Consider the following 50573-nt stretch of genomic DNA (forward strand, 5'->3'; position numbering starts at 1 on the left):
TTCTACAGTTGTTACCTCAAAAAGAGTACGTAACGACATATCTATTTGAAATTCTTTTCTAATTAAAGAAATCAATCTTGTTGCAATTAAAGATTCTCCTCCATTTTCAAAAAAATCATCTCTCATACTAACCGATTGATATCCAAGTGCATTTGCCCAGATCTTCGCGATTTTCTTCTCTAAATCTGTTTTAGGTTCAACAAAATTATCTTCATTAAGATTAAATATAGGATCAGGTAGTTTTTTTCTATCTAATTTTCCAGTTGAAGCAATTGGAAACTCATCTAAAAAGACAAAGAAAGAAGGAATCATATGATTTGGAACTTGTTCCTTCATATAATTACGTAATTCTTTTGTTGTTAAATTTGAATTCTTTTCAATTGTTAAATAAGCTATTAACCTTTTATTTCCTGAAGAATCCGAATGTGCTAAAGCAACGACTTGTATAACATCTGGGTGTTTACTTAATATTGCCTCTACTTCGCCTAACTCAATTCGGAAACCACGAATTTTCACTTGATAATCTATGCGTCCTAAAAATTCGATTGCACCATCATTACGCAGACGAACTAAATCTCCAGTCTTATATAGTCGTTCATTTTTATCATGACTAAATGGATTTTTCCTAAAAGATTTTTCAGTTTTTTCTTTATCATTAAGATAACCACGGCCTACGCAAACGCCACCATAACATAATTCTCCAGGCACTCCTATAGGTACTGGATTCATAAATTGATCTAAAATATATACCGTACAATTCGGAATTACCTTTCCTATTGATATAAAGTTTTCTTCTAAAGCTGGCGGCTCTAAAATATATTGATGATTAACATCATCTGAACTCTCCGTTGCTCCACAAGCATTAATCATCGGAATATCCGGATAATACTTAAACCATTGACGGCAAAGTTCAGGTGGTAAAGTTTCCCCATTTAACACTACCCATCGTAAGGAACTAAAGCTCGGTCTTTTTTCTTCATTTAAAGAAATTCTTTCTAAGGTTGATTGAAGTACCGTAGGTACAGTTTCAAATACTGTTAAATTCGCTTTTTCCATTTCATTCAGTTGCACTTCTGGGTCAAGTTCAGCTTCATCAGGTAATATATATGTCTGTCCACCAACTAATAATGCGGATAGCAATTGCCAAACTGATACATCAAAACATTGAGTAGCATTTTGTGCTACTATATCTGATTCTTTAATATCAATTACATCTATTTTTGCAAATAAATGATTAATCATACCTTTATGCTCCACCATTACACCTTTAGGAAGTCCTGTAGAACCTGAGGTATAAATGATATATGCTAAATCATTTAAAGTTACTTCATTATGTTGATATAATACATTTTGACTTTCAATTTGCTCCCTACTACTATCTAAGGAAACTATTTTTAATTTATCTTTTGGTATTCTATCGGTAAATTTTTCATATGTTAGTAATACATCCATACCTGAATGTTCAATCAAATACTCAATACGACTTTCAGGATATTTAGGGTCTAGAGGTATATAAACTGCACCAGCTTTAAAAATACCAATCACTGTTATAGCCCAATCTATATTTCTTTCTCCAAAGTAACCAACAAACATACCTGGTTTAACATCAATGGACTTCAAATAATTAGCCAAGCAATTAGAACGTTTTTGAAGCTCTTGATAAGTAATTACCTGATTTTGAAATACTATTGCTTTATTATCTGGTGTTTTCTTCACTTGCTTATCAAAAAGGATATGGAAGCACTCATCAACGCTAAAGTCTACCTCATCATCATTTTTTAAAGTTACTTGGTCGATTTCTTCATTTGATAATAAACAATTTTCATGATGATTAACTGAGGAGCCTTGAGCTATTAATTCTAAAATTTTTACATAATAACCTGATATATAATTAATTTGTTCCTCATTTATATCTTCTGGATAATAGTCTAATACACACATCAACTGAGATGTTTGAGGATCAATAGAAAATTGTACTGTAAGTGGTACATAAGCTGATTCACGATGCTCTCCATTCAATATTTCAATACCAGCTTTTTTTCCGATATCTTGATAAGCATGGAAATGAGTATAGTTAAAAATAGTTTCAAACATACGTTTTCCGCCACTATACTTTCTTTGTAAATCTACTAATGGATAGCGACGATACGGATGAGCTTCCCTCTCTGCGTCAAAAGTTTTACAAACCAACTCTTCCCAAGAACAGTTACCAATATCTAAACGAAACGGCATCGTATTTATCATCGAACCAAGTACTTTTTCTGCATCTGGTTCCTCTGGCCTTCCACCGGCTACTACCCCTGTAACAACATCAGTTTGACCAGTAAGTAAGCTAACCACTTTTAAATGTGCTGCTAATACTACATCTTTAAGAGGTACCGATACTTTTCTAGAAAGGCGTATTAGTCCTTCAGAAACTTGCTGCGAAATTGGAAGCATCAACCTATTGTTTTCAATTACTTTCGAAGCAGGCGTTTTTAACCAACGCGGTACCTGCATAGTCGATACATCCTGTAGTTTGCTCTCCCAGAATTCATTGGCTTCTTTCGATTCTTTTGTCTGTTGTTCTAATTGTACATAGCGATTGAATTTAGCATTTAACTTTTTATATTCTAATGTGTTAGGGTTTTCTGTCAGATCCCTATAATTGGTTAGCAGTTCTGTAACCGTTGATGCAACACTCCAACCATCCAGTATAGGCTCACACATTGTAAATTGGAAGATTTCATCAGATAATAAGTGAACATGAAAACGGAATAACCCTGGTTTAGACCAATCAAATTTTGTGTGCTCCTCTTTACTCACAAAATCTTTTAAATACTTTTCTTGTTCTTCTCCATTCATATGACGAAGGTCTTGGACATTTAATTTTAAATCTGTATTCTCATGAACTAATTGTAGTGGTTTACTATAACTAGAAATATCAAATGAAGTTCTAAAAATTTCATGTCTTTTTACTAATCGATTAATTGCTTCGTTAAAAATCTCTTCATTAAAATTAGCACGTAAACGATATGTTTCTAGATAAGATCTATACACTTCATTAACTTCACTGTGATAATAAATTGTCATTTGTATTGCTGGAATAGGATATGCATCCTCAATTCCAATAGGAATTATCCTTCTATCTTCTTCTGAGATTAACGAAAACGGTGGGACTGTTACGTCCTTATCTTCTATGCTGTACTGCATATCTACTACTTTAGATAAATCTCTAATTGTTTGATATTTAAAAATTTGTTCTAAAGAAATATTTAGCCCTCTTTCTTTTGCAAGCGAACATATTTTAATACTTCTAATAGAGTCACCACCAATTAAAAAGAAATTATCATCTATTCCTATCTCTTGTATCCCCAATACTTCTTCCCAAGTATCAGCTAAAATTTTCTCTATGTGTGTTTCAGGTTCAATATATTTCGCTCTTTCAACCGCAAACATGTCTGGAGCAGGTAATGCCTTTTTGTCTACTTTTCCGTTAATTGTTAATGGGAATTTATCCAATAATACAAAAGCACTTGGTACCATATAATCTGGTAGCTGTCCTGACATATAATTTCTTAGCTCGCCAATTGCAGTAGGCATCAAATTATCTCCAACAATGTAAGCTATTAGTTTTTTATCACCAGGAACATCTTCACGAACTAACACTATACCTTCACGAACTTTCGAGTATTGATTCAGAATAGCCTCAATCTCACCTAGTTCAATCCTAAATCCACGAATTTTTACTTGATCATCAATACGCCCTAAGTACTCAATATCTCCATTTGGTAAATAACGTGCTAAATCACCTGATTTGTATACTAGCCCTGCTTGCTCTAAAGATGGTATTTTCACAAAACGTTCTTCAGTTAACTCTTGTTTATTTAAATATCCTCTTGCAACTCCTGCTCCACCTATATACATTTCTCCAATTACTCCAATAGGTACATGCTGCAAATCTTGATTTAATATATATACCTGAAGATCGGGAATCGCTGTACCAATTACACTTGCTTGACTATCTAAATCAGCCTTTGATAAAGCTCGATATGTGACATGAACTGTTGTCTCTGTGATCCCATACATATTTATTAATTGAGGTTTTACATCTCCATGTCTCTCAAACCATCCACCTAGACTCTGAATTTCTAATGCTTCTCCACCAAATATTACGTATCGTAAATTTAATTCATGTGGCATATTTACTTTTTCATCTACGTGTATTAATTGACGAAATGCTGATGGTGTCTGATTTAAAACTGTTACTTTTTCTTTAATTAACAATTCATAAAATTGCTCTGGATCACGACTCACATAATATGGAACAACGATGAGTTTTCCTCCATATAATAAAGCTCCCCAAATTTCCCATACAGAAAAATCAAATGCATATGAATGGAACATCGTCCATATGTCCTTTTCATTAAAATTAAAATGGGTATCTGCTGCTTTAAACAATCGAACTACGTTCTTATGCGGTATTAAAACACCTTTAGGGTTACCAGTAGAGCCAGATGTATAAATAACATAAGCTAAGTTATCTTCTGTAATGTCTGAAATTAGATTGGTATCTTCCATCTCTCTAATCTCTTGCCAATTTGTATCCAAACAAACAATCTTTGTTAGGTCATTTTGTACATTATTAACTAAATCTTTTTGTGTAAGAACAATTGGCACATTTGAGTCTTCTAACATATACTGGATTCTTCCAGCAGGTGCATGTGGATCAAGTGGAATATATGCTCCGCCTGCTTTTAAAACACCTAGAATACCCACAATTAAATCTATGGAACGTTCCATGGCGATACCAACCATTACTTCAGGACCTACTCCCAAATTTGTTAAATATCTTGCTAATTGATTTGCACGTTTATTTAACTCTTCATAAGTTAAACTTTGATTCATATATCTCACAGCAACAGCATTACCATGTAAGTTAACTTGCTTCTCGAACAGTTGCGGTATTGATAAATTTGTAGAATACTCTACTCTTTTTTTACTCCAATCATTTAACTGTAGTAGCTCTTTCTCAGTTAAAATAGGTATTAAATTTATAGAATTATCTGGGTTTTTTATTATACTGTCTATTAATATTTCAAAATGATTTATCATACGTTTTACTGTGAACTCTTTAAACAGCTCTGTATTATACTGGAAATTAATAATTAATCCCTCATCAGATTCTGCAACTGTTGTAGTGATATCAAATAACGATGAATTATCCTCAAGTGGAAATAAGCTTAAACTAGCGTTATCGAAATCAATCTTTGTAGTTTCACACCCTACAGTGAAAGGGGCGAGAGTTTTATTATAAACACCCACATTTTGCATTACGAAAGCAGTTTGAAAAACCGGTGGTCTGCTTGAATCTCTATCAATTTTCAAATTTTTTATTAATGATTCAAAAGGATAATCCTGATTACGATAAGCTCCAATTACTTTATGATTTGTTCGCTCAATCATTTCATTAAATGTTGGATTTCCTGATAGGTTTAATCGTATTGGAACAGCATTAGTTAAATATCCTACTAAATTAGCAAACTCTTTCTTCACTCGCCCTGCCATATAAGAACCAATGATAATATCATCTTGATTTGTATAACGATACATTAAAACACCATATGCTGAAAGTAACGTATTATATAATGTTACTCCTCTATTTTTAGAAATCTCTTTTAGCTTGTTGTGTATGGATTTATTTAAACGTAACCTTAAGTTTGCTCCTCTATTCGATTGTACTGGGGGACGTTTATAATCAAGTGGTAAGTTTAAAATTGGTAACTCACCCGATAGTTCCTCTTCCCAATATTCCAATTTACTTGCACCTTCTGAACTATTAAGCATTGCATTCTGCCAATTTACATATGAGCTATAATCATAATCATTGGTTCTTAATGTACTTACATCCCCTACTATTATTCTTGTATATAATGTCTTCAACTCATTAAATAAAACATCGATTGACCAATAATCAATTACGATATGATGGAAAGACCACAACATTACATATTGGGATTCATTACGTTTAAGAACATATACACGCATAGTATCACCTTGTTCTAAAGTGAAATTACGACTAGATTCAACATTCAAAAACTCATTCAACTTTTCGGTTTTCCAATTACTTACATCCATTAATTGAAAAGATACATCCTTTTGCTTTGCTATATTTTGAATCAATTCACCCTCATATTCATAAAAAGATGACCTTAATATACAATGCCTATTAACTAATTCTTGAAAACTCTTCTGTAGGGATGTTATATCTAGCTTTCCTTCAATATTAAAAGCACGTGATACATTATAAGCAGAGCTATTTGGAGCTAATTTATATAAAAACCATAATCCTTGTTGTCCACGAGACATCGGTATTTCTCCACTTTTTATCTGATCAATTTCTAGTCTAGTAGTCAAATATTTTTCTCTATACAATTGATTATTCATCTCTTGTGCTATTTGTAATATACTCGGACCTTCTAATAAAAAAGTTGGTTCTAGTACAATTTCTAAATCTGTCTCTATATGACTCTGTAATTGTATTGCTGTTATTGAATCTAAACCTAAACTATTTAGTGACTGATTTACACTAATATTAGTAACTGGTATCTTTAAAGATACACCTACTTTCTGAAGTAAGTATTTTTCTAATTTAATTTGCCTTTCTTCTTGAGTTAACTTTACTAGCTCTTGTCTATTAAAAAGCATTTCTTCAATTTCAAATTCTATATCTAACCCACTTGTTTTTTGTACAACATCTTCCCCAATTAATTTAAGTTCTTCGTTTAAATATCCGTTACGACAAGCGTGTCTTTGGATCTTTCCACTAGATGTTTTAGGTATACTTCCAAACTGTAGAAGCAATACTGAATGTACTTGTATTCCGTGCTCCGCAGTTACTGCTTGTCTAATTGCACTAGCAACCTCTTGAACATTAACATTACGGTATTGGCGACTAATTTCTTGTGCCACAATTAACCGTTCTTCACCTTCTTCTATAACAGAAAACGCAGCGGTTGCATTTTTCCTTAAACTTTCATGACTGTTCTCTACTATTAATTCGATATCTTGTGGGTAATAATTTCTGCCTCGAATAATAATTAAATCTTTTATACGTCCTGTAATATATAACTCTCCATCATATAAAAAACCTAAATCCCCAGAACGTAAGAATGGTCCTTTTTTATTAGGCAGAAAAGCTTGGAATGTATCAATTGTTTGTTCTTCTCGACCCCAATAACCTGTTGCTACACTTTCGCCTTTAATCCAAATTTCACCGATTTCATTACTAGAACATTCTTGACCAGTATCTGGATTAACTATACAAATCTCTTGTTCTTCTGCTATAATCCCACTGCTTACTAGATTACGTACCTTCCCATCTTTACTTAAAATGGAAACTACATTCTTTTTCATATCATCAATTGAAAAAGAATGTATTACAGGCTGGCTTTTACTTTTTGCACCAGAAACCAATAATGTATTTTCAGCTAACCCATAGCAAGGATAAAAGGCTTCTTTTCGAAAACCAGATACACTAAATACTTTTGAAAACTCTTCAATAACTTCAGCACGAACAGGTTCTGCACCGTTAAATGCTAGTCTCCAATTAGTTAAATCCAACTCAGCTCTTTGCTCCGGTGTTGTCTTTTCAATTAAGAGTTCAAAAGCAAAGTTTGGCCCTCCACTTACAGTAGCTTTATACTTCGATATTGCTTCTAACCAGCGTATTGGTCGCTGCATAAAATCAATTGGTGACATAAATATTACTGGAAATCCTACAGCTAATGGCTGAAGCAATCCTCCAATTAATCCCATATCATGATATGGAGGCAACCATATTACCCCAATATCGTCTTCAGTGGTCTTAAATGACTGCTGAATTAATTTTGAATTGTGCAGTATATTGCCGTGAGTTACCATTACACCTTTTGGTGTAGATGTAGAACCCGATGTATATTGTAGAAACGCAATTGTATTTCTATCTACCTCTGGAAATACCCAATATTCCTCGCAACCTACAGGAACTTCATCTGTATTCAAATACTCTATTGCACAATTATTAAAGTACTCAGATTTTCTCATACGTGCACTAACTTTTGTCTGTGTCAATATATATTTTGCCTCTGCATCTTCTAAAATTACTTTCAAACGTGGCATTAACCTATTTGAAGATGGAGGATATGCTGGTACTGCAATAGCGCCTGCATATAAACATCCAAAAAAGGCAGCTAGATAGTCGATTCCAGGTGGATATAGTAATAAAACTCTTTCATTTTTTGCTCCTCTATCCTGTAACCATGCTCCTATAGCTCTTGCTTTCAAATCTAATTCGCCATAAGTTAATGAGATTTTATCCTCTTCACCATCTCTTAAAAATTGAAATGCTGTTACATCACCTTGTTCTTTAGCACGATATTGCAATAATTCTACAAGTGATGTCATTTCTAAAAGTAATGTATTTTGAAATAATTCCACAATTACCCCACCTTTCACATCGATTTACTTGGTTTAAGTTTCACTTTCATTTTGGAATTCCTATATTGTTCTGGTTTAAACTTTTGAATTTCTAATTGTTGATTCACATATAGTAAAGATTGATCGTCATACCAATGACTTAAAAAGTTACCAGATTGCCCCGGCGCATTAATATCCATTCCCAGACAATCTTTCAAATCTACAACCATTCTCCATGGTGCACCATCAAGAATATGACCAGTTTTCCTATCATACGATGCTAATGCTACCGTTACATAGCTACCTCCAATAGGAATTTTCCCCTGGGGATTTATTAAATTCCCTATAAATTTATTCTTCTTACCAAACGGGTGTTTAGTAATGAAATGATGGAACTCTCCCCACTTCCATTCATAAGGGTTATTTCCCTGTAAATCTATTATAGTAATAATAGATTTTTTAAAGCTTTCTATAATCACTTTCTCAAACCCGCCAGCATTATTAAACCACGTACTATCATTTCCTTGCGCCGCCTTGCGTATAAGCTCGTCAGTTATGTTCATCCGATCAACCATTTTCTCAAATAAAAACGTTCCCATTTTTTCTTTAAAAAGGGTACAACAAATTTCCCACCACCAAAAATGATAAATTAATGGCGCTGCATTATATGAGGTATCTTTACAATCCCATTTTTGCAAGATCCTAATACATTCCGTTTCTAATTTGTTATGTTTAACAGGATACAATACCGGTAAAAGAATATTTAATAGCTGTACCGCTTGTAAATTTAACGTATCATCTTGCATTATTTTTACATCTTCAATTACTAAAGGTGTATTTTCAGCTATACTTTTTCTTAACATCTGGTTAATTCTTTTTGCACGATATGGGGCATCCCATGAACTTGCAATCATATATGGATAATGATCACCTATAACCTTATTGTTTGCTGAAACAATAAACCCCTGTTTAGGATTGACTACCTCCGGTAATTCTTCAAAAGGTATAAATCCTTTCCATTCAAATTCATCATCGCATCCTGGTACCGGTAATAAACCATTTCCTTTATTACGTATCGGTATTTTACCACCTACTCGATAGGCAATGGTTCCATCTTCTGAAGCAAATAAAAAGTTTAAAACCGGTGTACTATATTTACGCAAAGAATTACGAAATTCTTCCCAATTTTTCGAACGATTAATGTCTAATAGAGCTTCTAAATCACATGTAGGATAATTTGCATTCCATTGTAAGGCTAGATTTCCCTTTAACTTTATTTGTTGATTATTACCAATAACATCTGAAATAATAGGTCCATGGCGTGTAACAACTACCGGAAACGCAACATCTGCTTGCCCCTTAACTTTAATTACTTCTTCTATAACTTCAGCTTCTTCCCATTTCCCTTTATATTGAAATTGATTAGGATTACTAGGATTTCTTTTTTCTATAAACAAATCTTGGACATCTGCACGATTATTTGTTACTCCCCATGCAATTTTGTCATTATGGCCAAGTATGATCCCACATACACCAGGTAATGTTACACCTATTACATCCATATTTTCTGTTTCATTGTTTACTTTTAAATGCGTTTGATACCAAGTAGATGGTGCTTGCATTTCAATATGTGGGTCATTGGCCAGTATTGGTTTTCCTGATTTTGTATGCTTACCAGATATAACCCATCCATTTGAACCCTTAGTTACTTCGCTTGATAAATTCAATAAATCTGCTAAATGATCAGAAAAGAAATCTAAATTATTTATTGTTTTTTCTGATGTTTGTTGTTTTATCTTTACATTCTCACCCATCATATAATCAGGAATAGTAATGGGTCCATCCGATGGATAATTTGGTTTTATTTCCTCAAATAATTCATCATCAATTTTCTTTTGCAATTCAAATCGAAAAATTTCATTTGTAAAATTATGACTTAAACTATAGGATAGTAATCTCCCTATACTTAACATATCTAGAATTGACCAAGGTTCAGGTTCGTAATCTAAAATTGTAAATTCTACTGGTAATCTATTCAGTTTTTTTGCGTGTTCTATATACGTATTTACTCCATCACAATAACTTTGCATCCATTCCAAGGTTTCTTCTGAATAAAGACTAATAGATTTTTGAGCAGATCTAAATAGTGAAAATGAACGAAAAAGTTTATCATTGTTTATTAAATCTGGACCTAATATCTCAGATAATCTTCCATTTACTAAACGTCTACTCATATCCATTTGCCATAATCTATCTGTAGTAGTTATAAAACCTTGTGCTTTATATACATCATTAAAGTTTCTGGCCTCAATGTGTGGAATCCCTCTATTATCCTTATAAATAATTACTTCTTCACTAAGTCCTGAAATAACATATTCTTTTTCCAAAGAAATGAAATGCTCTCGTAATTTCCGATAAACATTTTGATTACACGCTCTAATTGATCCATAAAAAATAACCTTTCCTAAATTCATAGCTTTTTTAATTTTTGGAAAAGGTTTATAAACTCTAGCGATCTTTATCCTATTATTTTTTTGTGGCTTGTGTTGTATATAAAGCACCTACCTTTATAAATAATCTAAAGGGAAAATTATGTATTCATTATAAAATAAACTGAAATTACTAACCATATTGAATAATCTGAATTTTAAACTTCCCCCTTCTCCATTTGGTATTTCTCATGCTATCTTAAGTTCAATTTTTTGACAATACTTTCAATAAAAGAGAACTTTTATAAATATTTTTCAGAATTATCAAAATAAAATACCATAACCAATGTGGTTATGGTATTAGCTCTACATTATCTGACCTAAATGTGTATCTTTTTTTTCTTTTTTATTGTAAATTTGTTTTCCTCTGTAAAAGAAATAAATACCAAGAAGTGAGATTAAAGCCATAAATAAGAACATTGTTGTTCCACCGTACAATGCTAAAAGAATTCCACCAAACCATGGGCCTACAAAATTCCCAAATTCCCCTAAACTTTGTGCACCATAATATGTCCCTCTTAATCCAGATGGCGTAATTTCATCAACTTGAGCATACTCAGCCGGGATTACTAATATCTCTCCTACTGTAAATACAAACATTGAAATTATGAAAGCAACCCACAATGTTGAGAATGCAAAACCTACTTCTCCTACAGCAAACAAAATACAGCCAAATGCAATTCTTTGAAATAAGCTAAAACGTTCTGCCCATCTGGTTAGTGGTATCTGAATCATAAGCACCGTAAGCCCATTAACACTCATCAATATTGCAAATAATTTAATTCCATCTAAAATATTTTCTTTTAAATATTGCGAAAGTGTAACTGACATCTGACCATGGACTGTTGTTAATAAAATACCACCAATAACAAAAAACATTAACGGAACGTCGCTACGTACTGCATTCCATATAAGAGACATACTAACTTTTTCATCATTCGTAGAAACATCCCTTTGCTCATTATAATTAGTAACTTTCAACATAATAAATAGTATTATTGCATAAAAAATATAAATAATTGCTGTTAATACAAATGCTATTGTACTACCACCAATTCCAAAGAAAGCTCCCAACATTGGACCAATTGATAATCCTAAATTAAATGCCAGATAACGATTCGCAAACATTCTGTACCTTTTTTCATCTGGGGTTAAATCAGCCATTAAAGCTTTTGAAATAGTTCCAAAGAATGCATTTGAAAGTCCCCTGATAATACTAAAAAGTACTAATAAAACCGGATTAAATGTAGAAATAAATCCTAAAAAAGCAATACTTAATCCAATTAAAGAAAAAATCATTAATTTTTTTCTACCTATAAAATCTGATAATACGCCCCCTAAAAGCCCACAAAATGTACCCGCTAGTGGGCCTATCCCAATAATGAATCCAATCGTTGCAAAATTTAACTCTGAAGAGTTACTTAGATGGATTGCTAAAAATGGCATACTCATTGAACTTGTTAAAGAAATTAAGACAGTACCAAATACTAATACGTGCACAATTGGATGATATTCTCGTATATAAGCTTTAAATTTATTCATGAAAATTTTCTTCCCCCTCAAAAATTGCCATAAATTTATTATTAATTTTAGAAATAGATTCTTTTCTCAAGCTATAAAATGCGGGAATAGAACTTCCAATAAAATGACTTCTTATAATTCCTTCACGTTTTAATTTTGTAATGTGGTGATGCACCGTACTCTTAGCTAAATTCATGTGTTTATGAATTTCAATTAAAGAACGAGGACCTCGAGATAAAAATATTAAAATATTTAATCTAGTCTCATCTCCCAAACATTGCATAACCTTAACTAACTCTTTTGTTCCATCTTCATAGAAAGTTTTATTGATGGGATATAGGCATGTAGCAATTCCATCAAAATAATCCAATACGGTACTAGGGCTACAGTGATATTGTGGTACCAAAATAACTTTTCTCAAGTTATCCTGCTGTTCAATTCTTAATCCATTAGTAGCAGTTTCTATAATATCTATCGGTCTACTAACACTTAATTTTTCATTCAAAGAAATTGCATCCTGTTTTAATTGCATTTGAATGGTAGGATCTATACTTTTAAAATAATATTCGTTCCATTTGTATAAAATATCTACACTTCTATCCCTAATCACACTTAGGTCATTAGATATAGATTCTACCCAAGGAGCTAATCTTTCATAAATCTCTCCCGCTGACAGATTTTCAAACCAATTTAAAAATTCTGGAATGGAAGATTTTTTTTCACATTGAGAAATTAATAACACTATCCGATGTAATACCTCCCATCTTTCATCTTGTAACTCATTGATAAACCTTTCAGGTAACCGTAATTTAGTCTCTTCTAACCAGTTTCCTTTCAAATGAACTTCCTTCATCTTGTCATTATTTATATAGTTGTACAAGCTGATAATAAGTTCATAAGCAGGAGAATGTTCTATAACTATAGAATATTCTCTATCCATTCGATCACCATCTAACATAATTTAAATTTAACTTTATTGTAAGCTAAAGAATTATTAAAAACAATAATTTTCCGAATTTTTCATCATTATATCTGTATTCCCTTTCATTTTTCTTGATAAATAGAATAAAAAACAATATTTATTACCTGAATTTATACAATACGTGATATATTGCATATTGTATAAATTCTTTTGGAGGGATATAATGAAAAAAAATATACACTGTAAAGTAACTGGTTTTTGTTTAATAGTACTAGGGGCTTTATTGGGAAGTACCTCTGGAGCTCTAGGTCAACAAATTTTTGTCCAGAGTAATCTCTCCGTTGAATCAATTGTTGCAGTAAAATTATTGATATCTGGAATTCTAATTTTATTTATCTCGTGCTTTGGCAATAGACGTCTTGATATACTAAATATTTGGAAGTCAGTCCAAGACGCTAATAAAATCATTCTGTTTGGCACAATTGGTGTACTGGGCACTCACTATACATATTTTTCATCAATTAAAGAGGGAAATGTTGCCGTTGCAACTTTACTACTTTATTCAGCTCCGGTCTTTTTAGGTATATACTTAATTCTGATAAATGTTAATTCTCCTAATAAAAAAGAGTTGTTTTCATATTTAATTTTCATAATTGGAATTTATCTTTTCTTCACAAAAAACTCAATTTACCAACTAAATGTTTCTATACTATCTATACTTTGGGGAATATTATCTGGCATGTCGTTTGCATTTTACATAAATCAATTAGATGATCTATGTAAAAGATGGTCATTACGTATAGTATTAGGATGGGGGATGGTAATTGGAGGCATTGCATTATTAATTTTAAATAAGCTTTCGACAAGTGAGTTTATCCTGCTTTCTACTGTTAAAACTCTCTCAATCCACACTTTATTATTACTATTTATTATTGTTTTTGGAACTATTCTTACATCAATTTTTTATGTAAAAGGTACAAATTATATTACTCCTAAAGATATTTGCTTATATTCCTGTATTGAACCATTGACAGCAATTTTAATTTCCGTATTATTTTTTAATATTTCATATACAGCTTCTGAATTAATAGGTGCTTTTTGTCTAATTGGAGTTTTTGTATTATTAACCCAACTTAATCCACCAATTAAAAGAACCTTATCACTGGTTAATGGGCAACAAACAAAACTTAAATAAAAACAGTTTTAGTACCTTTTACTTTTCCGTTTTGTTCGAAATTTTAGACATTATAAAAAGAAAGGAAGTGTATTATCCTGCCTATACCTAAAAACCTTAATAAACAAACGAGATTTTCAGCAAAAACTATTGTTTTAAATCAACTACAAGATTGGATCATTGAAGGTGTTTTAAGACCTAATGAGAAAATTAATGATACTGAACTAGCACAAGCTTTAGGGGTAAGTAGAACACCCGTAAGAGAAGCACTTCAAATTCTAGAACTTTCTGGACTCGTCGAAATGGTTCCAGGACAAAAAACTAAAATTTCTCCAATCAACGTAGCAGATGTACCATTAATTTATGAAACTATTGCAAGCATACATACCCTTGCGGGAAAACAAGCTATTAATAATATTAAAACATCTGATATTAAAGCACTTACGTTAATAAATAAAGAATTTAAACAAGCTATTGAGAAAATGGATACTAGAAATGCATTAACACTAGATCTAAAATTCCACAACCTAATTGTTGAAATTTCAAAGAATACATACATTGAACCATTTTTAGAAAACTTACATCTTCATGCCCTGCGTCTTGAGTATATTTTCTTTCAAAACGTAATTCATGATAGTCGATCTATAGATGAACACACTAATATTATCAAAGCATTAGAAATTGGTGACTCATCATTACTAGAAAATACTATGTCTAATAACTGGTTGCGTCCAATGAAAGATGTTCAAAATATATTAACTTCTAAGAATTTATAATTAATTATGTGAACTACTCACCACCCAGCAAAGTTTGATGTGGAGCTTCTCTGTTCCACGACGAAAGTAACCTTTCGTCTCCTTGAGCGTTACTTCGGGGTGTTCCACCCCTAGATGTCCAACGTTTGGACGCTCTTTTGGTACGGTTGATATTTTATGCAGGAACCGAATGGGTTGGTTTTTACGCTCTGTTTTCTTCCTGCATCCTCCTATACCAAGTTATCAAAGAACTTCATATAACTAGTTCATCAAAAAATTTTGGCTATGCCAAACCGAAATTCATCTACCACCTACTGCTTTTCTATCACCCTCCACACAGTTGATGAAGAAGAATTATTTCGGTAAAAATACTCATTTGAGTACTTTTATATTTAATAAGTAAATTTAACTTATATAACAATTTATCATTATGATAAAATCCAATAAATATATCTAGTGAGTTTTATTTTAAAGTCATCATTTTTAAAGCACGCAATATATTGCATTCAATATATATTTGAAATTCTTTTCTGAAATTTAATGGAGGTGTTTTATTTGAATAAAGTTAATAAGAATCGTATTAAAGGTATGATTATGGTTGTAATAGGTGCTAGCTTATGGGGGCTATCGGGAACCGTCGCTCAACAACTATTTCAGTATAATGGTATTACCACAGAATGGTTGGTTACAATCCGCTTACTGATCTCTGGGGTTACATTGTTACTTATTTCACTTTTTAGTAAAAATAAACTCGAGATTGTTGCAATTTGGAAAAATAAATATGATGCTACTAAACTCATTATTTTTGGGATTTTTGGTATGCTAGGGGTACAATACACTTATTTTGCATCTATTAGTGAAGGGAATGCTGCAGTCGCAACAATTTTACAATATTTAGCTCCAATTTTTATTACTTTTTATCTGATTATCAAATTTAGAGCTTTACCTACTAAAATAGATGTTTTAGCAATAACTTTTGCAACCTTGGGTACTTTCTTATTATTAACCAATGGTTCAATAAATAACCTAACTGTATCAATCCCTGCAATTGTTTGGGGAGTTTTATCTGGATTATCTTTAGCTTTTTATACTCTTTATTCTAAAACTTTATTAGATAAATGGTCTTCCGCAGTTTTAGTTGGTTGGGGTATGATTATTGGCGGAATAGGCGTTACAATAGTTCATTATTTTTCTAAAAAAGAAATAATATTTTTAAAATCAATTGAGAACATTGATCTAAATACGCTATACCTTATTGCCTTTGTAGTTATTTTTGGAACATTAATTGCTTTCTATCTATTTTTAGACAGTATTAGATACATTTCGCCTAAGGAAACTACTTTATTAGGCTGTACTGAACCACTTGCTTCAATCGTTTCATCTGTAGTTATTTTGCATATTCCTTTCTTATTTTTCCAAATCATTGGGGCCATATGTATCATAATTGTAGTGATCTTATTAAGTAGAAAACCTGTAGAAAAACAAAAAAATATTAATGTACTTACTAATGAAAACCTTAATGTCCATCCCAAGTAAAATAATAAAAAATTTTATCATTTTAGCCAAGAAGACTCCTTCCTCAAGGAGCGTGAAGGGTCACAGCCCAGTGAGTAGGTGGGAGATGAATTGGCTTCGAACAAGGGATGGCAAGAAGCCATCTTAATTGTTCGACATACATAAAGTGTTACTTCACTATCCATCAAATGTACGTTCGGTATATAATAGTCATATACCGAAATGGAGGTGAATCAAATGATAATTAATAAAGCCTATAAGTTTCGTATCTATCCAAACCAAGGACAAGCAATTCTAATCAACAAAACGATAGGTTGTTCTCGCTTTGTATTCAATCATTTCCTATCCCTATGGGATCACGCATATAAAGAAACTGGGAAAGGTTTAACATATGGTACATGCTCTGCCAAACTTCCTGCCATGAAGAAAGAGTTTGTTTGGCTAAAAGAAGTGGATAGTATTGCGATTCAGTCGTCTGTTCGCAACCTTGCGGATGCGTATACACGCTTTTTCAAAAAACAAAACAGCGCACCGCGCTTTAAATCTAAGAAGAACAACGTACAATCTTATACCACAAAACAAACAAATGAAAACATTGCCGTTGTAGGGAACAAAATAAAGTTGCCAAAACTAGGCCTTGTTCGATTTGCCAAAAGTCGCGAAGTAGAGGGGCGTATTGTCAATGCTACAGTTAGACGGAACCCTTCTGGTAGATATTTTGTGTCACTATTAGTTGAAACAGAAGTACAAGAACTTCCGAAAACACATTCTTACATTGGAATAGATGTAGGACTAAAAGATTTCGCTATTTTGTCAGATGGAACACACTATGAAAATCCGAAGTTTTTCCGATTATTAGAAGATAAATTGGCGAAAGCGCAGCGTGTGCTTTCTAGAAGAATGAAAGGATCTTTTCGCTGGAATAAACAACGAGTAAAGGTAGCTAGAATTCATGAATACATATCAAATACTAGAAAAGATTACTTGGACAAAATTTCAACTGAAATCATCAAAAACCACGATGTTATCGGTATAGAGGATTTGCAAGTATCAAATATGTTAAAGAATCATAAGTTAGCAAAAGCAATTAGTGAGGTATCTTGGTCGCAATTTCGATCCATGTTGGAATACAAAGCAAAATGGTATGGCAAACAAGTCATTGTCGTATCGAAAACATTTGCTTCCAGCCAATTATGTTCGTGTTGTGGATATCAAAATAAAGACGTTAAAAATCTAAACCTACGTGAATGGGACTGTCCTTCTTGTCGTACACACCATGATAGGGATATTAACGCAAGTATCAATCTAAAGAATGAAGCGATAAGGCTTCTAACCGCAAGGACTGCGGGGTTAGCCTAATCAATTAGAGTTCGATAGAACTCTTTACTTAGGAGTCCCTCACTTCTAAACGAAGTGAAAGTGGGGGTAGTTCAATAACTTATCTATATCTTGACTTAAACTTAGCACCTGCTGATGTCTAAATCCATATTTATTTACAAGTTTAATTAATTCTACTTTCTTGTCTTCAATTAGTTTTTGTAAGTTTCTCATCTCCATATCTATTAGAACTCCTTTTTTACGATTTAGCAGTTAAATTATAGTATAGATATAAAAATAAAGAAAATGGAATTTTTGGAAATCGAAAGAAAGAAATTCAGATGTGTCTAAAATACAATTAAAATTATATATATGCATAAATGCATTTAAATTCTTCTATGTTAATGTTATAATAGAATTAACCAAGAAGCATCCAACAAATTATGATTAATCACTACATTTTCTTTCAGAACTAGTCAACATATAAAAAGACACTATGTATATTATAGTGTCTTTTTATATACTCTATAATATTAATTGAACATAAATATGTTTATGCAAATTAAATTACTAAAAAAACTTTAACAAGGGGTTGTACCACATCCCTATGTAGCTAAGAAAAGAAAAATACACAAAAGGATATATCTTACCATATATGATGGAAACGACATATCCTTTTGTTAAAAACCTACTCTTATCGATTTCTGTTATCATTAAGTCTTAATTAAACTTAATACCACACTCTAATCGATCACTGTTATCCTTAGGATTTAATGTAATTGGCTTTACAATGTACTCCATTATATTCACCTCCTTTCACTAAAAGTATATCTCAACTCTTTTATTAACTAGATTGTTTAATAACCTCAGTTTCCGGTACTTTTTGTTTATCGATAGGATTTTTTATGTAATATCTATATAATCTATCTTTGATATTATATTTTAATTGATCACATTCAAAATCTTGTTTTTCTAAACTCAGTTCAGGGCATCTTCCTTTACAAAGAGGCATAATATTACATGTCTTGCATTTGTTTGGCAATTCCCAATTCATCCATTTTGTTAAGGTTTGTAACGAAGTAATGCCTTCTGCTAAATTCCCTACTCTTAATTTTTTATTTCCAACTTCATGCCAGCATTTAAATAAATCACCGTAGGCATCCACAACAAAAGAGTTATTATCTACAGCTTGACAAACCCAACCACCACGATTTTTAGGATAAAGATTTCCCATATTGAAGCCAATCTTATCAGCGTATTCAATCAAATCTGTCTCCCATTTTGCAAACTCCCTTGTTACTAGACAGGATTCACTAATAGATTGACAAACGTCATTGTATGCCCCTACTGGAGCAAAATACACGGAAACTTTGTTGTTTAATCCTTGATTCATTAGAATAGGAAAAAGCTTATACACATCTGCAACGTTTTCTTTTGAAACATTTACACGAATTCCGACTTGTATAATATCTTGTATTTCTTTAATATTATTTAAAATTTTATTGAAAGAACCTTGCTTATTTCTTAAGATTCTAGTCACATCATGCGTCTCTGGGCCACCGTCCAATGTGATTTGTACATATTTAACGTTATTCTCTTGGACCAAATGTTCTGCAATTTTTCTATTAAGTAAATATCCATTTGAAACCATTTTAGCTCTAAATTGAATATTTTTTTCTTTGCATATTGTTAATATATACTTTGACATTCTATCTATAAGATCTTTTTTTAATAATGGTTCACCACCATACCACGTAACAGAAAATTCAGTCTTATTTCTTAAGTTATTTTGAATGAATTTTTTCAAATCTTCTTCTTTTTGTCCCTCAATATATTCATCTACATGATTTTCATAACAATATGGACATCGAAAATTGCATTGTAATGTAGTTGCTATGGTTAAACCTAAATATTCACTTCCAAAACGGCTCTTATTAGTTAAATAGTGGTAAACGCCGTATTCATCTAAAGAATTTTCTACTATAAAACCAGCCCTAGTTAATTCTTCTAAATGTAAATTAGGAATCTCATTATAATCTCTTTTGCTAATTTTTTTTATAGTATCCTTATATTCATCAGAAATTTTAACAAACGCTCCTGTATGGCTATTATATAGAAAATTAATATTATCTTTTTTAAAAGGTACATTAAATTGTGATACCTTATACAAAATTATTCCTCCATTCTATTCATATCCATATTACTAAATTGATACAATTCCTTATGTCTTGTAATATTAATTAATTGTTAAAATCTATTTTTCACTAATAACTTAACACAGGAATAATAGCAATTGAATTGAGAATATATATACTGAATGTTTAGTATAGATATATAAACCTATAATGATAGTGTAAATTTTTTTCTATTGGATTATATTGCTACATTTTTAGAAGCGGCAAATAAAGAGAATGAGTCAGAAAAGCCTAAGGAATCTATAGTAAAATCAGGTAACTTGCTTTGCAAGTCACCTGTTAATCTTTTAATAAAGAATAAATAATCCCTAACCATTGTTTTGGATATTGTTAGGGATTTTTTCTATTTATATTTTGTATTAATCCAAGTTGTCAGCAAATCAAAGATCGCATGGTTTTACAAAACAAAAATATGTTGTAGTTCGTATGAAAGGATAAATTTTTCATTTTTTTGGTATTTACTTTTGTTAACTTGATAGCTATGCACATCCATCAACCTAAGGATTTAGACTATTTTTGAAATTAAAAGCACGTTACTATTCTCTTATGTTAATGAGAAAGGGTGAGGTGCTTTTTATGAATATGTACCAAAAACAAGAGTTATCTTTATTTGCCGAAGAGTTATATCGATTTTTCTCCTTTGAGGGTATTTGTTTTCTTAGCTTGATGGTGATGGGGTAGAACCATCAAAATGTTCTTTTTTCTTCAAAGTTTTTATTGCTTCACTTAAATAAATAGTATTCCACATACTAATTGCATTAATTAAGAGGTTTAGTGCACTACTTCTTGGAAGTTGATCTTGTAGCGCTCTTTCTAGTAATTCACTATGTTTTCCAAGGAAAATAGTGAAAGGCAAGGCGATGAATATATTTACAAAATGACAAAACTGTAAGAATACACGAATGTTTGTAAGAAACTTCGATGTTTTCCTTTTTCTTTTTTTATTATAGTGAAAAAGAAGTACGAAATATTCTCTTATGTAGGAAAGGAAGATAATAATGATTGATCTATTAAATAAATGGATGTTAGAAAGTACAGGTAATTTCAATATCGTTGTGGGACTTACAGCACTTCTATTTTTGGGTTCAGTAATTGCACTTATTATTATTTACAAAAAAATTGGTAAACCAGATGAAAGAACAAATGCTATTTATTTAAAAATTACTTCTCGTATGTTTACTACTCAAATTCTAATGAATGCTATATTTATTTCTCTAGTTGGTAAGGATATTGAGAATTTCCGTCAAATCTTTATATTATTTGAAGCCTTTGTATTCTTCGTTGGAGCTATTTATTCGTTTAAATTATATAGACAGGAATACAAATAACTTACTTATAAGTACATCTATAAATATACTTGCAAGTGTACTTATAGGGGTACCGCCACATGCCCATCAACTTAAGATTTTTATAATACCCCAAAACAAAAAAATTGCCCATTTTCGCCTGAAGATGTCAATTCTCTCGTTTTGGGGTATTTGTTTGTCTTATCTTGATGGTGATGGGGTACCGCCAGCATTTCGGAAAAAAACCACGCTAAGCAAAAAATAAAATAAGCTGTCCATATGGACAGCTTATTTACATAATTTTCGTTCTCGGTAGCAAATACTTTGATAGAATCCTTGTAGCTACAGGGATTCTTCTTTTTTGTCTGTTTATTTGGTATACAGGATTTTATACATCGTTGATGTAGCGGGGATTCTAGGGGTTTCCGCTATTCTTTTTTTGTAAACAATCTTGCATACTCTTAGTATGGTTTCTGATGAAGTGAGAACAAAAATAACGAGATATACATTTAAAGGGTCTCTTGGCTCGTCTGAGGGGATTATTTGTTGTGTATGGATAAGAAATTGAAGGTTAGTTAGAGATAAATCTGAAGTGTTTGAGAGGTATATAACAAGTTTGGGTATTGTTGATTTTATAGAAAAAAGATATAAAAGAGTCGTAGCAGTTTTTGAAAGAGCACCAGTAAAAAATTAGTGAAGGAGTAGCATTTGCTACTCCTTTTTATTTTGACAACTTTTTTGGTACTGAAAGAGTATTGAATTTTGAGTGGGGTAAAGACCTCCTAGGTGCAGTTTATTTTACTGGATAAATAACTCCACTTGCTTGACACCCAGTTTCTAATTCCCTTGGGTTTCCACAGTATAATCTCAATGAATATTGCGATAAATCACCAGTCTTTATGGTAGTAGTGAATCTCTTTGTATTATAAAATACATAGGTATCGTAATACTCACCATTACGATATATTATACCAACAATTGTACCTCGCCCTTTTTCATTAAATTTTTTGGGTTCTACGTTCATACCTAAATTGTCGCCACTATAAAGTTGTAGTCTAGATGTAGACTGCGACTTGTCCTGTGTTGAAAGATAAACATTTCTTGGAAGTTGCTCTTTAATTTTAAGGGCTGCAGCATATGGAGGTCTAATTATTGAATCTTCAGAATCCTTGTAATCATCATAATTTTTATCCACTAAAAGTTCAGGGTTTGTTGGGTAATATTTCTCCACCCCTTCTGGAAGAGATTTGATAGTGTCATCATTAATTGTATTAGCGCTAGCATTTTGCGTAGATCCTAAGATGATTGCACCGAACATAAAAGATGTTAATAATAGTTTTTTAATCCCCATAAGTTCCATAATCCTCCGTTCTTAATATTTTTTTCTGTTTACACAATAACCTTAACACGTTTCACAAATATTGTTAGTTTGTTTAACTTTATAAAATAATATTTGAATATTAAAAAATAAAAAATAAAATTGACATATGTCATGTGGCGATAACTCTTTTAGCACTCTCGGTCATTTCATTATTAAATGCAACAAGTTTGCGCTTTTCTTTCCTAAACACAAAACACAGAAGAAAAAGCCTCAAATAACTGAGGCTTTTTTGTGTAACTATTAGTTTATAACGCTACCTTCATAATAGCCTGCCCCATTTGACTGTATAGATTTCAGGTACCATTTAATTTTGCCGTGGCACGTATACTCCGTAAAGCTTTCGGCGAAGCTACTACCAAATTTCGGGACAGTGCGTGCATATTTACCGTTACCGATGTATTCAGGACATGGAAGTGCTGTTGCAACTTTTGCAGGTGCTGGTGTGTCCATTACGCTAGCTGACGCAGAGCCAATCCCTCCCGTTAGTGCGATACCTGTTACCAATGCCCCAATTGCGAACTTCTTGAACATAAAAAATTCCCCCTTAATGGTTTTATATGGTACAGATACACTGTAACACCTTTTACAGTAATGTAAATATAAAGAAATTATAGAAATATTTATTTGTTTATTGGGAAAATTAGGGATTTTATTTCTCAAGAGAAAAATAGAGGGAGAGGCTTCAATATTATTTGTAAGCTCTAAAGGGTCACCATATCATTCTGGGAAAATTGTACGCTAAGGGATATCAAACCTTAGCGTTACAACCTTTTTAGAAATAACTACATGTTCAGAAAGATAAAAGCCTAAGCTTAATTGAACATTGATATATTTACACACTTTATGGACATGATTATAGCTAGAAAACGTTAATATTATTAAGTTTTATCCTCTGTTCATAAACATAAGGTTTTCTGGACAGATGTCTCATAACGTACAGGAAACGCTTAAAATGTGTCCAAATTGTGTCTAAACGTACAATTTTCCCGAAATGGTATGGTGAGGCCTACAGTAGGACTATAAAAATTAATGGTCTCTTATATGTGAAATTCAAATTATTCACCTCTTAAATACTTACTTAGGAAAGTTACCTTAATACTAAGTTAACCCAAAGCGCAATCACTTCCAGTGATTTTCTATATTTCTCCACACTTGCTACAGACACCATTTCTTAATAAAGAGTTCTCATAATTAATTCTAAAATACATTTACCGGAATTTAAACTGAACATACCCCTGACTAATTCTTATATTTTATTATTTAAATTTTTCCAAACCTTAAATCATTTCATACCTTAACACTTCAAAAGGTACACCTTTAGATATAGTATATTCTATGCAGCTTAAACTACTTCAAAAGGTATCAAAATGTACTTAAGACACACTTCATAAGTACACACACTTTTTGAGATGTGTTTGTTGAATGATTTTATGCTTATTGGATGTCCCAATCAGTTGGATACACCACAGAGAATCCCCTTGTCGTGTTGTTTATTGTTTTTAATATGTAATCTGGTACATGAAATTTTATGATTAAGTTGTTCCTTTGTTTTTCTTTTAAAATTCTTATAGCATTCTATATAAATCTTATGGTATTATACAGATAGAAAATTTGTTTCCATTGTTTATACTCTATTGTACGTAGCGTGAAGGACAAACCTTACGCCCAGTTAACTCGGGCGAGGTTTGTCCTTTTTTTTTACTTTAAGGAGGAATTTACTATGAAAAAAGTCTACAAAATTGGAGCAGTTATCACAACTTTATGCGTTGCATGTATCACGATCTTTACTTTAACTAAGAATGAATCAGTCAAAACAGAAACTATAGCACCAGAAAAAACAATTGTATCTGCTGCAGATGTAAAAGGATTACCTGAAAATATAAAAGATATTTCAAAAGAAGAATTAAAGGAAAAAATACAATCCCATGAAGAGTTCATTGCGTATTACTATCAACCTACCTGTCATTTTTGTAAAAAAGCTGCACCAGATATCAATCGTATGTCAAAAAAGCATGATAGAACCATCTATCGTATTGATATCTCTACACCAGAAAATCAAAGTGCCTTTCAAGAGTTCGACATTCCAGGTACTCCAGTTGTTGTAGCTTATAACAGAGGTGAAGAAGTTGAACGTTTAGAAGGAGCTGTTTCAGCTGCTACCTATGATGGATTCTTTGCAAGACGTAATTCGAGCGCTAGCTAGTATAGTGCTCGTTTTTCTTTGTAAGAAAGGAGAATTAACATGCAACAAAACGTCCGGATTCATTCGTTAGACATAATAAGAGGTATCGCCATACTATGTATCCTATTTGCGAATCTACCCTCTATGACGGGACTAGATCCCTTTAATCAGGCAGGTTACACCGGTACAGATAAAACGATTCGTTTTTTAGTAGATTTGTTTATACAAGCAAAGTTCTACACTATTTTCGCATTCTTATTTGGAGTAGGATTTTATATCTTTATGAAAAATACAGAAGCAAAAGGATATCATATGTATAAGCTATTTACCCGGAGACTATGTATTTTACTAGTCTTCGGTTTACTCCATTTCACCTTTCTATGGTATGGAGATATTCTACATGCGTATGCTATAGCTGGATTTATTCTATTGTTCTTTTATAAGCGATCTACTAAGCTTATTTTTATAGCTGGTTGTAGTTTCCTAACGGTTAGTTATGTATTACATATTATTGTATTTTTACGAGCAAGTTCTTCTATTACTGAAGTACCAAATTACTATCAATATATGTTTACAGGTAACACTACCAATCACACTGTAAATCTATTTATACATTATTCTCATCAAGTAAAAGCACGTCTTTTCTTTCTAATGACTCAGGAATTCCAGCAACTACTAATAGGAATTCCGGAATATATAGGCTTATTTTTAATAGGGTTATGGGCTGGTAAGAAAAATATTTTTAAAAGGGTACCGGAATTAATAAAGAAAATTAGATTTTTACAGTGGAGTTCGTTATGTATCTCATGCCTTCTCTCTTGTCCTATTCTCTACTACTTTATAAAAACAGATGTCTATTACTCTCAGGATGTACAACTATGGATTCTATTTGGAGGGAAAATGCTAGCTATATTCTATATTTGTACTCTACTGAGAGTTTGTGAGAATAAAAAATATATAGAATGCCTGCACCCCTTTATGAACGTTGGCCAGTATGCTTTAACGAATTACATCACTCAAAGCATAATTACGCTTGTCATTCTTTCGTGGTGCTTTAAAGATGTCTCACACGTATATTACTGGCAACTATGTATCTTTGGGCTTGTAATTATTTTTGTACAAATCATATTCAGCAAGATTTGGAGTAAATATTTCCGTTATGGTCCTATTGAGTGGGTATGGAGAAAAGGAGTTTACAAGAAATAGACTATTTTTTACCAGTTACATGCAATTAACTGAAAAAAATGTTAAAATATTATATGAAAGATTAAAGATATATTTGTAGTTGTAAAATGGTGTTATTAAAATTAAAGTGGTTCAAGTCAGAGAAAGGCACCTTGTGGTGTCTTTTCTTTATAAAACATATAATGTATTATTAATATAAAATGATTTTTATTAGAAAGGAAAGTAATATGGATTTCCAAATAAATATACCTAATCCATTCCAAGGAGTTCCTGAGATTGCAGGGATTATTTTAATGATTTTTATCGTGTTATGTATTGGACTTGCGATTTTCTCAGACTGGATTCGAAGTATAATTCCTAATCAAACTAGACAATATATTCAATTGATTTTTATGGTACTGCTATTTGCATTTATCGTTATAGCAATTAAAAACCCTGAATATATTACAGCATTATTTTAAGAGCACTTGTAAAGGTGCTCTTTCTTTATAAAAAAAATCCCTACACCATGTGCAGAGAACAAAAAATGTATTATAACTACATATATAAATTCTTTACCAATATAAATATGGAGAAGGAATCAGATAAACTCTAGGATGATAACCACCTGGCCCTGCAGGGGGCAAATAAGGATGAGCTGTTACTCCCCCTGGATTGGTTGGCACGCTAGGATGAGTAGGATGGAAATGAGGATAAGGATAAAGATGAGATGGAACAGTATGAGCCGTTACACCTAATTGCCAATTACAAGTAGGAATGCCAGTAGGAGTATACCTAGCCATATGAACATGAGGATTACAAGAACTACCTGACTGATCAACTGTACCAATTTGTTGACCTACATTTACCTGATCCTTTAATTTAAGACCAGGAAGCGGAGTTACATGGACATATTGAGTAATAAATTTATCACTAAAACTTCTTATCGAAACTAAATTACCCTTATTACACTCGTTTTTACATCCACATGGTTCATTACCAGATGATAACACATTAATATACCCTGCTTCTGCAGCATATACAGGAGTACCTATTTTAATATTTGGAACCTCCAAATCAAGTGCTCCAGGATGTGCAGCCCCACATCCTGTACTTTGTTTTATTTTTCCCAATAAAGGAACTCCTGGATAAGTATAAAATGGAGTATTAGCTAGTGAACATTCATTACAAATTTTAAAATCAATAACATCCTCCTGAGTTGTATATCCTGGCATAAATTATCACCTCTCTAAATACAAAATTGATCAATTCCAATTTTGCTCTGTTATCTTAAGAGTATATTTAAAACTAACATATTTAGAGAATTGTCCATACATAATTAAGTAAACAACCTATAAAAGCCCAAATTACCAGGGGTCACCATATTAGTCGTATTATTTATTTTATTAATCATAGTTGGAGCTGCTTGCTTCTGCTAAAAAACTATTAGAAAAGGCACCCTTATATGGGAGCCTTTTCTTTATGTATATTATTTATTATCCGATTCATCAGTTTTATTATAAACACATTTGGCTTCTCCAAAAAGACCGCCAGTGTCCCATTCGCCACCATAATGAGCACATCCTAAAGGATTACGATCGTCTCGTATACTTGGATGTGTATTTGGTTCATAGCCATTATTTACAATACTACCAACAATAAATACCCCTCCGATTACAAATACCACAGCAACGATTAAGAGTGTTTTCCCATTAGGACCGGTAACAATGTCATTTACAACTTCTTTTGCTTCTTGCTGAGTTTCACCTTTTGAAAATAATGAAAGAATAATAGAGATTATAAATATGAAAAATAGCACAATTATAAATATCATTATTTATGACTCCCTACTATATGTATACTATTAATTTCTTTATACGATTTAAGCTAAGGTATTTGAAATCATAATGATAATAAATATATCCCCCCGATTAAAAGTGCCGCAGCAACGATTAATATTATTACTCCATCCGGACTATTGAGAATTTCTTTTATATGTTTTTTTGCTATTTGCTTTGTTTCTCCACTTGAAAAGAGATAAACAATGGAATGGAGAATTAGTAAGAAAAATGCTGTAATTACCTCTAACATGGCCTATGTACCTCCTAATATATATGTACCTTTAATTATCCAGTAATTTTCTTGCACCTTGTATCAGCCTGAGTAACCGGAATGCTTAGTTCAATAAAAGCCAAATGACAAAAATTACTCCTATAACTGCTAAAGTTCCAAAAAAACCTACCAACATTTTCCCCTCAGGACCATTAATAAGCTCTTTTAAAACTTCTTTTGCTATTCGCTGACCTTTACCACTTAAAACTATCGAAAGAATAAAGAATACTACCACTAATACAAATGAAAAAACTATTAACTCCATGACTTATGTACCTCCCTAATATATGTACGCTATTCATTAACCAATAATTGCCTTATACATTATATCAGCTAGGATACACGGAAGTATAACAAATTATTTATATAGCCCATTTTATTAATTGATATATTAAAAAAAGACACCGAATAATTCCTTACCATACGAAATCCACGTTTTGTTTGCAAGACCCCTTATAGCACTAATTGGGTTAAAGATGAAAGAAATGAAAGTAAACTTTAATTTTGCTAGTTACAGTATTTTTATTATGGGATTTATTCTGTATAAGTGCACTTATACAGAATAAATCCCTCTATTTACGCTTTTTCTATTCTAAAACCAAATACTCCATCTTTTACTTTTACTAAATGTTTTCCAGACCAAAAAGTATGTACTTTAAAATAGTACCAATCTCCATTTTTTCTTAAATATTCTTTAATCTCATAACCTTCTTGTATAAGGTATTCTTTATTCTCAAACATACTAATTTCCCCCTTTCAAATAATTAAATTAAACCTATTAAACAATAAATAAAAAAGTGCAAAATCCATCGACAGATTTCGCACCAAAACAGATAAAAGATATACTCACTAGAAACATAGGAGAGTGTTTCACCACCATCATAAACCATATCCTTACATTTTTGAGTTACTTTTTAAAAAATATGTAAATATTTATCATTTTATTTTGAACTTTCTTTTCATTTAAGTTATACTAAACTACAAAGAAACAACTCTCCTTTAGGCCGTCAATAATTATGCTAACAAAACACACACCAAAAAAACCAATTCCCGTGTAATGGAATTGGTTTTTTTGTGTGCAATTCAGTCAATACAGCAACTTGAACCCACATTTTCAAATGTATTCTTATTAATCTTATCATAATTTTAAATCCATAAACATACAAAACTAGATCACTAGTAATTTGCACCAATCCGCTGCTTTTTCGTCAAGAAATCTGGAGTATAACAACAATTAAGTTCATACTAGCATGAACAACAAATGATACTAGTAACCTATTAGTACGCACATATACTAAAGCGAGTATAACCCCAATTAGAAAATATCCAAATATAAATGGAAAATCAAAATGCATGATAGAAAAGAACAATGAGCTTATTAGTATGCTCCAAGTTTTCTTAAACTTAGACATTAAAATGTTTATAGCCGCATAACGAAAAACAAACTCTTCTACTAAAGGTGCAAGAAGAACAATTGAAATAAGTGCCACAGGAGATATTGCTGCTGCAGCGACTGTACTAGACGTATTTGCTGATTGCGTAGTTAGCTGGAATACACTCTTATCTAACACACTACCAACCATCTGAGCAAGAAATACGAATATGATCCCAACTAAAATCCATATGAATGAATTTCTTGATAATTTAATCGATAACTTTGGATCATTTATTAATTCTTTACTATATATAAGAAAAATGATTATCAGCATAAGTGAAAACCCAATTAGTTCCCAATGCACAAGAAGTTGTTGAATTGCTTGCTGTTGGTTTCCATGAATATCATACCAACCTGTCTTTGCTAGCAATAGTACACCTATTATCCCTACAAATTGTGTCATAACAAAATAAATCAAAATGACGAAACCCGATTTATATTTAATACCACTACTCATATTCTTAATTCCATCCTCCACTTTCATTATGTTTTCGCTACTGCTAATCGCAGTAACAATAAGTAAAAAAACTTTTATAAGTGTGCGCTCTTTTTTACTTACCCCAAAAATATCCGTACATAAGGTAAGAATATTTCTTTCATTTCTAAAATGAATTGAAATTCGATGCTTTCTTTCCCTTCTGGTGGAAATAATACATATATATCTTTAAACACTATCTTCCTCCGCCCTCTTTTTAAATGCTATATATTAATTTAACAATTATAATTCCATAGATATGTATCAAACCTTATGCAACCTTCAAATGTACTCATTCCCATTCGTTCTCCTTATCTTTCTTCTTTATATATGTACTTGGTGATGTTAATAACACAAGTGTACAAGCTACAATATTCATTAATACAAAACAAACTATTAATAAAATAACGAAAATCGGGGACAACAAGATAAAAATAAAGCCACTTACTACCAAACAGATGAAAATGAAGCCATTGCTCATATCTTCGTAACCATCTAGCCCTCGTACAATATTCAAACTATGCATCCATACTGTGATGCTATCCCAATTTTCTATTAACAGATAGCCACCACCCAACAGAAAAGCCCATCCAAGCAACGTTCCTAATAATCCAGAATTTCGTCCTATATAATACCCCGAAACAAAATTCGCAGCTGTTCCAATTAATATTCTCATTTGTATTCCTCCATATTCATTTCATTTTAGCGATATATGAAAATTTCTTTTAACCATAGTTTTATTATATCAGAAAATTATGAATATTAAATAAATGATTTTAGGTACTCTTTATTTTTTTAAAAGGGTTGTGTTTTTCTACACAACCCTCACTTTCTTCTTAATCCACGGGTACTTCTTCTTCTCCATGTGGAATTTGTTCAATTGGTGTTACAATTTGTGCATACTGATTTACTTGCACTTTAAATTGTCGTGGTTCCAAGAAATTTACTTGCTGTATTAAAACCTCAATATGAAATGTATCTACTTTTTTTCCACGGTCAATTTTGGTAATTCGCGCATTGTAAAACTGATCCCCATTTAAGAAATATCTTTGTACAGCTTCTGTAGCAAGCATACGCTCATTGCTTGTCATTTTCATTGGTTCAATACCAAATCCAGCCTTTGTAAACAAATACGGGACATCATAACTACTATTAGAAATTTTTCGTAGTAAATCCTCTACTGTTTTTGTCTTTGCAATATATTCTTCCTCTTTTGTATCAAATCCCTTTGGCTTATCACCAAGCATCTCGATTTCATCTTGATTTACCTGCTCTTCCTCTTGTACTTGAGATTTCATCATGTAACGATGAATAGTATTATAGGTAGCAACGCCTACTACTAACACAATAATCCCCAATATAACTAAGTACTTACGAGGCAGATTCGCTAACATATTCATGACTTTCTTCATTTCTTCACATCCCAAATCAGTCTATAACATTACGGATTTGTGTCATATGTTGTCCTCTTGCCGTATAGTTTAGACCTGTAATTTGTACACCTTTATTATCACCAATATGAATCATTTTCTGATTTCCTAGATAAATAGATACATGGTTCGGATTTTCATAGAAAATTAAATCTCCTGGTTGTGCACGACCGATATCTGGCACCTGTTTTCCTTGTCCAATTTGAGCACCTGTCCAATCTCCTAGCTGGACACCTATACTGGTTTTAAATACATATTGTGTGAATCCAGAGCAATCGGCACTACCTGCAGCTGGATTTCTAGCACCGGATACATAGCTCACTTTCCCTTGTCCAAGCCATTTTTTCGCTTCTTCCAGTACCTTTTGTCGTTTAGCATTTGTCATTGTAGGAGAGCCACCGGATGATAACCCTGGATCATCATTTTTCTTAAAGAATTTCATTGGATCTGTTGGTTGGTCATTAATACGAATTTGGAAATCTAAATGGACAGCGTATCCATTCATATTAAGGAAACCTGTATCTCTATCAAAGTTAGAACCGCCCATTTCCCCAATAATTTGCCCTTTTGTCACCATAGTTCCTGGTGCAACTGATATTTTACTCAAATGTAAGTAACGAGATACAACCCCATTTCCATGGTCTACATAGACACCTAGACCACCACCATTTACATTTCCTGTTTGGGCTGTTACAATACCTACTTCCATTGACCATACGGGGTCTCCAGCTTTTCCGGCGGTCATGGCCCCAATATCAACAGCATTATGTTGTTTTCCACCACGAAAAGCATCAAACGTATCTGTAATACGACCTGATTTTGTTGGCCATTTCCAACCTTTATCCGAAATCCATTCGCCGGATACATCTGCCACACACCCTAAATCTTTGTAATATTTCAAAACTTTAGAAACATATGTAAAATCCCCGTAGCACGCATTAACCTTTGTCCTGAAGTTATTCGGATCCTTACAACCATCTGGATTTAAATGATTTTTACTTCTTGAGAACTCAATAGCTGTTTCTTCTGAATAGCCACCCTTTGCTAAAGCGTAACTAATAAAACCTTCGCCAAAGTTGTAAGACTGCAAAGCGAGTGCAATGTCACCATTGGCCTTTCCTAGTACATCTTTAAATTCCCGTACACCTGCTTCTATAGAAATATTGGGATCTTTAATACACCCTACACGAGCATTTCCCTTTACACCTATACAAGATGAGCTCATGTCTCCATAATGCCCCTCTGAAGCCTGCATCGGGTCATTTCCTGCTCCACCTGATTCCTGCATCATTTGGGCAGCCAAAATACCAACATATTGAGCAACACCATGTTTTTCTGCCATTTCTTTAATTTTAGGAAGGTACCCTGTAACTTTTGCATTAAGGTTAACAGGCTCTCCGCCAGGACTCACATTACCTACACACATGCCGCCAATAAATCCACCAGTAGTAGGAGCAAGATGTCCATACATTCCTTCTAACATCCCCGCTTCTAATATCTCACGAGCACGCTCTTTTTGACTTTTACTAAACTTTGCGAGTTCCATCGCTTTCTCTAGCCCATGAGAAGATGTTGTCACTTTTTTACTTCCACTCGCATTAATCTCATCTATTTTTTTCTTAAAATCTGTATCTCCTAATATCTTTTTTACATCTGGTCCGGAGTAACTTTCAGACTTGGTTTTTTGCATCTCCTTTTTCTTTTTTTCACAAGGACCATTCGGTCCTGCCTCGCATACCTCTTTTTCCGTATATTCTTCATATTGGATATCCAAGAAATATGATATAGCATCATGCGGATCTTTACCAGTTAAATCATTATCATATCGCGCCATGTCAAAGGCGACAACCTCTTTCCAATCCACATTCAGAGCCATTGAGACTTCCATATATTTTTTTACTTGTTCCTCTGTCTTACCTTCATCATCGGTAAAAGGTACAAAAGAGACTAAAATCACACACACAGCAATAATTACTCCCATAATCAAAGCGGCAGGTACTCCAACCGCTGCCACAACAGCACCCACAATTTTTAATATACCTGCTTTTAGCATTTTGGCAGCAACTTTCGCTGCCGCCTTTCCTGCTTTCCCTGCTAATTTTGCCATCTTCCCACGCGCTTGCATCCCTTTTTTCTTAATAAAGTGGGAAGCTACATCTTTTAAAGGATTACTTTTTTTCTGTTCATTTGGATCGTTAGGATTTTGACTCATAGACTTATCACACCATATTTTCCATTTTGAGAATTTCTTCCTCTTCGCTGTGCCAAGCGAGGATTTGGGGCAAATGGAATCAGATTTTGTGGGTCATGTTCTGATAAATTCAGATGCGTCTCTGTACGAACAACTTCGTCCTGTGTATGTGTTACTAAGGTTTCTTCTCTTGGCTTAATACTACTGTCTTTCACTTCACAAGCTCTTTCAATCCTTTGGTTTGCTTGTAAGCGCGTATCTCCTTTTCCGAACGGCGAAATACGTGACACTGTACCGTCTGTTGTTGTCGCAACCATGTAACTACGATCTCTTTCTACAACCATTTGTACATTCTTATAGCCACCTTGATCTAAATCAGACATATAGAAGTGACCATTGTCTACCTTGTGATTTACCGTAAGTGGTGGTTTATTAAATACCGGTTTCTTTTGTAACGGCCTTTGATTTTGATTTCCTACTAATTGATTTGGGTTAATGTTGATAGAACGGTTGATACTAATTTTCCCACCACTAGAATCTTGAATATACGCTGGTGTAGCTTTCATACCATTACGGTACTGCGTTAATTGTCCGTCCGAAATATTTAAATCTTGATATACGACTTGTCCGGAACGAATACTACTATCTCCACTAGCGTAACGAGATACAACTTGCGTCACACCACTAGAATCTTTTGCTTCAATCCATGATTTATTATTTGTCGTCACAAGACGTACTGCACCTTGAACAACCGCTTGTTTTCCAGTAGCATCCGTTGTTGCTGGTACCATTCTTTGAATCTCTTGAATTTCTTTTGCCTCTGTTTGAACAGCTTTGTTATAAGGATTATGTTTACTTACCATACGCGCAGTCGCTTGATAAGCACCTGCACCACCAATCACACCAGCTGCATAACTTAATCCTTTTGTCACATTGTAATGACGTTCTGCTGCGTTTCCTCCTAACGAAGTATGAACGGCAGCTGCAGTTCCACTCATCACGCTTTTCATTGTATTTCCACCTGCCTGCTGAACAGAACTAGACGCATTAAAGTATGCTTTTGATACATTTTGCAATCCTTTTGTATGCACGAGATGTTTGGTACCTTCCATCATACTTACACCAATCATCTTACTTTGCTGTGTCATACGTCCCACTGCGGAAGTTGGGATAGACATTTTATCAGCACTTTGTGCAATATTTGCTACACTTGTTGATGCATCTGCATAAGAGCGTTCAATTTCCGCAACTGAAAGATCTCCTGTACGTGCTACACTCGCTTGCGTTTGTGCAGCTACATATACAGCTTTATTGATTGCACCACCAGTCGCTACACCATGTGAACGAACACCTTGAATTGCACTAGTAATTCCAGAACCTACTTGTTGGCTCACCGTTCCGAGACTTGCATGGCCTTGTAAACCTTTCGTTAATTGCGAAGTAAAGGCATCTTTATTAATATATGATTGATTATGTAAACTCTTGCCACTGGTATCTTTTGCCTGTACGGGCATCGCTCCCGCTTGTACTGCCGCTTGTTGTGCAACTGCTTTAAATTCATTTCCTTTTTCATTCAGGTGCGACTGCCAAGCTTGCTCTTTTTGTGGTTGAGACATAGTTTGGGACAAGTTTTTCATAAAGCTTGCCTGTTGTTCTGCTGCATAGCCTTGTTTAAAGGATTCTGTAGAGGCTTGTACCAGGTTCCCAACATTACTTACTTGTTTTGCTTGCTGGCTTCCTGTTCCACTTGTCAAACCGTGCGTTTTCACCCCATTGACTGCCTTCTGAATGCCTACTGCACTAGATACACCCATAGCATTTAAACCAGGATCTTTTTGTAACTTTTGTGATAAATGAGAAGCGAAAGCTTCTTTATTCGCATAGTTTGTACCGTCTTTTTGCTGTACAATACCAGCTGATTCTGCTGCTTTTTGTGCATAATCTTTAAATCCTTGTACTTTTTGACCTAAATGTTTATTCCATGCTGCTTCTTTTTCTTGCTGCGGCATATCTGCAGGGAATTGTTTCATGAATCCTGCCTTATGGTCTGCACTATATGCTTTCTTAAATGCAGCAGTAGAAGCACCGACAAGAGCACCGACTTGTCCCATATTTTGATGGCCACTTTCTAACGTTTCTCCTTTTACATCCTCGACTGCTTTTCCGACTTTTCCTAATGCAAGTCGGGAAGCAAACGCATCTTTATTCACATAGGACTTATCAAACAGATTATTTCCTTGTTTGTCCTTCGCATCAACTGGCATGGCTCCTGCTTTTGTTGCAGCTTGTTCTGCGTGGTTTCTAAATCCTTGTACTTTTGTGTTCAGATGGTCGTTCCAATGTTTCTCTTTCTCTTCTGCTGACATATTTTCTGGTAACTGACCTATAAACGTATCTTTATGGTCTGCCTCATAACCCTTTTCGAATGCATTCGTTGCAGCGTTTACTAAATCTCTAGCATTTCCATATGGTGTAGCGGCTTTCTTCATATTTTGTAAATCCTGTTTCCGCTGATTTGAGAAACGAGACATTTGATCACTATTTGTTTTCGCTACTTTTTTAGCAATCTCCGCATCGGACACACCAGGGAATGCTTGTTTTAAACGACTTGCAACTGCAGAATCCGGATTATCTGCTTTCCAATTTTCAAAGTCTTTTGTAGCTAAATCCTGTGCGATATCTTCATCGGTTAGTTCCGGATAAGATTCGCCATTTAGATTTGAATACGTGTCCGCACCCTTCTTTACACTGGAGCCAATATGTTTTCCTAAAGCTACAGCTCCTTCGCCGACTGCAGCAACACTTCTACCAGCCACTGCACCAGGAGCACTACCTAATGCACTTCCAACTTGCGAGCCTGCTACCATCGCTCCCGGTCCAAGACCAGCTCCCGCTGCCATACCTGCAAGCCCTGTCGCTGCTTTACCAATTGAACTTCCAATTTGACCTGCTTTTAACATACGAGCTGCACGAGATGTTGTACCAACATCTGTCCCTAAATTCGCTCCTAATGCATCTTTCGGGTTATCAGCATCTTCTTTGGTCTTTTCTTTATCCCCTTTATCATCAGGTTTTGCTTTTGAATTACGGTAGTCATCACGAACACCTTTAACGAGTCCAGCCACACTTGCTAAAGCACCCATACCCATCATCGTACCTGCTCTATGAATACCACCTGATGCATTGGTACTAAGGCCAATAAAACTTTTTACAATCTCACCTATGGGGATAAACATAGTAAGTAAAATTAATTTGATTAACGGACTATTTGCTGCTCCAATTAAAGAAATAATGAGCCATAAGGTAATTGCATGAATTGCTTGTATGAACACCGCTCCTATAAATTCACGTATCCAATATAATGTCTGTTGTTTCTTTTGTGGAAATAGCCACATACCTACCATTAACGGACCAATTAACATTAAAACGTATAGTGACACCGCTCGCATTAAGTAGTAAAAGTTTGCCCAAACGATGAGACCAGCTTCTATAAACAAACCAAATATAATAAACATGTAGTCATTTTCATGACCTTTCAAACCCAGCTCAGTAATGGTAAGTCCAGCCCCACCAAATCCAGGTTGTAGAAATTTAGTACCCTTATCTGGATCAAAATCCCCCCCACTTGCCACATTAACAGCGTCTCTAAACTCTATTATTATCCAAGAATTGATTTCAAATATGAGTGTATAGAAGTAATCGAGGTGCCAAAGAAAAATTGAAATGATCATCAAATCCTTCGCATACTCTATTAATGCTGTTCTATTATTTGGATTAATAGCTGTTGCCGAATATTTTGCCGCCGTAATAACTACACTGACAAGGACACAAAAAGCAACAAGCTTGAACATGACAGGCATGCCTGTGTCTAATACTTTGGTTAGAGAATTACCTGAAAATAAGAAATCTAAGTTTGTCCCCTTTCCTTCTGTTCCCTCTCCTCCAAACACTAAAACTGGCAGCGGATCCAAAGTTGCATACACCGGACTAAGAAAAGCCTTTACTATAGCAATAATTAAGCCTCCGACCCACTCTACTATTTTCTCAAGCATAATTTCACCTTCCTTTTTAAGAGTACGCTATTATCCTGCGTACCCTTGTACTTTCTTCATATTGTTTAAAAGCTCTTGTAGTACCGCTTCATTCGATTCAATGAACATCATTTCTTTGTCAGATGGATCAGTTTGAATCCAAACCGAACTATCTCCCACTCGGAAAATCCCTTCTCCTTTTCCAGGGTTGTTGAGAATAATATCAAGCTCCCCAGCAGTTAAGTTAAAGTTCTCCTGGATCTTTTTCTTATCAATCTTATTTTGTTCTAAGAAGAAATAAGAGAAAGTAGATTGCAAGATACCACGAGCTTTTACATTTTCTAAAATACGAACGAAGTCCTGACTCGCCCAACACATACCAGCATTTCTTTTACGTGAACGACGTGCTACTTTTTCCAAGAAGTTAACCGTTTGTTCATAGTCGATAAACTGCCACATCTCATCCACATATAATACTTTTCGCTTGATAGCATGTTCTGGACTTTTAATCCAATGCTCCCAGATATAGTTCAGGATAACGTGGAAGGCAATTGGTTTTAAGAATCCTTCTTCTAAATGACTAATATTAAAGTTAACAACGCGTGATTCATTTAATTGTGTTTCTACACCACGACCAAAATGACTTTGTCCATCAAATAATGGCTTGGAACCATCACGTAAGAACGGACGAATCGCGGCGATTAACTCTTCTGCCTTTACATCGTCCCCATGATTTTCTACTATGACATCGTAGATTTCTTTTAACTCTGGCTCTGGCTTTCTCACTTGAGACTGAATTAATTGTCCATCCACTTTCTTCACTTCATCTGTATATAAAGAGGTAGGATGTGAGGTAATACCATGTTTATTAAACACTTCACGAATCGCATCTTCTAGCATTGTACGTTGGAATACATTTAATCCTGGTTGATCAAAGTCTTGCCCCCGAATAATAATGTCAAAGAATCCTAGTATTTCATTGATTTTCTCTAAAATTGGTACAAATCTTACATACTTCACGCCATCACGTTCTACGAGTTCTTTCTTATCGTATTGTTCAAGTGCTTCTAGCTCTTCATCTTTATCCGTAATCTGAAGCTCTGTTACAGCGATTGCACAAGGGTTGATAATGATATTACTTTCAGGTGAAATGTTTAAATTAATACCACCTAAACGTTTTGTAATTTTTACGAATTCTCCTTCTGGATCGATAATCATTGCATGCGTATCTGCAAGTGACGTTTCACGAGCTAACTTCATTTTTAAAAGTAAACTTTTTCCGGAACCCGAGATCCCTGTTACACCAATGTTATAGTTTGGAGGACGATAATCTGCATTCCCGAATGAATTTAAAAATTCTACTTGCCCAGTAATTTTGTTCTTTCCTATTGGTATACCACCATTAAATCTCCCCGATCCTGATACAAATGGTGCAAACGTACATAACGCACGTCTATCGATATTTCGATAAGTATCTTGCAGCGTATTTGGTGCCCCTAGTGGCATAGTAGCTTTCAAGCCACTTTTCACACGGTTCCAAGTACTTGCAATCTTAAAGTGAGATGCTTGCATTTCATCTTCAATATACTCACATAAAACGTCCAATTCTTTCTTTGATTCTGCGTAAGCAACACCCATGGTACTCACCATATACGAGTCGTTTTCATTGAACTGGATTTCATCCATTAAATTGTTTGTATCTTGAATTTTTGCATCTAAGTCTTTTTCTTGGTCAATGTTTCCTCGTGTACGTTGGAAAGAAAGATTCGAACGTAACATTGTAAGCTGCATATCTAATGATCGCATTGCCTTAGCTTTTGGCTCTTTATGAATATCAATCATGACATCCACTTCCCCAGCCGAAGTTAACATGTTCAGCCAGTTGGTTTGCATCATACGCGGGTACCCATCACGTGGAATATAAAACGGACGGAAGAACGTATTACTTCCTAAAGATTGTTTAATGACCCCATAATCTTCTGCATCAATTTTCATTCCTTCTGGAGCAATAACATCAAACACTATTGTTTGATTGTCTAATTGCGTCGGTATTTCCTCTTCTTCCAACTCTTCCTCCTCTAGCTCCAATTCGTCCCTCTCTTCTGCTTCTATTTTTTTCTTTTCCTTTTTGTTTTTTCCGAACAACTTCATGTTTACGCCACCCCGTTATTTAATTTTTCTGCTTTTTCTTCCGCTAGCACTTTCTTCATTAACTCTAGTTTTCTTTCATTCGTTTCCCCTGTTGAATATAGCGAGAAATTCTCGTTTTCAATTAAGTCCTGGAAGCGAGCTTTTACAGCTTTACGACGGTTAAATGCTACGTATAAAAGTTCTATTAATTTATCTTTCGTTAACATTTCTACATTAATTTTTGCTTTCGATAGTAGATTTCGAGATGCATTATAACGACGATATAGTTCGTTAAATGCCTTATCTACAATCTTTTCTTCTAACTCGTCCTCTGTATCAGCAGTAATCGTACTAATATCAACCTTGTATGGATAAATTAAATAACGTTTTTGTTCATATCGAGGTTGCGAACGCTGCCAGTACTCTAAGTTATCGATAACTTCTTGTCCATATAGAACCGTCTCTGGTGTAAGGTCCTTCGCACCTTTCATCGTTTCTGTCATTTTGCGTACAGGATCTGTTAAATCCACAAACTTACTTTGAATATATACTTTCGTATTAAACTCTAATGTGGTTAACCATGATTCAATTTTGACATCAATTGCTTCTTGTTCCATATTGGAGAGTAAGTAATAGTTAACTGGGTGTGCTTCCGCAATTAGGACAAATGTGTCATCATGATACCGAATCATATGATTATCGATTTCCTTAATGTCTTCTACAAAAGCACGAAAGAAGTCAACATTATCCTCATCAATTTCCGATTCAGCAGGCGTATTTTTTTTATTTTTCTTTCCAGCTTTTTCAGTAGTGTGTTTCTCTACTCCACCTTGCTTTTTCCCTTTTTTCTTAGAACCAAACAGCGGTTTTCCATTCATTTTCCGATAAAAGAAAAATCCTACAATGGCTATCGCCGCAAAATATATCATTTCTAACATTTACAAATTCTCCTTTGCCCATGTAGTTGGCTCGTACCCTTTTCTCCACTTACCTTTTTCGGAGCGGCTACGCATTTTAATAAGCAAATACTTATCTAGGTACATGTGTTGTTTTTCTTTATATATAAACGCAAACGCTATAACACCTATTACCGTTGGTAGTGCTAAAATTAAACAAATAAAAAATGCTACTACCGCATCAATAGGTGCAAATAGTCGCCATAAAAACGGTACATATAAATAAAGGGATGCTCCGCCACCCAATAGATAAATCAATTGGCGTTTGCTCAGCACACCTAATAGTGTTTTTTGTTCCGAAGTCATATCAACAGGAACGGTTACTTTCCTCATTCTTTTTCCTCCCTTGTATAAGAGAAGCTCTCCCCACATCGAGGAGAGCTTGTACAAACTCTTATGTTAGATTGTCGTAACCCAAGCCGCGATATCGTAAGCTTTAATCATGACAAAGCCTCCAATTGCTGCACAAGCTAAACCAATCATAGCTTGTGTACGGTTTTCAGGATTCTTTCCTTGTGCACCAGATAGTTTAATAGCTGCAAATACAACGCAAGCTGCCACCCAAATTCCCCCAAAACCAATTAAAGTTTTCACCAAAGTGTTCATGCTTTTTTGGACGGTTTCAGCATTGGCACCACTGCCACTACCACCAAGACCCTTCGTAAAGCTACTTTTTGCCAGTAAGAAATCCCCTACTGATGTTGTCATAAGTTTTGCAGACAACCAATTCAACATAATTCCTGCACCTCCGGGTGTTTTTGCTCGCAAAACGCAAAAAGACCTCAATACACGCACACGTCCCCTAAGGACATGGCGCATATTGAGGTCTTCTCTTATATGCGAACTGATTAATTTTATATTTTATTGTAAAATCTTATTACTTTTATATTATATCAATACGATATTTAAAAAACAAGTCCTTGTTTACACCTTTATTTCTTTGTATCCTCTTTGTTAGGATCGTACCATACTATTTGACTTAATAAAATATCACTGTCCGTAAGAGCTAAAACATTCATTTCTTCTTTCAAGGAGCGCGATGGTTTTATTTTTACTGATTTTGTACTTTTGTCTCTAAGTGTATACACATGTACATAATAAGCTTCTTTTTTCTTTTGCCATAATAACCTCCATTTTACTGCAGTATTACAAATCATATATCTATATAAAAATTACACAATTATTTATTATATTATGGAGTAATATACATTGATTAATCGAACTTCTCCCTTGTTCACAAATAATAAAGTTGTTAAAAAAGTGGTATTAATTGGAATTAACTCCCTTAATCCTGTATGATGAAAATAGTAATATTTTAATAACCTTATAGTTAATAAAAAGAGTATATAGGAGGAATTTTCATGAAAAACTTAAATACGGCTATGACATTGGTACAATCATATCTTAATGAGAATGAAATTATTGAAAATAGCCTATATGGAATGTTTCAATATCAAGTATTTGGTATGGGTGGTCAAAGAAAAGGGATATTGGTCGCTACAAATGAACGTATGTGTTTTTATACAAAATATTTAGAAAGTGAAACGTTTAGAGTATTTAATTATGCCAAAATTGATTCGATAGAGGTAGAAAAAGGATTATTAACAGGAAAGAAAATCATTTTTTTTCATGATGGCGAACGTGAAGTGATGAATTTAATTGAAGAAGGTGACCCAGCTGGTTTTACAGTATTTGTAAAAGAGAAAATTATGATCTTGAAATAAAGAAATTTATTTTTAAAATTTTCTCCTCAAATTAAACAACATTTTTATTTACTAAAATCCTCTTCGAAATATTAATTACAATGGGAGAAAATAAAAAAGCAGGTAATTGCATATATAAAGCAATTACCTGCTTTCACGACTATCCTCTACTATTTATTTTGTAAAATCTTATTAACCTCTTTCACACTTAATTCAGTGGCTTCTGCTATTTTCTCTATAGGTACACCAACATTAATTAAATTGTGAATCATCTCTATCTTAGTTGCTATTCTAGCTTCTTTTGCTGCTTCTTTTGCTGCTTTTTCCGCGGCCTTTTCTTCTGCCGTCTCTATCTCTGATATTCTATCTTTTATTGCCTTCTCTCTCGCTTCATATAAGCGTAAAAAGTCCTTATCACTACTTAGACGCTCCCAGTCCTCTATTGCCTTTTTCAAAACTGGATCTTTTTCCATCGCGATTCCCTCCAGGATTGTAGTTAATTTCTCATCTTCATAAGCAGGAAATAATAATAGCCAACGTGCTAATATATCCTCCCATGGATCCATTCGATCTTCTTGCCATTCTCGAATTACTTTTGGAATCTCAAGAAAGTGCAATTGCATATTCTCTGAAATTATGTGTTTCGATTTTTTATTCATGACTACACCGACATTATGAAAGTCTTCTTCTCCTGGAAACAGAATGAAATCCACTATATTAATACATATGGTTGGTCTTAATTCTGTATACTTCATCCCCTGAGTCATTTGGGAATAATACATACCAGCCCAGTAGAACAAAGATCGCTCAATCATGTCTTTTTTGTCGCGAACCTGTATCTCTATATTTAATTTTATACCATTATTCAGAGTAGCTCGCAAATCTAAAATAGACAATTTATCATCCTTTTGCTCCCTTGGAAGATGCGGATCATCTAAATGCAAAGAAATGAATTCCTCATCTAAAGAGGATTGTAATACCGCATTAAGAAAACCAATGAGTATCTCCTCGTTTCCTTCTACTCCAAACAAGCGCTTGAAAGCAAAATCAACTCGTAAATTCACTAGATTTTTTTTCATAGATGTATTCATATTCTCTTCTACCCTTCTTTTAGTTAATTGGATATAAGAAAAAGATAGAATTAAAAACTCTATCTTTTTCAATCTGCCTATTTATGAAAATATCAACCTACTTTATGACTTTCACAATCTCTGAAATACAGGTTTAAATCCCGCTTGCATTGTATCATCCAGCCCCTTACCTTGCGTTGGGTTCCATGCAGCTATGATTACGTTATAGCCCAATCGCTTTAACTCTGTCGCAAAGTCTATAAGAGCTTTCCTTACTTTTTGATTCTCTACTAAATCGGCATCAAACGCTAAATAGACATTTTCTATACCCATATCCTTTAATACAGGCATAGCAATTCGCCAAGCATTTACACCAGGAATCGCAAGAACCGTTGTTCCTATTTCAGAAATCTCCTCTTTATTAAATCTCTCTGGAAGCAAATCAGCAATCAAATCGGCTTTCATGGATCCTTCTGTGATCATTACTGATTTAGTTTGATGCAATGTGCCAGAATTCCAATGTTTTAAATGAGAACTCGGTACCGCTACATGTACAGGAAGTGGATTTTCACTACCACCTGCACCAGTCCCTTGATTTTTATTTGCTGATGAGAGCCACAGATACTTTTGCCCTTTATGAATCTTTACAACAATTTGTCCCTCTTGAAATGGAATCTCTACCTTTTTGCTCACTTCTAGTTCGCCTTCAAAGATACAATCACCATTTTTTGTTATCTTTACAACATTAGGCTGCTCGATTAATTCCGCTTGAACTCCAGTAGGTGCCGATTTCACATGAACGGAGTTTTTCACTTCATCCACACGAACCTGCCATCCAACAATTTGATTGTACTGGTTTCGAAAAGGAATCAATATACCAGGAGATCCTGACATCAAACAAAGAGAAAGTTGACCTTTCCTCAGCTCATAAAAGCCCGGAACCCCCTGCCAACAGTTTTTATTCCCCATCTTTTTAAATAGCTTCTCCCAAACAGTCGTATATGTATTATCCTCCTCTAACACAATTTGTTGTTTTAAGAAAGATCGATATTGACATACTTGTATTTGTTCCTCGCTCATTTTTCTATCTCGTAATAAATGTGTATGATGATGCTCCTGCAATGGTATGAAATCCATTAACTTCCGATTAAACACATCTAATTCCTCATTGCTTTTCTTATCATGAATCTGAACTTCATCCGCCTCGGGCAATTGATACTTATCTTTTCCATTTATGTAATGAATGTAGCTTGGATTTCCCGTATTTTTCCCATAAATCCATTTACTTTCTACACGTGTACATGCTACCTTCTCTTGCGAAATATGCAGCATACAATTGCCTGTATCATAACAAATTGGACAAGGTATACGGTAAAACTCCCACCAGCTGCCTCTCGGATAAGCACTTGTTAAACGAAACTGTCCTTTTTGAATGTTATAATTCATTTTTCCCCACTCCTTGTATACTTTTTATTATATATGGGACTATTACTTCCAATAAACTTTTTATAATTACATTAGGATATTACGTATAATCACCTAATGAATATACAAAAGGATACGTATTACAAACTAATTAATCATTTCTATGTTCTTGATCTTGCCAATCCGATTCTACGTATGCTTCAAATGCTATATCAAACATCTCGTGATTTGTAAACCAATACTTTTTGATTCCCTTCGTATCTAACTTAATTGCTGTATTAAAGTACACAGGCACTTTCGCTTGATAAGATATTCCATCAAATTTTCCACCTGTTTTTCATAATAAGCCAACATTTGTGTAGCTCTCTTGAATTCTTTGTTAATCTTACGTTCCATACGTGCCTTTGTTGCCCCCGATAAAATAAAAGACAGAAATTCATAGTAATCTTTCACTACGGATTTCTGTCATTCCCTCTGTCTGCATATTTCCATATGGTTCTGTAAATTATTCATTACGATACACTGACACCTGTTAAAGAGAATAACTCCTCTTTTATCGGATTAAGTGCTTGTAATGCACGTAAACTTTGAATAGGATCATCCGGATGTGTAGAATAAAATAATGATAATTCATAACTGATTATCATTATTAAATCCCCCTAAATAATTTTTTTTGCCCAATGTAATAATGAGTTCTCCAATCAAACAGAGTTAGAAACAACACAAAAAGAGCTTCTTCAAGTCGATTAAAAATGTGTATAGCAAAATAAACTATATATACACTAATCAGCTCAAAGAAGCCCTTTCAGAATTGAAACAAGACGAAACTTGCTTCTACAGCTCAACCACAACTTATAAAGTGTGAGAGTAAACAGAATCAAATAAACAATAAATACAATTACATATTAATGAATTCACACAAAAATTTCAACAACTTTATATTTTCTTGAGATTTTTCGCTCTATTCTACTTTCCAATGAATATTTTTGTACAACCATATGATTCTACCGTGTTAAATTGCAATTCTAGATCTTGCATATCCCACTATCATCCCCTGATATTATTTAAAAGTTATCATTGTTTTATATATTCTATATCAGACTAATTCTTAGATGGATACAAGGTATAATTCCAATAATTTTTCACAGCATTTCCCTACATCATCTAAAAGCATCGACTTTTTAAACAGATAAGTAAGACATTTATTTTCGTTTGTTTTGTTAGAGGAAAACAAACGAAAATAAATAGATTAATTTTTTTTCAAATGCACAATCTTTATTTTTTTTAAATAATCTACGATAATCGTAAAGATAAATTTTCCAAATGCAAGTGGTATATAAATGAGCCATAACTTTAATATTTCCTTTTTTCTCTGTGATCAGAATCCCTCATTAAAACCAACCCTACCCTTTACGTACAAATAATCCCCTTTAACTTACAATAAAAATAAATAATACCATAACTTGATATTCTTTATATTTTTAAAATTTAAAAATATATTATTCTTATCTTTCCTTAACAACAAATAAGACGCCACCCCGATTATGGCAACGCCTACGATAATTCCTATACACTTAATCAAAATCATTTATCCTAACATCATTTATTTCTTTGCTTCCATACCCCATTCTCTTTACGATAAGTATTCTTCCCATTCATGAATCCAGCTGTATTACCAGGGATGCTATATTTCTTATTCTTGGCCTTCTTCCTCATCCTCTTTTCTTCTTGAACAGCTTGCAAATCCACCTTCCATTGTTTCAACAAATCCTTTTTACGTCGCATCGAATTTGTACCCCTTAGATTGAAATATTAATCTATAAATCACATTATACATATTTAAATATGCTTTTCAATAAAAAAAGAGCACCAATAGCAAGGGTGCTCTCAATGTGAATTGGGGTTTATCCTGAGCATTGAATAGGACACGAAGAACTCGTCCTATTACATAATATGCTTGTCCTTATCATAATGTGCAATAAAAAAAGCACCCTCGCCCAGGCGCCAAAAGATACATATACTTTGAGGTAACTAACACGTTAGAAAAGACCTTTCCATATCATTGTATGATTATCGATTATCTTTATACCTAGATGGCTCATTAAATACGTTTAGTGTATAATTTCTATTGATTTAGCCATGCATAATTCCATCCAATTCATGGTTAGTATTCTAAATAGACCAACGATGTATTATAATCCTTTATATACCCAAGGAGGTTTACCATGCTTAATTTTCATAAAACATTCCCCATCTTAGGATTCTTTTGGTTTTTATACGGTTTTATTGGTCTCATCTTTTTATTACTATTCCTTAGCGTGTAAAAACAACTCATATAAAAATTTTGATAAAGTTAATTGTCCCTCCATAAAGGGATCCCTCTTATTTCTGAATTTTTCTTTTTATATGTACATAAGGTACGCGAAATATCACTATCTCATTAATGAATAATTTGTGTTTCTTGTTGGCTATCTTCTCTTTTACTGCTTCATCAATATATTGCTCTTTCTATCTGCTCTACTAAGTATCCATAAACATCAAAATCAGCTCTTGGTATAGATTTCTTGCCTTTTGGTTGATGAGACATCCTTACATAAAACTGAATAACTGATAGTAATACTACGAATACTGATTTATCCTTGCTAAACTCAATAAGGAAGAAACATATTGCCCCATCTTCTCCGCTTTCTCCAAGTAATCTAATTGATGCTGCGCTATGTTATTTAAATCAAAACGTGTGTCTTTCTCTGTAGACTTCGCTTCAAACACTATAGCTCGTCCTTTATACACGCCATCATAGTCTACTTTACTCTTAGCTTCATAGTAACACTTAGCACACGGACACCTTTACTTTTTAACACCTTCACAGGAGTCGGACGCTTGTTTATAAGCGCCACTCCACCTCTTTGATACATTTCGTTTGCTAGATTGATAATTATTTCAAATGCCATTCCACGATTTCCTAATCCCATTGTTATTCCTCTCTCTCAATGTTGAGATACATGTACCTCAAACTTAGTATCAATATCTATTGAATTCTTGTATTCGCTTAGTATTTTATAACTGGGAGCTCTATTAAAACATTGCCAGAATGTTTGTTTTGCCTTAAGTCTAGCAATATCAATAGTTTTATCAAAATTATTAGGAAGATAAGAATATTGATATTGTGGTGGAATTATTGGCCGTATATCTTTTTCCATGCCATCTCGTATTTTTTGAATGCAGGCAAGCAGCTCATTCTTTACTATTTTCTCAATGTTCTCTATCGAAGGATATGCAACAATTAATTTTATTTTGCTACTAGCTATAAATAACTCACCTAAATAGTTATTTATAAGATATTTAAACTCATTGATAATATCGAGTGCAATTTCTTTTTGGGGTTGTCTTAACGAGGATCTATAATAAAAATTTTGATAATAATTATACAAATTATACCTGTTACTCATACAAACACTTCCTTATTATACATTTTGATTCCATTTTACGTAGAAGCTGAATTTCCGTGAATGTTTTCGAAAACATGTAGCCTCCCCCTTAATAAAACTCAATATTCCGTCAATAATGTAGACACATGGTTATCTTTCTCCGATTCCTTATATAAGCAGTTAGCTTTTGCTAGCTGCTCTTTATTTGTACAAGGTACTCAATTGACTGGCGCACATATAATATCCTGAGTTCCTTTCTTTATAAAATAGTCGTTATAAAATGGGTCTCGTTACGAGAGCACTTTACTAAGTGCTCTTTTTATGTTCCAACTTAATGAAATTTTTGTTTAGTTTTCTTCCTCTTCTTCATCACAAATACATTCATCAACATACTCTCTATAAATAATGCACCAATTACCTTCCATTTCTATATACCCTTTCTCTCAAATAACTATTTTGTTAACTTTTTTGATACATTCATGTGTTATCTTCAGTACGTTCTATTCTTTTCATAACCTTGTGGGTTATACCAACACAAGGAGCTCTAGATCCCTAAATCTAGAGCTCCTTCGTTTAAATATTTCACTCAAACATGTATAGACAACTATATATTTAGGTGTTAAAATATTATTGTGATTCCCATATGGTTTCACATACGACTTTTTTCTTCGATTATGGGGTTCTTACGTAATGTAAGGACCATTTTTTTTATTCAAATAAGGACTTTTTTTAAAGTTTATATGTACATATTTTTCAGTATATAATTAAATTATCAATATATCAGGGACAATAATGATTTTGTTATATATTTGTTTCGGAATGAGTGCATTTTTTAGCTTAATAAAGGAATTTGGAGAGCCACAGATAAACCGGTTCCTGGATTTAGTTGATCCTTTAATTTTGCTTGGAGCTTTATTCCTAGTGGATAACATCTTCATCTCCTTTTAATAACTGTTTTAGTTCCTCTTAACTCTCTTCAAATAAGTCGCATTCATTAGTAGACTTAACTATATTTCTCTGATTCCATTTTTCTATTAACCTATCTTATTCGCTCATATCGTATCCTAGATAATTTACTGTACTCCCTTACGACCTACGAATGGCTTCGTAGCAGCTTCATCCTTTTTTAACCCTTGAGTAAAAAGTAACGTTCTTAATCCCGTTCTTTCTTGCTAATTTCAAATGCACTGCGTACCCTTTTCCCTTCTTTGCTGTTTCATATAAATTCATACCATATTTGACCAGTTTGAAGAAGGCCGACTGGCTTATTTCATTCCATTCAGCTAGTGTTATCATTCTAGAATTAATGCCACTTTTTCTCTTTACATGTTAAAAAAATATTTGGATGATAGTCCAAATACATATTATTAATATTAAGCTGGTTCACGTCAGGAGAAGGTATCTTAGGTTGTCATATTATTTTCCTTCGACATAATATGACAATATACGAATTGACAATTTGTTATTATTATCTAGAAATCTTACATTTATCTACAAATTATTATTGTATTTTTAATTTTTTAAATGTAAAATATTTCAATGTAAATACATACCATTTAGGGGGATGAAGAAATTTATGAAAAAATTATTAGCTTCAGCAACAGCGGTAACACTATTAACAGTGGGGTACAGTTCTGCTGCATTTGCAGAAAAAAATCCAAACGACAAGAATTGCAGTCACTTTAAAAACAAACAAGAAGTTATGGAATTTTGGCACAGCAATGGATACAGCGCAACTAATGATCCTCATGACTTAGATCGTGACAATGACGGCTTACCTTGTGAAGTGAAAAAAGGAGACTACGATCAATTTTTAGCTAGCAAACAAACTACTAAAAAAGATGAAAACA

38 protein-coding genes and 4 pseudogenes are annotated in these 50573 nt (G+C 33.4%); 11 read left to right on the top strand and 31 right to left on the bottom strand.

Annotated features, from left to right (window positions below):
• The 4 genes from MR170_RS15145 to MR170_RS15160 all read right to left on the bottom strand — a co-directional run.
• Positions 1 to 8475 (bottom strand): amino acid adenylation domain-containing protein (locus tag MR170_RS15145; protein ID WP_481746783.1); only part of this gene is annotated, 8475 nt, incomplete at its 3' end.
• The gene (locus tag MR170_RS15150) at positions 8472 to 10823 is read right to left on the bottom strand and encodes a penicillin acylase family protein (protein WP_229188715.1); all 2352 of its coding nucleotides are present in this window, start codon (positions 10821 to 10823) and stop codon (positions 8472 to 8474) included. The genes MR170_RS15145 and MR170_RS15150, both read right to left, overlap by 4 nt.
• 408 nt (positions 10824 to 11231) lie before the next feature.
• Positions 11232 to 12467, bottom strand: a complete 1236-nt coding sequence (locus MR170_RS15155) for an MDR family MFS transporter (RefSeq protein ID WP_098640367.1) — start codon at positions 12465 to 12467, stop codon at positions 11232 to 11234.
• Entirely contained in the window at positions 12460 to 13386 is a 927-nt protein-coding gene (locus tag MR170_RS15160) for an ArsR/SmtB family transcription factor (protein WP_242308575.1), read from the bottom strand. The genes MR170_RS15155 and MR170_RS15160 overlap by 8 nt, the downstream gene beginning before the upstream one ends.
• Before the next feature lie 205 nt (positions 13387 to 13591).
• Here MR170_RS15160 and MR170_RS15165 point away from each other — a divergent pair, with 205 nt between their 5' ends.
• From MR170_RS15165 to tnpB, 4 genes are all read left to right on the top strand, one after another.
• Complete coding sequence (locus MR170_RS15165) at positions 13592 to 14563, top strand: DMT family transporter (protein ID WP_016083247.1); 972 nt, start codon at positions 13592 to 13594, stop codon at positions 14561 to 14563.
• Positions 14564 to 14640: 77 nt separating this feature from the next.
• Positions 14641 to 15318: a GntR family transcriptional regulator gene (locus MR170_RS15170; RefSeq protein WP_097914516.1), complete on the top strand. Its 678-nt coding sequence runs from the start codon at positions 14641 to 14643 to the stop codon at positions 15316 to 15318.
• A gap of 519 nt (positions 15319 to 15837) precedes the next feature.
• A complete protein-coding gene (locus MR170_RS15175; RefSeq protein ID WP_003275049.1) occupies positions 15838 to 16833 on the top strand; it encodes a DMT family transporter in 996 nt (331 codons plus the stop codon).
• A 216-nt stretch (positions 16834 to 17049) separates the two neighbouring features.
• Complete coding sequence (gene tnpB, locus MR170_RS15180) at positions 17050 to 18171, top strand: IS200/IS605 family element RNA-guided endonuclease TnpB (protein WP_015406689.1); 1122 nt, start codon at positions 17050 to 17052, stop codon at positions 18169 to 18171.
• Positions 18172 to 18216: 45 nt separating this feature from the next.
• On the opposite strand, the gene MR170_RS15185 is transcribed toward tnpB, so the two are convergent.
• From MR170_RS15185 to MR170_RS15195, 3 genes and pseudogenes are all read right to left on the bottom strand, one after another.
• Positions 18217 to 18369: an aspartyl-phosphate phosphatase Spo0E family protein gene (locus MR170_RS15185; protein ID WP_000425967.1), complete on the bottom strand. Its 153-nt coding sequence runs from the start codon at positions 18367 to 18369 to the stop codon at positions 18217 to 18219.
• Positions 18370 to 18973: 604 nt separating this feature from the next.
• Positions 18974 to 20299: a radical SAM/SPASM domain-containing protein gene (locus tag MR170_RS15190; RefSeq protein ID WP_043939501.1), complete on the bottom strand. Its 1326-nt coding sequence runs from the start codon at positions 20297 to 20299 to the stop codon at positions 18974 to 18976.
• A gap of 710 nt (positions 20300 to 21009) precedes the next feature.
• Positions 21010 to 21183 (bottom strand): annotated as a pseudogene (locus MR170_RS15195) (Tn3 family transposase); the annotation flags it as partial.
• A gap of 139 nt (positions 21184 to 21322) precedes the next feature.
• Here MR170_RS15195 and MR170_RS15200 point away from each other — a divergent pair.
• Positions 21323 to 21652, top strand: coding sequence for a hypothetical protein (locus tag MR170_RS15200; RefSeq protein WP_014893252.1), 330 nt, complete (start codon positions 21323 to 21325; stop codon positions 21650 to 21652).
• Between the two features lie 751 nt (positions 21653 to 22403).
• Here the strand turns inward: MR170_RS15200 and MR170_RS15205 are convergent.
• On the bottom strand, positions 22404 to 22961 hold the full coding sequence (locus tag MR170_RS15205; RefSeq protein ID WP_002081503.1) for a hypothetical protein: 558 nt from the start codon (positions 22959 to 22961) through the stop codon (positions 22404 to 22406).
• Positions 22962 to 23231: 270 nt separating this feature from the next.
• Positions 23232 to 23522, bottom strand: a complete 291-nt coding sequence (locus MR170_RS15210) for a hypothetical protein (protein ID WP_061185019.1) — start codon at positions 23520 to 23522, stop codon at positions 23232 to 23234.
• 1189 nt (positions 23523 to 24711) lie between these two features.
• Between MR170_RS15210 and MR170_RS15215 the strand changes: the two genes are divergently transcribed.
• The 3 genes from MR170_RS15215 to MR170_RS15225 all read left to right on the top strand — a co-directional run bounded on the left by MR170_RS15215 (position 24712) and on the right by MR170_RS15225 (position 26819).
• The gene (locus MR170_RS15215) at positions 24712 to 25194 is read left to right on the top strand and encodes a thioredoxin family protein (protein WP_242308576.1); all 483 of its coding nucleotides are present in this window, start codon (positions 24712 to 24714) and stop codon (positions 25192 to 25194) included.
• Between the two features lie 39 nt (positions 25195 to 25233).
• Positions 25234 to 26379 carry a DUF418 domain-containing protein gene (locus MR170_RS15220; protein ID WP_242308577.1) on the top strand — a complete coding sequence of 382 codons (1146 nt, stop codon included), beginning with the start codon at positions 25234 to 25236 and terminating at the stop codon, positions 26377 to 26379.
• A 206-nt stretch (positions 26380 to 26585) separates the two neighbouring features.
• Positions 26586 to 26819: a hypothetical protein gene (locus MR170_RS15225; protein ID WP_000347325.1), complete on the top strand. Its 234-nt coding sequence runs from the start codon at positions 26586 to 26588 to the stop codon at positions 26817 to 26819.
• 93 nt (positions 26820 to 26912) lie between these two features.
• Here MR170_RS15225 and MR170_RS15230 read toward each other — a convergent pair whose 3' ends face one another.
• Complete coding sequence (locus MR170_RS15230) at positions 26913 to 27572, bottom strand: M23 family metallopeptidase (RefSeq protein WP_242308578.1); 660 nt, start codon at positions 27570 to 27572, stop codon at positions 26913 to 26915.
• A gap of 138 nt (positions 27573 to 27710) precedes the next feature.
• Here MR170_RS15230 and MR170_RS15235 point away from each other — a divergent pair.
• Positions 27711 to 27776 (top strand): annotated as a pseudogene (locus tag MR170_RS15235) (YjcZ family sporulation protein); the annotation flags it as partial.
• Between the two features lie 50 nt (positions 27777 to 27826).
• Here MR170_RS15235 and MR170_RS15240 read toward each other — a convergent pair.
• The 14 genes from MR170_RS15240 to MR170_RS15305 all read right to left on the bottom strand — a co-directional run bounded on the left by MR170_RS15240 (position 27827) and on the right by MR170_RS15305 (position 42254).
• Positions 27827 to 28171 carry a hypothetical protein gene (locus MR170_RS15240; protein WP_000576237.1) on the bottom strand — a complete coding sequence of 115 codons (345 nt, stop codon included), beginning with the start codon at positions 28169 to 28171 and terminating at the stop codon, positions 27827 to 27829.
• Between the two features lie 68 nt (positions 28172 to 28239).
• Positions 28240 to 28428, bottom strand: a complete 189-nt coding sequence (locus MR170_RS15245; RefSeq protein ID WP_000895161.1) for a hypothetical protein — start codon at positions 28426 to 28428, stop codon at positions 28240 to 28242.
• Between the two features lie 85 nt (positions 28429 to 28513).
• A complete protein-coding gene (locus tag MR170_RS15250; RefSeq protein ID WP_197241603.1) occupies positions 28514 to 28714 on the bottom strand; it encodes a hypothetical protein in 201 nt (66 codons plus the stop codon).
• A gap of 311 nt (positions 28715 to 29025) precedes the next feature.
• Positions 29026 to 29190 carry a hypothetical protein gene (locus tag MR170_RS15255; protein ID WP_242308579.1) on the bottom strand — a complete coding sequence of 55 codons (165 nt, stop codon included), beginning with the start codon at positions 29188 to 29190 and terminating at the stop codon, positions 29026 to 29028.
• 467 nt (positions 29191 to 29657) lie between these two features.
• A complete protein-coding gene (locus MR170_RS15260) occupies positions 29658 to 30341 on the bottom strand; it encodes a CPBP family intramembrane glutamic endopeptidase (protein WP_242308581.1) in 684 nt (227 codons plus the stop codon).
• A gap of 310 nt (positions 30342 to 30651) precedes the next feature.
• Positions 30652 to 31035, bottom strand: a complete 384-nt coding sequence (locus MR170_RS15265) for a hypothetical protein (RefSeq protein ID WP_242308582.1) — start codon at positions 31033 to 31035, stop codon at positions 30652 to 30654.
• 160 nt (positions 31036 to 31195) lie between these two features.
• Positions 31196 to 31771 carry a hypothetical protein gene (locus MR170_RS15270; protein WP_242308583.1) on the bottom strand — a complete coding sequence of 192 codons (576 nt, stop codon included), beginning with the start codon at positions 31769 to 31771 and terminating at the stop codon, positions 31196 to 31198.
• Between the two features lie 16 nt (positions 31772 to 31787).
• Positions 31788 to 34001, bottom strand: coding sequence for a lysozyme family protein (locus MR170_RS15275; protein WP_242308584.1), 2214 nt, complete (start codon positions 33999 to 34001; stop codon positions 31788 to 31790).
• Complete coding sequence (locus MR170_RS15280) at positions 33998 to 38032, bottom strand: type IV secretion system protein (RefSeq protein WP_242308585.1); 4035 nt, start codon at positions 38030 to 38032, stop codon at positions 33998 to 34000. The genes MR170_RS15275 and MR170_RS15280 overlap by 4 nt, the downstream gene beginning before the upstream one ends.
• A gap of 30 nt (positions 38033 to 38062) precedes the next feature.
• Positions 38063 to 40162, bottom strand: coding sequence for a VirB4 family type IV secretion system protein (locus tag MR170_RS15285; RefSeq protein WP_242308586.1), 2100 nt, complete (start codon positions 40160 to 40162; stop codon positions 38063 to 38065).
• Between the two features lie 2 nt (positions 40163 to 40164).
• A complete protein-coding gene (locus MR170_RS15290) occupies positions 40165 to 41079 on the bottom strand; it encodes a hypothetical protein (protein WP_242308587.1) in 915 nt (304 codons plus the stop codon).
• Positions 41080 to 41430 (bottom strand): PrgI family protein, encoded by a 351-nt coding sequence (locus MR170_RS15295; protein WP_017762560.1) that lies wholly within the window; start codon positions 41428 to 41430, stop codon positions 41080 to 41082. It lies immediately after the preceding gene.
• 66 nt (positions 41431 to 41496) lie between these two features.
• On the bottom strand, positions 41497 to 41916 hold the full coding sequence (locus MR170_RS15300; protein ID WP_016083212.1) for a hypothetical protein: 420 nt from the start codon (positions 41914 to 41916) through the stop codon (positions 41497 to 41499).
• A 113-nt stretch (positions 41917 to 42029) separates the two neighbouring features.
• Positions 42030 to 42254 (bottom strand): hypothetical protein, encoded by a 225-nt coding sequence (locus MR170_RS15305; protein WP_053512473.1) that lies wholly within the window; start codon positions 42252 to 42254, stop codon positions 42030 to 42032.
• A gap of 204 nt (positions 42255 to 42458) precedes the next feature.
• On the opposite strand from MR170_RS15305, the gene MR170_RS15310 reads away from it, so the two are divergent.
• Positions 42459 to 42821 (top strand): PH domain-containing protein, encoded by a 363-nt coding sequence (locus tag MR170_RS15310; RefSeq protein WP_074790568.1) that lies wholly within the window; start codon positions 42459 to 42461, stop codon positions 42819 to 42821.
• Between the two features lie 149 nt (positions 42822 to 42970).
• On the opposite strand, the gene MR170_RS15315 is transcribed toward MR170_RS15310, so the two are convergent.
• The 7 genes and pseudogenes from MR170_RS15315 to MR170_RS15345 form a co-directional block, all read right to left on the bottom strand.
• A complete protein-coding gene (locus MR170_RS15315; protein WP_242308588.1) occupies positions 42971 to 43891 on the bottom strand; it encodes an Rpn family recombination-promoting nuclease/putative transposase in 921 nt (306 codons plus the stop codon).
• A 111-nt stretch (positions 43892 to 44002) separates the two neighbouring features.
• Positions 44003 to 45316: a DUF3854 domain-containing protein gene (locus MR170_RS15320; protein WP_242308589.1), complete on the bottom strand. Its 1314-nt coding sequence runs from the start codon at positions 45314 to 45316 to the stop codon at positions 44003 to 44005.
• A pseudogene (locus MR170_RS32475) lies at positions 45306 to 45715 on the bottom strand (LPD1 domain-containing protein); the annotation flags it as partial. The gene MR170_RS15320 and the pseudogene MR170_RS32475, both read right to left, overlap by 11 nt.
• A gap of 92 nt (positions 45716 to 45807) precedes the next feature.
• Complete coding sequence (locus MR170_RS32260; protein WP_257129872.1) at positions 45808 to 45942, bottom strand: hypothetical protein; 135 nt, start codon at positions 45940 to 45942, stop codon at positions 45808 to 45810.
• A 952-nt stretch (positions 45943 to 46894) separates the two neighbouring features.
• On the bottom strand, positions 46895 to 47080 hold the full coding sequence (locus MR170_RS15330) for a hypothetical protein (RefSeq protein ID WP_078994324.1): 186 nt from the start codon (positions 47078 to 47080) through the stop codon (positions 46895 to 46897).
• A gap of 715 nt (positions 47081 to 47795) precedes the next feature.
• A pseudogene (locus tag MR170_RS32265) lies at positions 47796 to 48267 on the bottom strand (Holliday junction resolvase RecU); the annotation flags it as partial.
• A 15-nt stretch (positions 48268 to 48282) separates the two neighbouring features.
• Positions 48283 to 48744, bottom strand: coding sequence for a hypothetical protein (locus MR170_RS15345; protein WP_242308590.1), 462 nt, complete (start codon positions 48742 to 48744; stop codon positions 48283 to 48285).
• A gap of 1555 nt (positions 48745 to 50299) precedes the next feature.
• On the opposite strand from MR170_RS15345, the gene MR170_RS15350 reads away from it, so the two are divergent.
• The coding region (locus tag MR170_RS15350) for an excalibur calcium-binding domain-containing protein (RefSeq protein WP_242308592.1) at positions 50300 to 50573 on the top strand (274 nt) is incomplete at its 3' end.

It is taken from the genome of Bacillus cereus group sp. BfR-BA-01524 (genome assembly GCF_022662595.1).
GTDB lineage: Bacteria > Bacillota > Bacilli > Bacillales > Bacillaceae_G > Bacillus_A > Bacillus_A thuringiensis_S.

Excerpts from the sequence above, each read along its gene's own strand:
- MR170_RS15305 (WP_053512473.1), bottom strand. The coding sequence starts at position 42,254 with ATGATTTGTAATACTGCAGTAAAATGGAGGTTATTATGGCAAAAGAAA.
- MR170_RS15285 (WP_242308586.1), bottom strand. The coding sequence starts at position 40,162 with ATGAAGTTGTTCGGAAAAAACAAAAAGGAAAAGAAAAAAATAGAAGCA.
- MR170_RS15345 (WP_242308590.1), bottom strand. The coding sequence starts at position 48,744 with ATGAGTAACAGGTATAATTTGTATAATTATTATCAAAATTTTTATTAT.
- MR170_RS15225 (WP_000347325.1), top strand. The coding sequence starts at position 26,586 with ATGGATTTCCAAATAAATATACCTAATCCATTCCAAGGAGTTCCTGAG.
- MR170_RS15265 (WP_242308582.1), bottom strand. The coding sequence starts at position 31,035 with ATGAGAATATTAATTGGAACAGCTGCGAATTTTGTTTCGGGGTATTAT.
- MR170_RS15160 (WP_242308575.1), bottom strand. The coding sequence starts at position 13,386 with ATGGATAGAGAATATTCTATAGTTATAGAACATTCTCCTGCTTATGAA.
- MR170_RS15245 (WP_000895161.1), bottom strand. The coding sequence starts at position 28,428 with ATGTTAGAGGTAATTACAGCATTTTTCTTACTAATTCTCCATTCCATT.
- MR170_RS15185 (WP_000425967.1), bottom strand. The coding sequence starts at position 18,369 with ATGGAGATGAGAAACTTACAAAAACTAATTGAAGACAAGAAAGTAGAA.
- MR170_RS15165 (WP_016083247.1), top strand. The coding sequence starts at position 13,592 with ATGAAAAAAAATATACACTGTAAAGTAACTGGTTTTTGTTTAATAGTA.
- MR170_RS15320 (WP_242308589.1), bottom strand. The coding sequence starts at position 45,316 with ATGAATTATAACATTCAAAAAGGACAGTTTCGTTTAACAAGTGCTTAT.
- MR170_RS15310 (WP_074790568.1), top strand. The coding sequence starts at position 42,459 with ATGAAAAACTTAAATACGGCTATGACATTGGTACAATCATATCTTAAT.
- MR170_RS32260 (WP_257129872.1), bottom strand. The coding sequence starts at position 45,942 with ATGATAATCAGTTATGAATTATCATTATTTTATTCTACACATCCGGAT.
- MR170_RS15215 (WP_242308576.1), top strand. The coding sequence starts at position 24,712 with ATGAAAAAAGTCTACAAAATTGGAGCAGTTATCACAACTTTATGCGTT.
- MR170_RS15270 (WP_242308583.1), bottom strand. The coding sequence starts at position 31,771 with ATGAAGAAAGTCATGAATATGTTAGCGAATCTGCCTCGTAAGTACTTA.
- MR170_RS15250 (WP_197241603.1), bottom strand. The coding sequence starts at position 28,714 with ATGGAGTTAATAGTTTTTTCATTTGTATTAGTGGTAGTATTCTTTATT.
- MR170_RS15295 (WP_017762560.1), bottom strand. The coding sequence starts at position 41,430 with ATGAGGAAAGTAACCGTTCCTGTTGATATGACTTCGGAACAAAAAACA.
- tnpB (WP_015406689.1), top strand. The coding sequence starts at position 17,050 with ATGATAATTAATAAAGCCTATAAGTTTCGTATCTATCCAAACCAAGGA.
- MR170_RS15175 (WP_003275049.1), top strand. The coding sequence starts at position 15,838 with ATGGAGGTGTTTTATTTGAATAAAGTTAATAAGAATCGTATTAAAGGT.
- MR170_RS15240 (WP_000576237.1), bottom strand. The coding sequence starts at position 28,171 with ATGATATTTATAATTGTGCTATTTTTCATATTTATAATCTCTATTATT.
- MR170_RS15255 (WP_242308579.1), bottom strand. The coding sequence starts at position 29,190 with ATGTTTGAGAATAAAGAATACCTTATACAAGAAGGTTATGAGATTAAA.
- MR170_RS15300 (WP_016083212.1), bottom strand. The coding sequence starts at position 41,916 with ATGCGCCATGTCCTTAGGGGACGTGTGCGTGTATTGAGGTCTTTTTGC.
- MR170_RS15290 (WP_242308587.1), bottom strand. The coding sequence starts at position 41,079 with ATGTTAGAAATGATATATTTTGCGGCGATAGCCATTGTAGGATTTTTC.
- MR170_RS15230 (WP_242308578.1), bottom strand. The coding sequence starts at position 27,572 with ATGCCAGGATATACAACTCAGGAGGATGTTATTGATTTTAAAATTTGT.
- MR170_RS15280 (WP_242308585.1), bottom strand. The coding sequence starts at position 38,032 with ATGCTTGAGAAAATAGTAGAGTGGGTCGGAGGCTTAATTATTGCTATA.
- MR170_RS15315 (WP_242308588.1), bottom strand. The coding sequence starts at position 43,891 with ATGAATACATCTATGAAAAAAAATCTAGTGAATTTACGAGTTGATTTT.
- MR170_RS15200 (WP_014893252.1), top strand. The coding sequence starts at position 21,323 with ATGATTGATCTATTAAATAAATGGATGTTAGAAAGTACAGGTAATTTC.
- MR170_RS15275 (WP_242308584.1), bottom strand. The coding sequence starts at position 34,001 with ATGAGTCAAAATCCTAACGATCCAAATGAACAGAAAAAAAGTAATCCT.
- MR170_RS15210 (WP_061185019.1), bottom strand. The coding sequence starts at position 23,522 with ATGTTCAAGAAGTTCGCAATTGGGGCATTGGTAACAGGTATCGCACTA.
- MR170_RS15220 (WP_242308577.1), top strand. The coding sequence starts at position 25,234 with ATGCAACAAAACGTCCGGATTCATTCGTTAGACATAATAAGAGGTATC.
- MR170_RS15260 (WP_242308581.1), bottom strand. The coding sequence starts at position 30,341 with ATGAGTAGTGGTATTAAATATAAATCGGGTTTCGTCATTTTGATTTAT.
- MR170_RS15330 (WP_078994324.1), bottom strand. The coding sequence starts at position 47,080 with ATGCGACGTAAAAAGGATTTGTTGAAACAATGGAAGGTGGATTTGCAA.
- MR170_RS15205 (WP_002081503.1), bottom strand. The coding sequence starts at position 22,961 with ATGGGGATTAAAAAACTATTATTAACATCTTTTATGTTCGGTGCAATC.
- MR170_RS15155 (WP_098640367.1), bottom strand. The coding sequence starts at position 12,467 with ATGAATAAATTTAAAGCTTATATACGAGAATATCATCCAATTGTGCAC.